This is a genomic window from Vreelandella titanicae, assembly GCF_014697095.1.
Classification (GTDB): domain Bacteria; phylum Pseudomonadota; class Gammaproteobacteria; order Pseudomonadales; family Halomonadaceae; genus Vreelandella; species Vreelandella titanicae.
In genome coordinates this window covers 4,478,240-4,535,910 of record NZ_CP059082.1, presented here as the reverse complement: position 1 = coordinate 4,535,910, position 57,671 = coordinate 4,478,240, and the positions used below count along the sequence as shown (strand labels likewise).

Annotated in this window: 49 protein-coding genes (1 of these 49 cut by a window edge); 30 read left to right on the top strand and 19 right to left on the bottom strand. The window is 56.5% G+C overall.

The genetic code is table 11. The features are described from left to right. Nucleotides 1-203: 203 nt before the first annotated feature. Nucleotides 204-1,970 carry a sugar phosphorylase gene (locus HZS52_RS20895; RefSeq protein WP_190373575.1) on the bottom strand — a complete coding sequence of 589 codons (1,767 nt, stop codon included), beginning with the start codon at nt 1,968-1,970 and terminating at the stop codon, nt 204-206. A gap of 211 nt (nt 1,971-2,181) precedes the next feature. On the opposite strand from HZS52_RS20895, the gene nrdR reads away from it, so the two are divergent. The 13 genes from nrdR (at nt 2,182) to HZS52_RS20830 (ending at nt 19,600) form a co-directional block, all read left to right on the top strand. Beyond that, the gene (nrdR, locus tag HZS52_RS20890) at nt 2,182-2,673 is read left to right on the top strand and encodes a transcriptional regulator NrdR (protein ID WP_022519727.1); all 492 of its coding nucleotides are present in this window, start codon (nt 2,182-2,184) and stop codon (nt 2,671-2,673) included. Further along, the gene (gene ribD, locus HZS52_RS20885) at nt 2,670-3,845 is read left to right on the top strand and encodes a bifunctional diaminohydroxyphosphoribosylaminopyrimidine deaminase/5-amino-6-(5-phosphoribosylamino)uracil reductase RibD (protein ID WP_022519726.1); all 1,176 of its coding nucleotides are present in this window, start codon (nt 2,670-2,672) and stop codon (nt 3,843-3,845) included. The genes nrdR and ribD overlap by 4 nt, the downstream gene beginning before the upstream one ends. Nucleotides 3,846-3,932: 87 nt before the next feature. Further along, nucleotides 3,933-5,099, top strand: a complete 1,167-nt coding sequence (gene ribBA / locus HZS52_RS20880) for a bifunctional 3,4-dihydroxy-2-butanone-4-phosphate synthase/GTP cyclohydrolase II (RefSeq protein ID WP_190373574.1) — start codon at nt 3,933-3,935, stop codon at nt 5,097-5,099. Nucleotides 5,100-5,117: 18 nt separating this feature from the next. Further along, nucleotides 5,118-5,606, top strand: a complete 489-nt coding sequence (ribH, locus tag HZS52_RS20875; RefSeq protein WP_007114490.1) for a 6,7-dimethyl-8-ribityllumazine synthase — start codon at nt 5,118-5,120, stop codon at nt 5,604-5,606. Then, nucleotides 5,603-6,097, top strand: coding sequence for a transcription antitermination factor NusB (gene nusB, locus HZS52_RS20870; protein WP_007114491.1), 495 nt, complete (start codon nt 5,603-5,605; stop codon nt 6,095-6,097). The genes ribH and nusB overlap by 4 nt, the downstream gene beginning before the upstream one ends. A gap of 36 nt (nt 6,098-6,133) precedes the next feature. After that, complete coding sequence (gene thiL, locus HZS52_RS20865) at nt 6,134-7,135, top strand: thiamine-phosphate kinase (RefSeq protein ID WP_190373573.1); 1,002 nt, start codon at nt 6,134-6,136, stop codon at nt 7,133-7,135. Further along, nucleotides 7,132-7,605, top strand: coding sequence for a phosphatidylglycerophosphatase A family protein (locus HZS52_RS20860; RefSeq protein WP_190373572.1), 474 nt, complete (start codon nt 7,132-7,134; stop codon nt 7,603-7,605). Before thiL ends, HZS52_RS20860 begins: the two co-directional genes overlap by 4 nt. Nucleotides 7,606-7,721: 116 nt before the next feature. Next, entirely contained in the window at nt 7,722-8,978 is a 1,257-nt protein-coding gene (locus HZS52_RS20855; RefSeq protein ID WP_022519722.1) for a DUF945 family protein, read from the top strand. A 149-nt stretch (nt 8,979-9,127) separates the two neighbouring features. Beyond that, on the top strand, nt 9,128-11,680 hold the full coding sequence (gene lon / locus HZS52_RS20850; protein ID WP_027958812.1) for an endopeptidase La: 2,553 nt from the start codon (nt 9,128-9,130) through the stop codon (nt 11,678-11,680). A 162-nt stretch (nt 11,681-11,842) separates the two neighbouring features. After that, entirely contained in the window at nt 11,843-14,008 is a 2,166-nt protein-coding gene (locus HZS52_RS20845) for a methyl-accepting chemotaxis protein (protein ID WP_190373571.1), read from the top strand. A 249-nt stretch (nt 14,009-14,257) separates the two neighbouring features. Then, nucleotides 14,258-16,432, top strand: coding sequence for a methyl-accepting chemotaxis protein (locus tag HZS52_RS20840; protein WP_190373570.1), 2,175 nt, complete (start codon nt 14,258-14,260; stop codon nt 16,430-16,432). A 208-nt stretch (nt 16,433-16,640) separates the two neighbouring features. Further along, complete coding sequence (gene ilvD / locus HZS52_RS20835; protein WP_022519718.1) at nt 16,641-18,485, top strand: dihydroxy-acid dehydratase; 1,845 nt, start codon at nt 16,641-16,643, stop codon at nt 18,483-18,485. 56 nt (nt 18,486-18,541) lie between these two features. After that, nucleotides 18,542-19,600 carry an oxidoreductase gene (locus HZS52_RS20830; RefSeq protein WP_022519717.1) on the top strand — a complete coding sequence of 353 codons (1,059 nt, stop codon included), beginning with the start codon at nt 18,542-18,544 and terminating at the stop codon, nt 19,598-19,600. A gap of 208 nt (nt 19,601-19,808) precedes the next feature. Here HZS52_RS20830 and nudE read toward each other — a convergent pair whose 3' ends face one another. Further along, nucleotides 19,809-20,450 (bottom strand): ADP compounds hydrolase NudE, encoded by a 642-nt coding sequence (nudE, locus tag HZS52_RS20825; RefSeq protein WP_022519716.1) that lies wholly within the window; start codon nt 20,448-20,450, stop codon nt 19,809-19,811. A gap of 77 nt (nt 20,451-20,527) precedes the next feature. Here nudE and yrfG point away from each other — a divergent pair, with 77 nt between their 5' ends. The 6 genes from yrfG to HZS52_RS20795 all read left to right on the top strand — a co-directional run bounded on the left by yrfG (nt 20,528) and on the right by HZS52_RS20795 (nt 26,368). Then, nucleotides 20,528-21,220, top strand: a complete 693-nt coding sequence (gene yrfG / locus HZS52_RS20820; RefSeq protein WP_027958816.1) for a GMP/IMP nucleotidase — start codon at nt 20,528-20,530, stop codon at nt 21,218-21,220. Then, nucleotides 21,217-21,606 carry an RNA-binding S4 domain-containing protein gene (locus HZS52_RS20815; protein WP_071692655.1) on the top strand — a complete coding sequence of 130 codons (390 nt, stop codon included), beginning with the start codon at nt 21,217-21,219 and terminating at the stop codon, nt 21,604-21,606. Before yrfG ends, HZS52_RS20815 begins: the two co-directional genes overlap by 4 nt. Nucleotides 21,607-21,672: 66 nt before the next feature. Continuing rightward, a complete protein-coding gene (gene hslO, locus HZS52_RS20810; RefSeq protein ID WP_022519713.1) occupies nt 21,673-22,548 on the top strand; it encodes an Hsp33 family molecular chaperone HslO in 876 nt (291 codons plus the stop codon). A 301-nt stretch (nt 22,549-22,849) separates the two neighbouring features. Beyond that, entirely contained in the window at nt 22,850-24,406 is a 1,557-nt protein-coding gene (locus HZS52_RS20805; protein WP_190373569.1) for a phosphoenolpyruvate carboxykinase, read from the top strand. A gap of 223 nt (nt 24,407-24,629) precedes the next feature. Continuing rightward, a complete protein-coding gene (gene msrB, locus HZS52_RS20800) occupies nt 24,630-25,136 on the top strand; it encodes a peptide-methionine (R)-S-oxide reductase MsrB (RefSeq protein WP_190373568.1) in 507 nt (168 codons plus the stop codon). Nucleotides 25,137-25,180: 44 nt separating this feature from the next. Continuing rightward, nucleotides 25,181-26,368 (top strand): alpha-hydroxy acid oxidase, encoded by a 1,188-nt coding sequence (locus HZS52_RS20795; RefSeq protein ID WP_022519710.1) that lies wholly within the window; start codon nt 25,181-25,183, stop codon nt 26,366-26,368. Between the two features lie 617 nt (nt 26,369-26,985). On the opposite strand, the gene HZS52_RS20790 is transcribed toward HZS52_RS20795, so the two are convergent. Further along, the gene (locus tag HZS52_RS20790) at nt 26,986-27,846 is read right to left on the bottom strand and encodes a LysR substrate-binding domain-containing protein (RefSeq protein ID WP_039860607.1); all 861 of its coding nucleotides are present in this window, start codon (nt 27,844-27,846) and stop codon (nt 26,986-26,988) included. Nucleotides 27,847-27,967: 121 nt separating this feature from the next. Between HZS52_RS20790 and HZS52_RS20785 the strand changes: the two genes are divergently transcribed. The 5 genes from HZS52_RS20785 (at nt 27,968) to HZS52_RS20765 (ending at nt 33,849) form a co-directional block, all read left to right on the top strand. Continuing rightward, nucleotides 27,968-28,210 (top strand): DUF1127 domain-containing protein, encoded by a 243-nt coding sequence (locus tag HZS52_RS20785; RefSeq protein ID WP_022519708.1) that lies wholly within the window; start codon nt 27,968-27,970, stop codon nt 28,208-28,210. A gap of 80 nt (nt 28,211-28,290) precedes the next feature. After that, the gene (locus tag HZS52_RS20780; protein ID WP_190373567.1) at nt 28,291-30,660 is read left to right on the top strand and encodes a Tex family protein; all 2,370 of its coding nucleotides are present in this window, start codon (nt 28,291-28,293) and stop codon (nt 30,658-30,660) included. A gap of 148 nt (nt 30,661-30,808) precedes the next feature. After that, nucleotides 30,809-32,449, top strand: a complete 1,641-nt coding sequence (gshA, locus tag HZS52_RS20775; RefSeq protein ID WP_190373566.1) for a glutamate--cysteine ligase — start codon at nt 30,809-30,811, stop codon at nt 32,447-32,449. Continuing rightward, nucleotides 32,446-32,946: a disulfide bond formation protein B gene (locus HZS52_RS20770; protein WP_022519705.1), complete on the top strand. Its 501-nt coding sequence runs from the start codon at nt 32,446-32,448 to the stop codon at nt 32,944-32,946. The genes gshA and HZS52_RS20770 overlap by 4 nt, the downstream gene beginning before the upstream one ends. A 27-nt stretch (nt 32,947-32,973) precedes the next feature. After that, nucleotides 32,974-33,849, top strand: a complete 876-nt coding sequence (locus tag HZS52_RS20765) for an alpha/beta hydrolase (protein WP_022519704.1) — start codon at nt 32,974-32,976, stop codon at nt 33,847-33,849. A 222-nt stretch (nt 33,850-34,071) separates the two neighbouring features. Here HZS52_RS20765 and HZS52_RS20760 read toward each other — a convergent pair whose 3' ends face one another. The 13 genes from HZS52_RS20760 to HZS52_RS20700 all read right to left on the bottom strand — a co-directional run bounded on the left by HZS52_RS20760 (nt 34,072) and on the right by HZS52_RS20700 (nt 46,840). After that, on the bottom strand, nt 34,072-34,485 hold the full coding sequence (locus tag HZS52_RS20760) for a RidA family protein (protein ID WP_190373565.1): 414 nt from the start codon (nt 34,483-34,485) through the stop codon (nt 34,072-34,074). Between the two features lie 11 nt (nt 34,486-34,496). Then, nucleotides 34,497-34,904, bottom strand: coding sequence for an acyl-CoA thioesterase (locus HZS52_RS20755; protein WP_190373564.1), 408 nt, complete (start codon nt 34,902-34,904; stop codon nt 34,497-34,499). Nucleotides 34,905-34,917: 13 nt separating this feature from the next. Next, nucleotides 34,918-35,598 (bottom strand): ABC transporter ATP-binding protein, encoded by a 681-nt coding sequence (locus HZS52_RS20750; RefSeq protein ID WP_190373563.1) that lies wholly within the window; start codon nt 35,596-35,598, stop codon nt 34,918-34,920. Then, nucleotides 35,591-36,343 carry an ABC transporter ATP-binding protein gene (locus tag HZS52_RS20745; RefSeq protein ID WP_041157925.1) on the bottom strand — a complete coding sequence of 251 codons (753 nt, stop codon included), beginning with the start codon at nt 36,341-36,343 and terminating at the stop codon, nt 35,591-35,593. The genes HZS52_RS20750 and HZS52_RS20745 overlap by 8 nt, the downstream gene beginning before the upstream one ends. Then, the gene (locus HZS52_RS20740; RefSeq protein ID WP_022519699.1) at nt 36,336-37,391 is read right to left on the bottom strand and encodes a branched-chain amino acid ABC transporter permease; all 1,056 of its coding nucleotides are present in this window, start codon (nt 37,389-37,391) and stop codon (nt 36,336-36,338) included. Before HZS52_RS20740 ends, HZS52_RS20745 begins: the two co-directional genes overlap by 8 nt. Beyond that, entirely contained in the window at nt 37,384-38,304 is a 921-nt protein-coding gene (locus HZS52_RS20735; protein ID WP_009288482.1) for a branched-chain amino acid ABC transporter permease, read from the bottom strand. The genes HZS52_RS20740 and HZS52_RS20735 overlap by 8 nt, the downstream gene beginning before the upstream one ends. A gap of 63 nt (nt 38,305-38,367) precedes the next feature. After that, entirely contained in the window at nt 38,368-39,513 is a 1,146-nt protein-coding gene (locus HZS52_RS20730; protein ID WP_009288483.1) for an ABC transporter substrate-binding protein, read from the bottom strand. A gap of 40 nt (nt 39,514-39,553) precedes the next feature. After that, entirely contained in the window at nt 39,554-41,242 is a 1,689-nt protein-coding gene (locus HZS52_RS20725; RefSeq protein ID WP_190373562.1) for a benzoate-CoA ligase family protein, read from the bottom strand. A gap of 126 nt (nt 41,243-41,368) precedes the next feature. Further along, the gene (locus tag HZS52_RS20720) at nt 41,369-42,502 is read right to left on the bottom strand and encodes an acyl-CoA dehydrogenase family protein (RefSeq protein ID WP_190373561.1); all 1,134 of its coding nucleotides are present in this window, start codon (nt 42,500-42,502) and stop codon (nt 41,369-41,371) included. Continuing rightward, a complete protein-coding gene (locus tag HZS52_RS20715; protein WP_022519695.1) occupies nt 42,502-43,314 on the bottom strand; it encodes an enoyl-CoA hydratase family protein in 813 nt (270 codons plus the stop codon). Before HZS52_RS20715 ends, HZS52_RS20720 begins: the two co-directional genes overlap by 1 nt. A 24-nt stretch (nt 43,315-43,338) precedes the next feature. Continuing rightward, complete coding sequence (locus tag HZS52_RS20710; protein ID WP_027958830.1) at nt 43,339-43,791, bottom strand: MarR family winged helix-turn-helix transcriptional regulator; 453 nt, start codon at nt 43,789-43,791, stop codon at nt 43,339-43,341. Continuing rightward, complete coding sequence (locus HZS52_RS20705; protein ID WP_190373560.1) at nt 43,788-44,558, bottom strand: SDR family NAD(P)-dependent oxidoreductase; 771 nt, start codon at nt 44,556-44,558, stop codon at nt 43,788-43,790. Before HZS52_RS20705 ends, HZS52_RS20710 begins: the two co-directional genes overlap by 4 nt. Further along, nucleotides 44,555-46,840, bottom strand: a complete 2,286-nt coding sequence (locus tag HZS52_RS20700; RefSeq protein ID WP_190373559.1) for a bifunctional salicylyl-CoA 5-hydroxylase/oxidoreductase — start codon at nt 46,838-46,840, stop codon at nt 44,555-44,557. Before HZS52_RS20700 ends, HZS52_RS20705 begins: the two co-directional genes overlap by 4 nt. A 385-nt stretch (nt 46,841-47,225) precedes the next feature. Here HZS52_RS20700 and HZS52_RS20695 point away from each other — a divergent pair, with 385 nt between their 5' ends. Next, nucleotides 47,226-47,714 carry an Rsd/AlgQ family anti-sigma factor gene (locus HZS52_RS20695; RefSeq protein WP_009288487.1) on the top strand — a complete coding sequence of 163 codons (489 nt, stop codon included), beginning with the start codon at nt 47,226-47,228 and terminating at the stop codon, nt 47,712-47,714. Nucleotides 47,715-48,009: 295 nt separating this feature from the next. Here the strand turns inward: HZS52_RS20695 and HZS52_RS20690 are convergent, their stop codons facing one another. Together HZS52_RS20690 and HZS52_RS20685 are read right to left on the bottom strand one after the other, a co-directional pair. Then, nucleotides 48,010-51,081: an efflux RND transporter permease subunit gene (locus HZS52_RS20690; protein WP_190373558.1), complete on the bottom strand. Its 3,072-nt coding sequence runs from the start codon at nt 51,079-51,081 to the stop codon at nt 48,010-48,012. Next, nucleotides 51,065-52,183, bottom strand: coding sequence for an efflux RND transporter periplasmic adaptor subunit (locus tag HZS52_RS20685; protein WP_190373557.1), 1,119 nt, complete (start codon nt 52,181-52,183; stop codon nt 51,065-51,067). Before HZS52_RS20685 ends, HZS52_RS20690 begins: the two co-directional genes overlap by 17 nt. A 242-nt stretch (nt 52,184-52,425) precedes the next feature. Here HZS52_RS20685 and HZS52_RS20680 point away from each other — a divergent pair, with 242 nt between their 5' ends. From HZS52_RS20680 to HZS52_RS20670, 3 genes are all read left to right on the top strand, one after another. Next, entirely contained in the window at nt 52,426-53,400 is a 975-nt protein-coding gene (locus tag HZS52_RS20680) for a malate dehydrogenase (protein WP_022519687.1), read from the top strand. A gap of 332 nt (nt 53,401-53,732) precedes the next feature. Then, nucleotides 53,733-53,966, top strand: a complete 234-nt coding sequence (locus HZS52_RS20675) for a hypothetical protein (protein ID WP_190374971.1) — start codon at nt 53,733-53,735, stop codon at nt 53,964-53,966. Beyond that, the gene (locus HZS52_RS20670; protein WP_138800623.1) at nt 53,956-54,324 is read left to right on the top strand and encodes a PIN domain-containing protein; all 369 of its coding nucleotides are present in this window, start codon (nt 53,956-53,958) and stop codon (nt 54,322-54,324) included. The genes HZS52_RS20675 and HZS52_RS20670 overlap by 11 nt, the downstream gene beginning before the upstream one ends. A 477-nt stretch (nt 54,325-54,801) precedes the next feature. On the opposite strand, the gene HZS52_RS20665 is transcribed toward HZS52_RS20670, so the two are convergent. Further along, nucleotides 54,802-55,458, bottom strand: coding sequence for a histidinol-phosphatase (locus HZS52_RS20665; RefSeq protein ID WP_009288657.1), 657 nt, complete (start codon nt 55,456-55,458; stop codon nt 54,802-54,804). 234 nt (nt 55,459-55,692) lie between these two features. Between HZS52_RS20665 and rppH the strand changes: the two genes are divergently transcribed. Together rppH and ptsP are read left to right on the top strand one after the other, a co-directional pair. Then, nucleotides 55,693-56,184: an RNA pyrophosphohydrolase gene (gene rppH, locus HZS52_RS20660; RefSeq protein WP_022519684.1), complete on the top strand. Its 492-nt coding sequence runs from the start codon at nt 55,693-55,695 to the stop codon at nt 56,182-56,184. An 88-nt stretch (nt 56,185-56,272) separates the two neighbouring features. Continuing rightward, nucleotides 56,273-57,671, top strand: the 5' portion of a protein-coding gene (gene ptsP / locus HZS52_RS20655) for a phosphoenolpyruvate--protein phosphotransferase (RefSeq protein WP_039860909.1). 863 nt of this gene lie beyond the right edge of the window; only the first 1,399 of its 2,262 coding nucleotides appear in the window; its start codon is at nt 56,273-56,275; its stop codon lies beyond the right edge, outside the window.

Here is a 57,671-nt window from a genome sequence, read left to right as displayed (position 1 = left end):
AATAAGAGTGAGAGGCTAGAGATTTAATAACCGCCGCCTTAGTGCTGGTAATCCCTAAAATAATGCCGTGTTGCGATTATCGCAGCACAACATTATTTAGGGATTATGCGCTTTATAACTGGGGCAATATGTCGCAACTTACGGTTTTTGAAACTTACGATTTTTGAAACTTTAGATTTCTCAATGGTATTAACGAAATGGTGTTAACGATCAGCTACCAGCCAGCGTACCGCGTATGGCGGTAGCGTGCCTTCGGGAATCCATGGGTTGCCAGGATCCAGCGCTTGCCAGGCGTGTTTTTCAAGTGCCTGGGTAACTGCCTCGCCCACGTTTTCTAAGGGAAGCGGCAGATCGGTGACGTTGTACAGCGCCAGTAATCGGCGGCCATCGTGCAGTGGGCCGCGCTCTACCGCCAGCAGTTCCGGTGCCGAGACTAACACCCGCTGGGCGGCATTGGGGTGAAAGCAGGGCTCTTGACGGCGCTGGTCTAATAGCCGGTTTAAGGCGTGAAAAACATCGTGGGTGGGCGTTGAAGGGCTATCTAACAGCAGGTCTAGCTCGCTACGCTGCCAGCGCCGGCGGTTGATCGAACGTAGCCGCCCACTGCGCTCAACGCCTTCCACGTCATTGAGTGTGCCAGTTAGGGTGTGAATATACAGCGCGGGGATACCTTGCAAACTCAGCATAATTGCTTGGCTGCATAGAAAACGCGCTACCTGCCACGGGTCGGGGCCGCGGCGGGTGCCGCGCATGGCTTCAAACCAGGTGATATTGATCTCATAGGGCGTATCGCTTCCATCGGGGTTGCTACGCATGCTGACAAAGCCTCCGAAACGGTGCATCAGCTCCAGCAGCGCATCCCGCTCGTGATCGGGCAATAAACCTTCCAAGGGGCGAACGCCAATGCCGTCGTGGCTGGCCGTAAAGTTGAGGTAGGTGCATTGGTCGGGCAGTACCGGAAGGCTGGCAAGCCAGGTTTGTAAGGTGCTCGCTTCGCCCCGGGTGAGGGTGTGCAATAGCAGCGGGGGGAGGGCAAACTGATACACCATATGGGCTTCGTCGGGGTCCCCCGCTGGCAACCGATCCAAGCCAAAATAACTGATATTTTCCTGGTGGGGCACATTGGTTTCGGTGATTAACAGGGTACCTGGGGCCACGTGATCCACAATCGCTCGTAGCAGCCGCACCACAGTGTGGGTTTCCGGCAGGTGAATGCAGGCAGTACCCAGCCGCTTCCACAGAAAGGCCACCGCATCCAAACGTACAATCCGCGTTCCTTGCTCCAGGTAGAACAGCAAAATACCCACGAACTCCAGCAGCACATCCGGATTTTCAAAGTTCAGGTCAAGCTGGTCTTCGGAGAACGTCGCCCACAGGTAGCGGGTGCCACGCCGGGTGGAAATGGGCACCAGCAGCGGGCTGCTGCGTGGGCGCACCACCTGGGAGACATCGGTCTCTGGATCGACTTCGATAAAGTAGTCGCGGCCGGGCAGGCTGCCGCTCAGGTAATCCACAAACCAGAGAGACTCCCGTGAGACGTGATTGAGCACCAGGTCGGCCATTAAGTCGTAATGGCTGGCGAGTTCGCGGATGTGCGACCAATCACCAAGATCGGGGTTCACTTCCCGGTAGTGGATCACCGAAAAGCCGTCGTCGCTGCTCCAGGGAAAGAAGGGCAGTACATGTACACCGCTGATGCGATCGCCCAACCGCGCTTGAAGAAAATCGCTAAGCACTGCCAACGGCGGCACACCATCTTCAATAATCGAGTCACCGTAGCTGATCACCCACTGATCTTTTTCGCTCCAAGAGGGTGCATTTTTAGTGCTGGTTCTACCGGAGCTGGATGAAAATGGGGCAAGCGACTGAAAATGCGCTAGACGCTGGTTTAAACGGCGCTGCACTTCCCCCGCCCTGGGGCCATAAAGGTGGCTGAGGTAGTCGTTAACGGTCTGCTCAAAGGGGGGCATGGGTAGCTCCTGATAAACAATCTGCCACAAACGCTGCAGCTTGTGTGCCAAATCGTTACAATACGAGGTTGATACCGCGTTTAAACGCTAAGATACATTAGCTTGTGGCAGTTACTACTGCTAAAACGCTATTAATAGCACACACATTGACAGGTTATAACACGCTAACTCGTGCGGTACGCCGACACGAGCTGACAACAGGTTGACCGCCATGCATTGCCCTTTTTGTGGTGCAAACGATACTCGAGTGACTGATTCGCGCCTGGTAGCGGATGGTGATCAGGTACGCCGTCGACGCCAGTGTGCGAGCTGCCAAGAGCGCTTTACCACCTACGAAACCGCAGAATTGGTAATGCCGCGGGTGGTGAAGTCCGACGGCTCCCGCGAGAGCTTTAATGAAGCCAAACTGCGGGCAGGTATGTTGCGTGCGCTGGAAAAGCGTCCGGTCAGTGCAGAAGCCATTGAAGCGGCGGTAGAGCGCATCCGCCAAACCTTACGTGCCCGGGGCGATCGCGAAATCAACGCCCGTGATATTGGCGAGTCGGTCATGCAAGCGCTTAAAACCCTCGATCACGTAGCCTATATCCGCTTTGCTTCGGTATATCGCAAGTTCCAGGATCTGGATGAATTTCGCGCTGAGATTGACCGGCTGTCCCAAGAGCCCTCTTCCCGACTGGGCCATGGCAGCGAGTCGTCAAAATGAGTGCTGTCTTTAGCCAAGCCGACCACCGCTATATGGCTCGGGCGCTGCAACTGGCGCAAAAAGGCTTATACACCACGGATCCCAACCCGCGGGTCGGCTGTGTGATTGTGCGTGACGAGCAGATTGTCGGTGAAGGCTTTCACCTGTGTGCCGGTGAACCCCACGCCGAAATTCACGCGTTGAATGATGCTGGTGAGCAAGCCCTGGGCGCGACCGCGTACGTCACCCTGGAGCCTTGTTCCCACACCGGCCGCACTGGCCCCTGCGCGGTGGCGCTCCAGGAAGCGAAGGTGTCGCGGGTAGTGGTTGCCATGGTGGATCCGAACCCGCAGGTGAGTGGCCGCGGTATTCGTCTGCTTGAAGAGGCGGGTGTTGAGGTGGCGGTGGGGTTATTAGAGAGTGACGCGCGCGCTCTGAATCCCGGCTTTATTGCTCGCATGACCCAGCAGCGTCCCTTTGTGCGCCTGAAAATGGCGATGAGTCTAGATGGTCGTACCGCCATGGGGTCGGGGGAGTCTCAGTGGATCACCGGGCCTGAAGCACGCACCCAGGTGCAGCGGCTACGGGCACGCTCCAGCGCGATATTAAGCGGCGTTGAGTCGCTCATTATGGACGACTCTCGGCTGACGTTACGAGCAGAGCAGTTACAGCTGAACAACGCAGACCAAGTGGTTCACCGCCAGCCCCTGCGGGTGATTTTAGATACCCACTTGCGCCTACCTCTGGCGGCAGCCTGTTTAAGCGAGCCTGGGCGTACGCTAGTGATCACCACATCAGACCACTTGGAAGAGAAGCGGGAACGGTTAACTCAGGCGGGCGCTGAAGTACAGGTGTTGCCCGCCGGTAGCGATGGCCGTATCGATTTAGTGGCAATGCTGCAGTGGTTAGCCGAAAATGAACAGGTTAATGAACTGCTGGTGGAAACCGGAGCGACATTGGCGGGCGCTATGCTCGATGCGGCGTTGGTCGATGAGCTACAGCTGTTTGTTGCCCCCACACTGTTAGGCGGCGAAGCGCGGCCCCTTTTTGCGTTGCCAGGGCTCTCACGTATGGCCGATCAGCGGCGGTTAACCATTCACGATATGCGAGCAGTAGGGCGCGATTGGCGCATTATTGCATCCCCTCTAGCGACTAGCGCATCTGGCGAATTTTGCGAGAGCAAGGTACCCTGACGCGCAAAATCGTGACTCACTCTCGCGACACTCTTTCTCGATAACCTATCCTGACAAGCTATCGTGACAACACTTATTGGAGATTCCATGGCGCACCCCTCCTCTAGAGGCTTAGCCCCTATCGCCGAGCTGGTGGACGATATCCGCCAGGGCAAAATGGTGATTCTCATGGACGATGAGGATCGCGAAAATGAAGGTGATATCATCATGGCCGCCGAAAAAGTGCAGGCCGAGCATATCAACTTTATGGCCCGTTTCGCCCGCGGCTTGATCTGCATGCCGATGACTCGCGCCCGCTGTGAGCAGCTTAATCTGCCGCTAATGGTGCGTGATAACGGTTCCGGTTTTGGCACCAAGTTTACTCTCTCCATTGAGGCAACCGAAGGCGTCACGACGGGTATTTCAGCTGCAGATCGTGCGCGTACCGTGCAAGCCGCGGTGGCACCCAATGCAAAGCCCTCTGATATCGTTCAGCCAGGCCATATCTTTCCGCTGATGGCCGAGCCGGGCGGCGTGCTGCGCCGTGCCGGGCATACGGAAGCTTCGTGTGATTTGGCGGCACTGGCGGGCTGTGACCCTAGCGGTGTAATCTGCGAGATTATGAATGATGATGGCAGCATGGCGCGCCGCCCCGAGCTTGAAGCCTTCGCCCAGGAGCACGGTATTAAGATCGGTACCATCGCGGATCTGATTCACTACCGTATCGTTAACGAACAGACCATCGATCATCTGGAAGCGTCAACGGTCATGACCTCCCATGGCGAGCTTGAGCTGCACGTGTTCCGTGATCGTATCCAGGGCGCTCACCATTTGGCGTTGGTGAACGGTCAGCCCACGCAGGAACAGGCCACCACGGTGCGCGTGCATCTGACTGATACGCTGCGCGATGTAATGGGCTTGATGAAAGACGAACAGTGCCGCTGGGATGCCCATCGTGCGCTGGAAGAGATTGCCGGAGCCGCGCCAGGTGTGTTTGTGTTGATTGACGACGGCCGCCCGCACCAGGATTTGAAAGACCAGCTGGATATCTTTTTGGATCGCGTGCGCCAGCCGCGTACCAGCGACTCCGACGGTGCCGGTAACTACTTGACCATCGGCACCGGTTCTCAGATTCTGCGCTATTTAGGCGTGGGTAAAATGCGATTACTTAGTTCACCGTGGAAGTTTTCGGCGCTGTCCGGCTTTGACCTCGAAGTCGTAGAGCGTCTGGGCCCTAATGACACGGCGTATGAACCAACTTCTCAGCAGAACTAATTCAGCAGGAATAAATTGATGCACTCCCTCACTCAAGTTGAAGGTACGTTTGTTGATGTCGATGGCCGCTATGTCATCGTGGTCGGCCGTTTTAACCATCACGTGGTCGATAGCCTGGTGGAAGGCGCCGTCGACAGCTTGACCCGTCACGGTGTCGACGCCGAGCATATCCACATTGTTCACGTGCCGGGCGCCTGGGAACTCCCGCTGGCGGTGAAGCGCGTGTTGAAGGTAATGAAACCCGACGCAGTGATTGCCCTGGGCGCGGTCATTCGCGGTGGCACACCGCATTTTGAATACGTGGCGGGCGGCTGTAATACGGCGATTAATCACTTACAGCTTGAGTTTGATACCCCGGTGGCTAATGGTGTGTTAACCGTTGAAACCATTGAGCAAGCGATTGAGCGTGCAGGCACCAAGGCCGGTAACAAAGGCACCGAAGCTGCCATGGCCGCGATGGAAATGGTCTCTCTGCTCCGTGCGCTACCGTCAGGAGATACCCAATGAGCGAGCGTAAACCCTCTGCCGCTCAGCAGGGCCGCCACGCGGCGCGGGAATTAACGGTGCAGGGGCTTTATCAATGGCACATGACGGGTAAATCCATTACTACCATTGAAGCCGAGTTTCGTAGCCAGGTCGCCGACGATGACCTGGAAGATCACGAAAATTGGGTCAAGGTGATGGAGATCGCCGACAAGGCACTGTTTCACGAGTTACTCCATAATACCGTGCGGTTTAAAGCGGAACTGGATCGTGAAATCTCTCCCCTGCTAGACCGCCGCTTAGAAGATCTCGATGCGGTAGAGTTGGCCATCCTACGGTTGGGCGCTTACGAGCTTTCCCGCCGCATGGAAGTACCTTATCGTGTCGTCATTAACGAAGGCGTTGAGCTGGCTAAGTCATTTGGCGCCACCGATGGCCATAAATACGTGAACGGCATTCTCGACAAGCTGGCTATTCGCTTGCGCAGTGCCGAGGTCAGCGCTCGTCGTCTCTGAACGCGAGCGGTATGACAATGCGTTTAAGGGGCCTTTGTGCTTGCCGAATTTGATTTGATTCGACGCTACTTTATGTCGTCGCAGGAGGCGTCGGCTGCGTCAAATGGCGTCACACTGGGATGTGGAGACGACGCCACGCTGCTGTTGCCGCAAGCAGGCCAACAGTTGGTCGTGAGCGTTGATACCTCGGTGGTGGATGTACACTTTCCCCGCGAAGCATCAGCATTTGCGGTGGGTCACCGTGCCTTGGCCGTTGCGCTGAGCGATCTGGCCGCCATGGGGGCGACTTCGCGTTGGTGTTTGATGGCGTTAACCCTTGATCAGCGCCAGTTTACCAATGATGAAGCCACCCATGCTTGGCTTACAGACTATGCGCGAGGCTTTCATACGCTTTGTCAGCAGCACGCCACCACGCTGGTGGGGGGCGATGTCACTTCCGGTGCGCTTTCCATAGGCGTTACTGTGATGGGGGAACTCCCGGTGGGCGAAGCCTTGACCCGTAGCGGTGCCCAGGCGGGAGATCTGATCGCTGTCACCGGTGCACTAGGTGGTGGGGCAGGCGGGCTGGCGCTTTGGCAGCAGGGCGAGCGCGATCTGGCGCATCCATTGTTAAGTCGCTACCTATTGCCACAACCGCGCTTAGCGGCGGGCCTGGCGTTGCGCGACTTAGCCACCGCTGCACTGGATATCTCCGATGGGCTACTGGCCGACTTGGCGCATATTCGCGACGCTTCGCAGGTCGGAGCCGTCATCGCGCTAGACGCCTTACCACTGGCGGCCGAACTGGAAAGCTCCCTAGGTCGGGAAGCTGCACTAAAGGCGGCACTTTCCGGCGGGGATGATTACGAACTGCTTGTTACCCTCGGCGCTGACGACGTCGCAGAGGCGCAACAACGTTTAGCGCCATTGGGTCTCTCGCTGACCGTCATCGGCCACTGCAGTGAAGCGTTAGGCGTTACTGCCTCTGGCCAGAGTGAACTGAGTCGTTATGTCAGCGGCTATGCCGGCTGGCAGCATTTTAGTGGGGAAGCGCCATGAATCATGCACCGAAAAGTGTCTGGCGTCGCCCAACACATTTTTTTGCCTTCGGCTTAGGTAGCGGTACTGTGCCTTGGGCGCCGGGCACCTTTGGCACGCTAGCGGCCATTCCGTTCTACTGGATGATGGCGGAACTGCCCCTGGGGTGGTACCTGAGTATTTGTTTTGTTGCCTTTATTGTCGGCGTTTGGCTATGTGATAAAACGTCCCACGATTTAGGGGTACACGATCACTCGGGTATCGTGTGGGACGAGTTTGTGGGTTACTGGCTAACCATGGCGGCGGTGCCTTTTTCGTGGGAGGCTGCGCTATGGGGATTTGTGGTATTTCGCATCTTCGATGTCTTTAAGCCCTGGCCGATTCGCTGGGCTGACCGCCGCGTGGCGGGCGGCTTTGGTATTATGATCGATGACGTGATGGCAGGGGCCTACGCCTGGAGTACTATGCACCTGTGGTTCTGGCTACACTAAACTTGGTAAGTGGTAAGTGGTAAGTGGTAAGTGGTAAGTGGTAAGTAGAGATCAGGAGCGGTTGATAACTTTTTTCGAGTGCATTGGCTGCAAGGCGTTGGCTTCAAGGAGGTAGCATGCGCAAGGAACGTCTGATTGTCCCCACGCTGGCGATTATAGCCGTAGTGTGGATGGCAGCGCAGCTACTCTCCAGTGTGCTGTTTGAGCGCAGTCTACGCCAAGCGCTCGAAGATCTGGAGGCGCGGGGCGAGTGGCGCGTCAATCGTACTGAGAGTCATCAAGGGTGGTTAAGCTCCCAAGGCAGGGTGATACTGTCACCGCTTTTGGGTCGACCCTGGCGCCTTGAGCTCACGTATAGCGCGCGGCACGGTATTTTAAGCACGGATGTCGAAGGCACCGTACTACCACGTCTCGATACCGTTCTGCAGCAAGCCGTGGGTGAGGTCACCGCCCCCTCTGTGCCGCGTTGGCAGGGGCGCTATCACACCCTTAGCGGTCATAGCGAATTGCGCCTTGCCCTTGCCCCCTTTGTGATTCAACAAAATGGCCGCGATTTAGCCGTCCGCGGTGGTCGGCTGCGCTTGGAAGGCGTGTTTGGCGATTGGCGACTACGCGCGTTATTTGATCAACTTACCCTGACCGACGGTATGGCCCAGCTTGCGATAGGCCCCACGGTGCTCGAAAGCCGCTATACTTATATTGATGATGCTTACCACTTTGCTCAACGCGATCACCTGCATATTGAAACGCTGACGCTCAGCTACCCCTCCTACGATATCCAGTTTTCACCTCTCGATCTAAACAGCCATATGGTGCTGGATGAGAGCGAACTCCGTATCAAAGGCGAGCTTGAAGTGGGCGATGTGATGGTGCCTTCTCAAGCGCCGGACATGCCGTTGCTCAATGGCCGCATAGAGATGGAACTTTCGCGTTTGAATGCCGATGCGGTTCGCCAAGTGATTCGTCGTTTGCGTCAGGAAGCCGCCTGGGGAGACGCTAGTCTACCTATGGCCGAAGGGTTGCTGGCCCGTTTAGAGCCGGATCTGCGCAAAGTGCTTAGCGACTCGCCGCGTTTAGATGTCACGACCGTTGCTATCGATAGCCCGCTGTTGGGTATTCGCCTGGATGCGGATGGCGCGCTGTTTTTTGATGCCCGCCAATTGGATGAGCTGAGTGTGGTTAACCTCGACAAAAAGAAAGAGCAGGCGAAATGGCTGGAGCGCATTGATGGCGACTTTACCTGGCACGATGCGCCTACCGTCGCCGCATTATGGTTAGGTCTGCCCCTGGGTACTCGGGAGCTGCAGTTTGATGTGGTGCGTGGCGTTTGGCGTATCAATGGGCGCCCGATGCCCGAGCTTTGGCCTCAATAATTTTAAAAGAAAAGTTTACCTAAGGTCGCAGGGAGCGCCGCTAAACTGACTGTTCTACTCGCGAAGGGTTGAAGTTTTGGCCCACTGCCCGCATTCCATGGACAACACTAGGCGGTTCTCACCGCCGGTATCGGTTCATTGGAGGACGCATGAGCGACCAGGATTACGAACACGACGCTGAACATCTTGATTGGCAACTTGATGATGAGCAGTCATCCACTACTGATGACACCCCCGGTAGTGAAGAGAGTAGTGAAGACAGTGGTGCAAACCACTCTAACGAACAGACTGAAAAAAGCTCTCAAGAGCCCGATAGTAAGCAGGGAGGAAGTGAGTACCGCTCAGACGGCGAGCGGGTAAACTCTCTGGTGCCCGCTAGTGAAATGCTGCCCGAACGCATTTACCTCCTGCCTATTCATAACCGGCCGTTCTTCCCCGCCCAGGTACAGCCGCTGGTGATTAATCGTGAGCGCTGGGAAGAGACCATGCGCCGTGTGGGTAACACGCCGCACCACACACTGGGTGTTGCCTTTGTGGGCGAGCAGGGTGTCACCTCCCTGGATCACGAAGGTTTCCCGGAGATCGGTACTGCGGTCAAAGTGCACAAACTTAAGGGTGAAGACGATCAGATTCAGTTTATCGCTCAAGGGCTTCAGCGCTTTAAAATTACCCGCTGGCTCTCCAAAGAGCCGCCTTACCTCGTCGAGGTGACCTACCCTAAAGAGCCGGTTGATGCGGAGAACGAAGAGACCCGCGCCTACGCCATGGCAATCATCAACGGCATTAAAGAGCTGCTGCCGATTAACCCGCTGTACGGTGAAGAACTCAAGCACTACCTCAACCGCTTTAGTCCTCATCAGCCGGGGCCGTTGACTGATTTTGCCGCCGCTATTACCTCCGCCAAGGGCCCCGAACTTCAGGATGTGCTGGCAACACTTTCGGTAGAAGAGCGGATGCAGAAAGTGCTGCCGCTGCTGCGGAAAGAGATCGATGTTGCGTTGCTACAGGGAGAGATCAGCGAGCAGGTAAACGCGCAAATGCAGGATCGCCAGCGCGAGTTCTTCCTGCGCGAGCAGCTCAAGGTCATCCAGCGTGAATTAGGTATTTCCAAAGGTGATCGAGAAAACGATGTAGATACCTTTAGAGCGCGTTTGGAGTCACTGGTAGTGCCCGAGCGTGTTCAATCGCGTATTGACGATGAGCTTAATAAGCTCAGCGTGTTGGAAACCGGTTCGCCGGAGTATGGCACCACGCGTAACTACCTGGATTGGTTAACCTCGCTGCCCTGGGGAGTGACCAGCCAGGATCAGTTGGATCTACCCCATGCCCGCCAGGTGCTGGATCGCGACCACGACGGTTTGAAAGACGTTAAAGAGCGTATTATCGAATTTCTGGCCGAGGGTACTTTCAAAGGCGACGTAGGCGGCTCGATTGTATTGTTGGTAGGCCCTCCTGGGGTAGGCAAAACCTCCATCGGACGTTCGATCGCCGAAGCCTTAGGGCGCCAGTTTTACCGTTTCTCAGTCGGTGGTATGCGCGATGAAGCGGAAATTAAAGGCCATCGGCGTACCTATGTGGGCGCTATGCCCGGCAAACTGGTGCAAGCCTTTAAAGAGGTCGAGGTCGAAAACCCCGTTATCATGCTGGATGAAATCGATAAGCTCGGGCAGTCCTTTCAGGGCGATCCAGCATCGGCGCTGCTGGAAGTACTTGATCCCGAACAGAACGTCGATTTCCTTGATCACTATCTTGATGTGCGCATGGACCTCTCCAAGGTGCTGTTTATCTGCACTGCCAACACGCTTGATTCGATTCCAGGGCCGCTGCTTGACCGTATGGAGCAGATCCGCCTCTCCGGTTATATCGCTGAAGAGAAGCTGGCGATTGCCAAGCACCACCTGTGGCCGAAGCTGCTCAAGCGCGACAACCTGACGAAAAAGAGGATCAGCCTCTCCGATGCGGCTTTAAAGCAGGTCATTGAAGGCTACGCCCGGGAAGCCGGAGTGCGCCAGCTGGAGAAGCAACTGCACCGCATTGTGCGTAAATCGGCCGTTAAACTGCTCGAAGAGGAGTCTGAAACGGTCAAGATATCAGTTAAAAACCTGGAGGAGTTCTTAGGTGCGCCGATTTTCCGTAAGGAGAAAGTGCTTACCGGCGAAGGGGTAGTGACCGGCCTGGCGTGGACTTCCATGGGGGGGGCAACATTGCCCATCGAAGCAGGCAAAGTACACTCACTGGATCGTGGTTTTAAACTGACCGGTAAGTTAGGCGAAGTGATGCAGGAGTCCGCCAATATCGCTTACAGCTATACCCTGGGCCACCTGCAGGAGTATGGTGCCGATACCGACTTCTTTGACTCGGCGTTTGTACACTTGCACGTACCCGAGGGCGCCACGCCGAAAGATGGCCCTTCGGCGGGTGTCACCATGACCACGGCGCTGCTCTCGCTGGCCAAGCACCATGCGATCGATAGGCCTTTGGCGATGACCGGCGAACTAACGTTAACCGGCCAAGTGCTCCCCGTTGGCGGTATTCGTGAGAAAGTCATTGCCGCGCGACGCAGCGATATTTTTGAATTGATTTTGCCCGACGCCAACAAGCGCGATTACGAAGAGTTGCCGGACTACCTGAAAGAGGGCATGACGGTGCACTTTGCCAAGCGCTACCGTGATGTGGCAGATGTCGTGTTTGGCCGAAAATAGAGCGTTGATTTTATTTGCAGCAATGGCTATTTAACCTTTTAAAGCGTCTTACGAGAGTAAGGCGCTTTTTTTACATTTGTTCACTGGTTTGCCGAGATGATCTATAGCGATAATGACCTCTGCTTTTATAAAAATTAAGAATATCTAATTCTTGGAGAACTAATGCGCAATAACCAGCCCGTGACGCAGCGTGAGTATGTTCTGAGTGAGGAAGCGGTGCTTATTTCCCGCTCGGATTTAAAGGGCAATGTGACCTACGCCAACCCTACTTTTGTTGAGGTCAGTGGCTATAGCCGTGAAGAACTCATTGGCTCTCCCCATAACCTCCTTCGTCACCCTGATATGCCTGAAGCTGCTTACAAGGATTTCTGGAAAACCATCCAAGCGGGGACAACCTGGCAAGGTGTGGTTAAAAATCGGCGTAAAAATGGCGATCACTACTGGGTGAATGCCACCGTGGCGCCGCTGCGGGACGGTGAGCGCATCGTCGGCTACACTTCCGTGCGCCGCAAAGCGTCAGAAAAAGCCATTAACCAGGCAGAAAAAATCTATGCCGAGATTCGCGAAAAAGGTAAATCCCGCCACTACGCACTAGCCCATGGCACGCTGCGGCGTAAAGGCTTGACCGGAATGCTGTCGCGCTTTCAGTTCACTAGCCTGAAAGCCAAGCTCACCAGTATGGTGGTGGCGTCGCTGCTGCTACTCTGTCTTTCGGGTGGGTTGGGAGTCTCTGCGCTGTTACTCTCCGGCGAGCGGCTGGAAACCATTAATCGCTCAGGGTTGAGCGATGTCGCCTCGCTGCAGAATATCGAACGCTATATTGGTCAAACGGTTGGCACGCTGGAACCTGCGGTACGAAGCCCTCGTCGGGCTGACCTGGAGGCCGTCAACGCAGACATTGGCCAGTATACCGATGCCATGCAGACGCTGTGGGCGGGCTACTATGCGGATGCGACGGTCACTGATGAGACCGCCCAGGCTTTTGATAGTGCTCTGAATACCTGGATTGATGCGGTGCAAACCGCCCTTGTGGCGATTGAAGAGGGTAATGGGTTCGCGGCCTTTGAGGCCTTGAATGACGTGGTGGTGCCGACCACAGAGTCGCTGCGCGAGATGAACAGCACCTTGGTTGAGCAGGTGCGTGCCGATGCCGAATTGCTGGTGACCGAGGCACAAAGCGGGCGTCAGCAAATGCTGATAGCGCAGCTGGTGCTACTGGCGGTAGGCTTTTTAGTCATGATCGGCTTGAGTGTAATGATTCTGAAATCCGTGTTTCGCAGCTTGTCGGGCGCGCGGTATATCACTTTCCAAATTGCCGCGGGTAACTTGGCCGCCCGTGAACGTCGTCAAACTAACGACGAGTTGGGCGAGCTGCTCTACTCCCTGGACACCATGCGTTTTAGCCTCTCCAGCATCGTGGGCGATGTAGAGAATCGTGTCTCAGTGGTTACTCCGGCGATTCAGCAGATAGCCGCTGAAAATGAGGAACTCTCTTCGCGCACTGAGCAGCAGGCGTCGTCGCTTCAGCAGACCGCTTCGAGTATGGAGGAGATGACCTCGACGGTTCAGCAGAACACCGATAATGCCCGCCAGGCGACTGATCTGGCAGTGCAGAACGCTGCCAGCACCAAGGAAACCGGTCAGCAAATGCAAAAGCTGGTGGAGCGCATGCAGCGTATCGCCCAGAGTGCTGAAAAGATGACCGAGATGATCAGCGTGATCGACGGCATTGCCTTTCAAACTAATATTTTGGCACTCAACGCCTCGGTTGAGGCTGCGCGTGCTGGTGAACATGGACGCGGCTTTGCGGTAGTCGCCAGCGAAGTGCGCAATCTAGCTGGTCGCAGCGCAGATGCCGCCCAGGAAATTCGCAAGATGATTGATAGCACTACTCAGGAAGTCAGCGGTGGTCGTAGTGCGGTAGAGCAGGCGGAGCGGGCGATTGAGGAAGTCTCTCAGCAGGTGAGTCGAGTCAGTGAGCTGATGGAGTCGATCAGCATTGCGTCCAGCGAGCAGAGCAGTGGGATCGGTCAAATTAACTCGGCGATTGCCGAAATGGATCTTGTGACCCAGCAGAACGCTTCAAAAGTTCAGTCGATTGCGGCATCAGCGGACAATCTCTCCCTCGAAGCCTTTGAACTCGCTAACGTGGTCGATGCATTCCGTTTGGAAGGCGCTCAAGACGAGAACATCAAAGAGGCGCGGGCGAAGTTACAGCGCGCCAACCAGGCACTCAGTAAAGCAACTCAGCAATTGACAGCCCCTTCAGAGCGGCGTGCTAAGACACCCGCAACACAGCCTCGCGCTGACCAGTGGGAAGCGTTTTAGCCCGGTAGACGACACTGTTAGGTGCTTGATTTCCCTTTATTCGGTTTTATGACATGCCACCCTTCGCGGTGGCATATTTCATGCATTACCTCTAATTGAAAAGGCTTAGCGTTAGGAGCCTGTCTGGCTTGGCCGATCGTCGCGAGAAGCATAGATTCGCAGTAGATCAGTGTTAAGTCGGACAGGCTCCTAGGGAACCGCTAATCCTAAAGATGGCACAAGCCTTCAATAAAAAAGTAGGGGGTCTCAATGCATAATGCCGCACAAGCAGCATCCACTATTTATGAATTAGCCGATGACGAAGTGTTGATCTCACGCTCGGATCTGCAGGGCAGAATCACCTACGCCAACCAAACCTTCGTGGAGGTGAGTGGTTACACGCTGGACGAGATCATGGGGGAACCCCATAGTCTGTTCCGCCACCACAGCATGCCCAAGGCGGTTTTTCAGAACCTGTGGGAAACCATTGAAGCCGGTAAAACCTGGCAGGGGCTGATCAAGAATCGCCGCCAAACGGGAGAAGCGTATTGGATGCATACCACCATCGCGCCGCTGCTCGATGGTAACCGCGTGGTGGGCTATACCTCTATCCGGCGTAAAGCGGCGGATAGAGCCATTGCCCGGGCAGAGCGGGTATACGCTGCAATGCAACAGGGCAAAACACGTGGTTTCAAGCTGCATTATGGTGCAATACGCCACACCGGTCTGCGTGGATGGGTAAAGCGTTTTAGTTTCAGCAGTATGCAGGCCAAACTAATGGGCATGGTGCTGGCTTCGGTGGTTTTACTAGTCATCGCAGGGGCGGCGGGGGTGTATGGCTTAACCAGTTCCGCTGAACGCTTACGCACTCTCAATCAAACGGGCCTTGAAGGCATTACCGACCTTCAGCAGATAGGCCAGCGGGTTAGCCAAGCCATTCAGGCGTTAGAACCGGCGGTGCGCAACCCGAGGCGGGCGGATCTTGATGCTCTTGAAAGCCAGTTAACCACCATGAGTGCCGACATTGAGCAGTCGTGGCAAGGCTATACTGCAGAGCGCGAAACCGGCGGTGTGCAAGAGGGCCTAGCGGCACATCTCACCACTTTTATTGAAAGTGCCGATACCACCCTGACGGCTATCCGCGATGGTAACGGCTTTGCTGCTTTTGAAGCCTTTAATGACAACGTGCAGCCCACCTCTGAAAGTATTAGTGCCACTATCAATGTATTGGTTGAACAGGAACGCATGGCTGCGCATACGCTGATGGACAATGCCGAACAGCAGCAACAGGTATTATTGTACGGTCAGTTGGGCGTGCTGCTGCTGGGTATTGTGTTAATGGTGGGGCTGAGCATGGCGGTACTCAAATCGCTGATTAAATCACTCAACGAGGCCCGCCGGGTAACGTTCCAAATTGCCGCGGGTAACCTCGCCAACCGAGTGACTTTAAAGCGTAATGACGAGTTAGGCGAGTTGCTGAGTTCGCTGGAAACCATGCGCGCTAGCTTATCGGGGCTGATTACCGAGGTGGGCAACAAAGTCGATGTGGTGACACCTGCGTCCGAACATATCAAACAGCAGAATGAAGACCTGGCATCGCGCACTGAGCAGCAGGCCTCCTCGCTTCAGCAAACTGCCTCTAGCATGGATCAGATGACGGCGACCGTGCAGCAAAACAGCGAAAACGCCCGCCAGGCCAATCAACTGGCCATGCAAAATGCCACCACCAGCCGCGAAACCGGCGAGCGCATGCAGGCGCTAGTCGAACGCATGGAGTGTATCGCTGCCAGCGCCGATAAGATGACCGACATTATTAGCGTCATCGACGGCATCGCTTTTCAAACCAATATTCTGGCGCTGAATGCCTCAGTAGAAGCTGCTCGCGCTGGCGAGCAGGGGCGTGGTTTTGCAGTTGTGGCAAATGAGGTGCGTAGCTTGGCCGGGCGTAGCGCTGATGCGGCTGGCGATATTCGTCGTTTAATCGACTCTTCCTCCCAGGAGATTAGCGGCGGTGCCCAGGCGGTGAAGGAGGCCGAAGCCGCTATCGATCAGGTAGTGACTCAGGTAATGAGAGTCAGCGATATCATGGAAGAGATCAGCACCGCCTCCGATGAGCAGAGCAACGGTATCGCGCAAATCAATACCGCCGTCGCGGAGATGGATCATGTCACCCAGCAGAATGCCTCCAAGGTACAGTCGATTTCCAGCGCTGCTCAAGACCTCACCCGCGAAGCGCTGAGCCTGGCCAACGTTATCGCCGCCTTTCGCTTAGAGGGCGCTGCCGAAGAGAGCAGTGAGACTGCTCGCGAGCGCTTGCTTAAACAAGCAGGGCTTGGCTCCACGCCCCCATTAGCGTCATCTCCCACATTAGCCTCGCCCCAAAACTCCCCGACTCAGCGTACTGTCCAAGCCCAGCCAGCCGAAGAGGCGTGGGCGACCTTCTGATGAATCGGCGCCATGGAGGGCGCTTTACTTCCTATCGGGTCTCGTGATTTAGCCTCTACATCCAGCCTCCACATCTAGTCTCTGCGCATTGCTCATGCCACAATCAAAAGCCACTGATATTTTTCAGAATTAGTCTAGTCCGCAGTCTTGCTTGCTGTGGGCTAATAAAAAATAGAGCCTAGCTATTTATTAGAGAGTAGAGGACACCATGCCAGAGTATCGCTCACGTACCACCACCGCTGGCCGCAATATGGCCGGTGCCCGCGCCCTGTGGCGTGCCACGGGTATGCAGGACGGCGACTTTCAAAAGCCGATTATCGCGGTAGCCAACTCCTTTACCCAGTTTGTGCCGGGCCATGTGCATTTAAAGGATATGGGCCAACTGGTGGCGCGGGAGATTGAGAAAGCCGGGGGCGTCGCCAAAGAGTTCAATACCATTGCGGTGGACGATGGTATCGCCATGGGCCACGACGGCATGCTCTACTCGCTGCCCAGCCGCGACCTGATCGCTGATAGCGTTGAGTATATGTGCAACGCCCACTGCGCCGATGCGCTGGTATGTATTTCCAACTGCGACAAAATCACCCCAGGGATGCTGATGGCCGCTCTACGCCTCAATATTCCGGTTATCTTTGTTTCCGGCGGCCCCATGGAAGCGGGTAAAACCAAGCTTCTCAACCACGGGCTGGATCTCGTCGATGCCATGGTGATGGCCGCCGACGACAGCGTGGATGATGACACCCTGGCGGAAGTAGAGCGCAGCGCCTGCCCCACCTGCGGCAGTTGTTCGGGCATGTTTACCGCCAACTCCATGAACTGCTTAACCGAAGCGCTGGGTCTGGCCTTGCCCGGCAACGGTACCGTCTTGGCGACTCACTCGGATCGTCGTCGCCTGTTTGAAACCGCTGGCCATCGCATTGTCGAGCTGGCCAAGCGCTATTACGAAGGCGAAGAAGCCCACCTGCTGCCGCGTGCCATTGCCTCCAAGGCGGCGTTCAAAAACGCCATGACCCTGGATATCGCCATGGGCGGCTCTACCAACACTATTCTTCACTTCCTGGCGGCGGCCCAGGAAGCCGAGGTGGACTTCACCATGGCGGATATCGACCGTCTCTCCCGTGAAGTGCCCCAACTCTGCAAAGTGGCGCCCAATACCCAAAAGTACCATATCGAAGACGTCCATCGTGCAGGTGGCATTATGGCCATTCTCGGTGAGCTGGATCGTGCCCGAGTGCTGGATACCTCGGTGCCCACCGTGTATGGCGACAGCCTGAAAGCTGCACTGGATGAGTGGGATATTATGCGCTCGCCAAGCGCTGAAGTGGTCGAATTCTTTAAAGCCGGGCCAGGGGGCATCCCGACCCAAACGGCGTTCTCCCAAAGCGCTCGCTGGCCGAGCCTGGATGGTGACCGCGCTACCGGCTGTATTCGTGACCTTGAGCACGCCTTCTCCCAGCAGGGTGGCCTGGCCGTGCTTTACGGCAATATCGCGCTGGATGGCTGCGTGGTCAAAACCGCCGGGGTCGATGACTCGATCCTGGTCTTTGAAGGCCCCGCCCATGTGGTGGAGTCTCAGGATCAGGCAGTCGCCGATGTGTTGGCGGATAAGGTCAAAGAGGGTGATGTCGTCGTGATTCGCTACGAAGGCCCGAAAGGCGGCCCCGGCATGCAGGAAATGCTCTACCCGACCTCCTACCTCAAATCCAAAGGATTGGGTAAAGCTTGCGCGCTGCTGACTGACGGGCGCTTCTCTGGCGGTACTTCAGGACTCTCTATTGGCCATGTTTCCCCTGAAGCAGCGGCGGGCGGCGCGATTGGATTGATCGAGCAGGGCGACCTGATCCGCATCGATATCCCCAATCGGGCGATTAACGTCAAACTGACCGATGCCGAGCTGGCGGCCCGCCGCGAGGCAATGGACGCCAAGGGTGCCGCTGCCTGGAAGCCTGCCGAGCAGCGTCCCCGCAAGATCACTCCGGCACTTAAAGCCTATGCGCTGTTGGCGACCTCCGCTGACAAAGGGGCTGTTCGGGATCTAAGCAAACTCGACTGATATACGCAGCTGAAACATGCAGCTGAAACATGCAATAAGCCCGAGTAAGGAATCAAATGAAGGCGATTATAAACGTTGGATTAGTCGGCTACGGTTTCGCTAGCCAAACCTTCCACGCACCGCTGATCCAGGCCACGGAAGGCCTGGATTTGGTCGCGGTCTCTTCAAGCGATGCCGCCAAGGTGCAGGCGTCACTGCCGGATGTTGAGGTAGAGGCTCAGGCATTAGCACTTTGCCAGCGCAGTGATATTGACCTGGTCGTTATTCCCACTCCTAACGATACCCACTTTTCCCTCGCCAAAGCCGCTCTCTCGGCGGGCAAGCACGTAGTGGTCGATAAGCCGTTCACGGTGACCCTGTCAGAAGCCAAGCTGCTCAAAAAATTGGCGGATGATAAAGAGCGTCTATTGTCGGTGTTTCACAACCGTCGTTGGGACAGCGATTTCTTGACCGTTAAGGCCCTGCTTGAGGCGGGGACGCTAGGACGTCTGGTCAATTTCGAATCCCATTTCGATCGTTTCCGTCCGGAGGTTCGCGATCGCTGGCGCGAGAAGGCCACCCCCGGTGGCGGCATCTGGTTTGATCTGGGGCCGCATTTATTAGATCAAGCCTGCGAGCTGTTTGGCATGCCCCAGGCTATTCTGCTGGAACTCGGCGTGCTGCGAGATGGCGCCCAGGCTGACGATGACTTCCTCGCGCTGCTCGACTACGAAAGCTTTCGCGTTACCTTAGCGGCGGGCACGCTGGTGGCCGAACCGACACCGCGCTTCCGGATTAATGGCACCCAAGGCAGCTTCATAAAATACGGCTTAGACCCTCAGGAGGATCGCTTAAAAGCAGGCGAAGTGCCGACATCCCTGTGGGGCGAAGATACTCAACATGGCACCCTGACACTGCGCGAAGGGGAGGGGGATAACGCACCGCTAACGCGTCGTGAGCTTCCTACCCTGCCGGGCGACTACCTGGCCTATTACCAAGGTATAGCCGCCGCTATCCGCGATAAGGAGCCACTACCGGTCAGCGCCGATGATGCCCTGCGCTCAATGTCCTTGCTGGAAGCCGGGCTGGATAGCCACCGCCAGCGCCGCTGGATCGCATTGAAAACTCATCTTTAGAGAGAGGGGCGGGGGATTAGTCGCTTTTGCGTGTGAGGAGCCTTCTTATTATGTCATTGCGAGGAGCGTAGCGACGCGGCAATCTCAACCAGCGGCGGCAGTATAACCCCGAGATTGCTTCGCTTCGCTCGCAATGACAAAAATGAGGTAGCTTCGCTCACGATGACATCGACCCACCTCGAGCGAAGCTACTGCCTACTTAGATACTTCAAAGCAAATCCGTCGCACTATTGCGTTTCTCTTCCCGCAACCTATCCCGGGCGATATAGAGCGCGGCGATAGCGCGGGCTTCGTGAAAATCCTCGCGCAGTAGTAGGGCGGGTAGCTCCTCGATGGCGTGGGTTTCCACAATCAATGGCTCTGGCTCATCCCCTGGCAGGCGCTTGGGGTACAGGTCGGTGGCGAGGAGTACCTGCATACGGTGGCGCATATAGTTGGGTGCCAGCGAAAGCTCGACCAGCGGTTCAATGCGGTGAGCGCCAACGCCACACTCCTCCATCAACTCGCGGTTAGCCGCGGTAATGATATCTTCGCCAGGGTCAACTAATCCCTTTGGCAGGGTGAGCACATAATCTTCAAATCCAGCGGCGTATTCACGTATCAGCAGCACGTGGTCTGGGTCGGGCATCGCCACCATCATCACTGCGCCGCGGTCAGCGCCGGTCAAGCGCTCAAATTGGCGCTCTTCTCCGTTAGAAAAACGCAAATCAAGCGACTCAATCTGGAATAAACGGCTCTGGGCCACGCTCTTGCGAGCCAAAATTTGCGGCTTTTGCTGGTAGCCCGAACGCTTAGCACTGGCACCTTCAGGGTGATTGAAGGTGTCGCGAGTTGGGGGGGGCGTAGACATAAAAGTGGGCCTCCATGGCTGGTAAAAGGCGGTTAAGCTACAATAGCACGCTTACTCCTAACGTGACTGGAGCGGCAATGATTGATTGGCGCGAGATAGACACCGTCCTCTTGGATATGGACGGCACGCTGCTGGATTTACACTTCGACAGCCACTTTTGGCTCGAGCACCTGCCGCGGCGCTACCGCGAACTGCACCAACTGGATGAAGCCTCCCAGGAGGCGCTGCGCGCGCGTATTATCGGCGAGCAGGGCACCTTAAACTGGTACAGCCTGGCGTACTGGAGCCGCGAGCTGGGCGTGGATATCGTCGCTCTGAAGCGCGAAGTCCAGCACTTGATAGGCCTGCGTAGCGATGCTCTGGATTTCCTCAAATGGCTCAAACAGGCCCACCCGAGGGTCGTGCTCGCCACTAACGCGGATCGTGCGAGTCTTGCCCTGAAGCTGCCGCTCACCGGTTTGGAAAGTTACCTGGACGCGATCGTCTCTTCCGAGGACGTAGGAGCCGCCAAAGAGGAGCAGGCGTTTTGGTTTGCGCTACAAGACATCGAAGCCTTTGATCCCACGCGTACGCTGTTTATCGACGACAACGCCCGTGTACTCGAGAGCGCTCGTGAGTTTGGCATTAAGCATTTACTGGGCATTAAACAGCCCGACAGCCAGCGGCCTGAAAAAGAGCTGCAAGAATTTATTGCCCTTGATCGCTTTGCCCACCTGCTACCCGAACAGCTTCCTGAACAGGTGTCAGCAACCCAAGGAGTGCCTAAATGAGTGAGAGCGTACGCTTGGATAAATGGCTGTGGGCCGCACGTTTTTTCAAGACCCGCGCACTGGCTAAAAAAGCCATCGAGGGTGGGAAAGTGAATTACGACGGCGGCCGCGCTAAAACCAGCAAGCAGGTGGAAATCGGTGCGCTTATTCGCGTGCCCCAGGGCTGGGAGATATTGGAGGTAGAGGTCTTATCGCTTTCGGATCAACGCCGCGGCGCACCAGAAGCGCGCACGCTCTATGCAGAAACCGAAGAGAGCGTACAGCGTCGTGCTAAAGAGGCCGAAGCAAGACGCCTCACTAACGAAGCGATGCAGCATCCTCTCAAGCGCCCCGACAAAAAGCAGCGCCGCGATATCCAGCGCTTCCAGCGCCATCAGGGTGAGTAAGCCCACGCAGTTATATCTTTGCCGCCCTTCAATATTTGCTGTTCTAAAACACTAGGTTGCCAAATTATGTCCGATCAAATTCAACGTTTTATGTTCGATCACACCAATGTCCGCGGCGAGATCGTCACCCTGGCGGCCGCCTACCACGAAGTGCTGGATCGTCATGCCTACCCTCCGGCGGTGAATGAGCTGTTGGGCGAGCTATTAGCCGCCGTGGCGTTGCTTACCGATACCGTGAAATTGGATGGCACGTTGAGTATCGAGGTACGTGGACGCGGCGTTCTGTCACTGTTAATGGCCGAGTCCAACCCCGGTGGTGAACTGCGCGCGATTGCCCGCATAGCAGAAGACGCCGCACTGCCCAGCGAGCACGCCAGCTTCCGCGAACTAGTGGGAGAAGGCCAGATCGTGATTACCCTCGATCCCCGTGAGGGCCACCGCTATCAAGGTATTGTGGCGTTGGATCAAGAGACCCTGGGCGGCTGCCTGGAAGCCTATTTCAGCCAATCCGAGCAGTTGCCAACCCGCCTCTGGCTGGCCGCCGATGAGAAGCGTGCGGGCGGGTTACTGCTGCAGCGGCTACCAGAAGAGTCACAAAACCAGGATGTCGATGCCTGGGATCGCAGCGTACAGCTAGCCGATACGATCAAAACGGAAGAACTGCTCGGCCTTGAGCAGCGCGAGGTGCTGCATCGTCTCTATCACGAAGAGACCGTGCGTGTTTTTGAACCCAAAGCACTGCGCTTTGGCTGCACCTGCTCCCGTGAGCGTATGAGCTACGCGTTGCACTCTCTGGGTAAAGAGGAACTGCGGGATATTTTGCACGAGCAGGGGGCTATTGATACCCAATGCCACTTTTGCCACACGAAATATCACTACACAGCAGCGGATATTGAAACTTTGTTGGACGACCCTGACGCGCCACCGCCCACGATTCACTAAGTGTGTAGTCGAAAGCGTATACCAGGGCGACTACCTGCCGTACTAGGAGCGCCATTGTATTCAATGATTTTGGCGGTTCTTGCAAACGACTGTTTTAATTTTTACTGCGCTGCAACACAAAATGTAGTGCCTTTGTAGTAGTTTAACTACAAGATATTTGATCTTCGCCCCCGTTTCCTGGGGGCTTTCTTTTTGCCATAATGCGCCGGACTTCAGCGCACCCAGCCGGTTTCACAGTGGTTGGGATGAACATCAAGGCGTCGGTGACGCCCGGTAAATCGAGAGAAGCCCAGGAATCGACATGACCACGACTCAAGCCGCTCCCCAATCCCACGTTAATCTCAGCAGCGCCGAACTAGTCGAGCGCGCAGTGGCACGTGGCGAAGGCCGCCTCTCAGCCAACGGCGCCTTGGTAGTCAATACCGGCCTGCGTACCGGCCGCTCACCGAAAGACCGCTATATCGTTGACGAGCCCTCCACTAGCAGCCAAATCGATTGGGGCAATGTTAACCAGCCCTTCGACGCTGGCAAATTCAACGCCCTGTGGGATCGAGTCAATGACCACCTGATTAGCCAAGAGCATTTTGTCTCTGAGCTGCACGTGGGCAGTGATTCCGCTCACTATCTGCCGGTGCGCGTCACCACCGAAACTGCTTGGCAAAACCTGTTTGGCCGCACCATGTTTGTACGCCCTCAGGCCTACAACCAAGCAGTTAAAGACGAGTGGACGATTCTTAACGCCGCAGGCTTTGAGTGTGACCCTACTCGCGATGGCACCAACTCTGATGGCTGCGTGATCCTCAACTTCGCCGAGAAAAAAGTGCTTATCGCGGGTATGCGCTACGCCGGTGAAATGAAGAAAGCCATGTTCTCGGTGCAGAACTTCCTGCTGCCAGCCGCCGACGTACTGCCCATGCACTGCTCGGCGAACGTGGGTGAAGATGGTGAAACCTGTCTCTTCTTCGGTCTCTCTGGCACTGGTAAAACCACTCTCTCGGCGGATCAGGCGCGCTTCTTGATCGGTGATGACGAGCACGCTTGGGGAGATGGAGTTGTCTTCAATATGGAAGGTGGCTGCTACGCCAAATGTATCGATCTTTCCGAAAAGAATGAGCCGGTCATCTGGAACGCTATCAAGTTTGGCACCGTACTGGAAAACGTGGTGCTGGACGACCGTCGTGAGCCTGATTATGCCGACGATAGCCTGACCCAAAACTCCCGCGCCGCGTACCCGTTAGAGCACGTTGAGAAGCGCGTAGCGGAAAACCTGGCGGGCGAGCCGAATGCCATCGTGTTCCTGACCTGCGATATGTCCGGCGTGCTGCCCCCAGTGTCGATTCTTTCCAAAGAAGCCGCGGCGTATCACTTTCTGTCTGGCTACACCGCTAAAGTGGGTTCCACTGAAATGGGCTCCTCTGAAGGCTTGGCCGCCACATTCTCTACCTGCTTTGGCGCACCGTTCTTCCCGCGTCCTGCCCGTGAGTACGCTGATCTACTGATCAAGCGTGTCGAGAAAAAAGACGCCCAGGTATATCTGGTTAATACCGGCTGGACTGGCGGCGCTTACGGCGAAGGTGGCGCACGCTTCTCCATTCCGACCACGCGTGCCATCATCAGCGCGATTCAGTCTGGCGTGCTGCGCGACATCGAGACCAAGCACATCGATGGGCTCAATCTGCAAGTGCCGCTTGCCGTGCCGGGCGTTGATTCCAGCCTGCTCGACCCGCGTGAAACCTGGCAAGACCGTGACGCCTACGACCGCCACCTCAAAGACCTGGCGACCAAATTCGTTGATAACTTCAAGAAATTTGAAGGCGTCAATGAGGCCATTATCCAGGCAGGCCCCCAACTGACCTGAGCATCAGTTGATGACTTGGACGTCAGTTGACCAGCGTGTCAGGCCGCTAGAAAAAGCAGCAGAAAAAGTAGCGTGCCAGTGTAAGTAAGTCGCACCCACTAGCGACTAAACTACACAGAAATGATCGACCTCAGAATGGGACAGCGCCACGGCACTGTCCCATTTTTATTGGCTCTTTTGCTGGCCGATTATTTTCCTTGCCAATTTCTGGGGAGTGATTCTCATGAAAAGACGTCAATTTTTAGGCCTGGCCGGACTTACCGGCGCGGTCGGGGTGATACCTGGACTGTCATTTGGCTTTCCACGGCTTGACCTGGAGGCTGCACCAGGCCTGGAGCCACTGGAGCTTAGTGAAGCCGAATGGCGTGAACGACTCTCCGATGAAGCCTTTAATGTACTCCGAAAGGCAGGCACTGAACCCGCCTTTTCAAGCCCGTTGGACAAGGAGTGGGGGGATGGTGAATACCGCTGCGCTGGCTGCGATCTGTTACTCTTCACCAGTGAAATGAAATATGATTCCGGTACCGGTTGGCCAAGCTTTTTCGAACACGTGGAAGGGCATATGCTGACCGAGCTGGACTTCAAGCTGGTTTGGCCCCGTACCGAATACCACTGCGCCCGCTGCGGTGGCCATCAGGGCCACGTCTTCGAAGATGGCCCCGAACCCACCGGCCTGCGCTGGTGCAACAATGGCGTTGCCTTGCGCTTCGTGCCTGCTGAATCGAGCTAGGCTGCCGAGCGGGGGGAGGATAGAACAATCATTAGGAGTGTTGCGTGAAAGGTTGGCTCCAACAACGATGGACTCGAAAGAAACTCGCCAGCATCCATAACCTGCATGATGTTGAGCGGCTGGCCCGAAAAGTGTTGCCCAGGCCTATTTTTGGCTATATCGACCATGTGGCCGAGGATGGGCGAACCCAGCGAGCCAACCTCACCGCTTTTGATGATTACCACTTTTTGCCCAAGGCGTTTGTCAACGTCTCGCAGATTGATCTGCACACCGAGCTTTATGGCAAGCGCTATACCGTTCCTTTCGGTATCGCTCCCATGGGCATTAGTGCGCTGTCAACTTACCAGGGCGACTTAGTGCTGGCGCGGGCAGCAGCGAAGCGCAACCTGCCCATGGTTATGAGTGGTTCATCGCTGGTGCCCATGGAGGAGGTGGCTAAGGTGGAGGGGGCCGACTGGTTCCAGGCCTACCTGCCCGGTACCCCAGAAGGTATCGAGGCCCTGCTCGAGCGGATCAAGCGAGCCGGCTTCAAGAAGCTGGTGGTAACGCTTGATTACCCGGTGCCGCCCAACCCCGACAATTTCCGCCGTTCGGGGTTTTCATCCCCTCTCGAGCCAACCCTTCGCCTAGCATTTGACGGTCTGATACGACCTGGTTGGCTATGCAATACCTTCCTGCGCACCTTGTGGAAGCACGGCATGCCGCATTTCGAAAACAACTATGCCGAGCGGGGCGCGCCCGTTATCTCCCGACAAGCCGCGCGGGACTTTTCGGGGCGGCGCCATTTTGATTGGGGTTATCTCGATCTTGTACGGCGCCTGTGGCCCGACACCTTGATCGTCAAAGGGATATTAAACCCGGAAGACGCAGTACGTGCTCAGCAAGCAGGGGTTGATGGCATTATTCTTTCAAACCATGGCGCACGCCAGTTGGACTGCACCATTTCCCCGCTCCAGGTGCTGCCCGAGATCAAGCGTCGCGTTAGTGATATCCCCATTATGATCGACAGCGGCTTCCGGCGTGGCTCCGATGTGATCAAGGCGCTGGCATTGGGGGCTGATTTTGTCTTTGTGGGGCGTCCTTTCAACTATGCCGCCGCCTGCGCAGGGCAGGCTGGGGTAGAGCATGTCGCCGATCTTTTACAGCGTGAAATTGAGCGCAATATGGCTTTGCTAGGGCTGACCAGTCTCTCACAGCTAGACCGCTCCTGCCTCTACCTATCAACAGTGTGATTACGTGCCTCGGCCATGTGCATAACGTGCACATGGCCATGGAATCCCCACATCCATGTGCATGCGAGATTTAGTAGCGCGTGGTAAGCCTAAGGCGCACCCGCGGAAGCAGCGCGAAGCGGTGCCGGGGTTGGTTCGTATAGGCAGTGTTGGTTGGGTGCCATGGGGCGTCGTTCCGCCGCCTCCCGCGGGTGCCTCGAAACGCTCGCTGAGCTCGCTTTCTCGTTACCACGCGCTACGGGTTCTGCACCAAGCGAAATCGATGGGTTCTCGTAGCGCGTGGTAAGCGAAGCGCACCCGCGGAAGCAGCGCGGAGCGGTGCCGGAGTTTGGCTGAAGTGCCATTGGGCGTCGTGCCGACGCCTCCCGCGGGTGCCTACGAACGCTCGCTGAACTCGCGTTCTTCGTTACCACGCGCTACGGATGTGCACGAAGTTGAATCGGTGGGTTTCGTAGCGCGGCGTAAGCGTCAGCGCACCCGCGAGAGCAGCGCGAAGCGGTGCCGGGTATGGCTGAAGTGCCATTGGGCGTCGTGCCGCCGCCTCCCGCGGGTGCCTACGAACGCTCGCTGAACTCGCGTTCTCGTTACCACGCGCTACGGGATGTGCATCTGTCTCATCAAAGCCTAAACCCTTCAACAATATGCTCGGCCAGGCTATCGATAATCGGTGACTGGGTGGCGGAGGTGTGCTGCAAAACGATGGACGCTTCCGGCAGTTCGGGAAACCCTTCTTTTTTACCCAATATCTGCATGTCGGCGGTGACTAAACTGCGCATCCAGGCAGACACTGCCAAGCCCGCCCCCACAACCGCCTGTAACGTCGCCAGGCTCGGGCTGCTGTAAGCGACTCGATAGGCCCGGCCTGCGCGATCCAGTGCATTACAGGCATGACGTCGACAAAAGCAGGGAGCCTCAAACATGGCAAGGGGTACTGGCGTCTGTAAATGTGTGCAATGGCTCTCAGCCGAGACCCACACGGTAGCCTCACGCCTTAAAATGGTGCCAACTTCGTCGCCTATCTCCCGCGTCATAATAATCAGGTCTAGGCTCCCTTGCGGCTGCTGAGAGAGTACCGAAGAGGGGGCGCAGTGCACATCCACATCCACCAGCGGCCAGGCTTGGGAGAAGGTTTTCAGAATGCCGGGCAGAAAACGCATCACATAGTCATCCGGCACCCCCAGGCGCACACGGCCCACCATATCCGGCTGGCGCAGCAGCGTCAGCGCTTCTCCCTGCAATGAAAGAATTTTGCGTGCATAACCCAGCAGCGTATGCCCTTCGCTGGTTAACAGCAGCTGGCGATTCTGGCGCACAAACAGTGGGCGCTGAATAACATCCTCTTCCAGCCGCTTGATTTGCATGCTGACGGCCGATTGAGTGCGGTTTACCGTCTGAGCGGCGCGGGTGAAGCCGCCCTGGTCGACAATGGCCACAAAGGTGCGCAGCAGCTCATGATCGATGGTGGGTAGTGTGGCCATAGCTATCAATCTTTTTGATGTTGAACATAAGAAGTATTCGTTGGATTGATCTTAGGCGCTGTTCAATACTTCCTTCAACACTTATTCACCACGCCGCTGCTGGCGGCGAAGGGAGGTTGAAATGGAGCGCTCGCTACACTGCTTGCAAAACCAACGCTTGCAGAACCAACAGTGCCAGTCTGCTGAGAAGCAACCCAGCATCACCTGGCGGGAAAGAATTTATCGCTGGTACCAATTGCGTCGCGAGCGGGATTCCTTGCGCCATTTGAGCGATGACATGCTGAAAGATATTGGCATCAGCCGCGATGACGTACAGCGCGAGTCACGCCGCCCGTTCTGGGATGACCACGGGTGGCGACGCTGAAGCCGCAAGTCATGCCAGCCGTGGCGCGTTTGTGATACCTTGTTGGCACTAAAAAATGCTGCATGAGTTAGTTGCAATTTATGGATGTCAATCAGCGTATTATTTCCCGTCTGGCCACTGAGCTTGGTGTGCGTCCCGAGCAAGTGTCCGCCACGGTGGAGCTACTGGATGGCGGCGCCACCGTGCCCTTCATTGCCCGTTACCGTAAAGAAGTCACCGGCGCGCTGGACGATATCCAGCTGCGCCAGTTGGATGAACGGCTTCGCTATCTGCGTGAGTTGGAAGAGCGCCGCGCCGCGGTACTTGTCGCCATTGATGAGCAGGGCAAGCTCGATGCTACGCTGAAAGCCAGCATCGACGCTGCCGAGACCAAGCAACGCTTGGAAGATTTATACCTGCCGTTTAAGAAAAAACGCCGCACCAAAGCGCAAATCGCTCGCGAAGCCGGGCTTGAGCCGCTGGCGGATGCGCTGCTTGCCGATCCAACGCTTAATCCGGAAAGCGAAGCGGAAAACTATCTGCGCCCAGCAGAAGGCGATATTCCTGCCATCGAAGATGCCAAGGCCGCTCTGGATGGCGCCAAGCAGATCTTGATGGAGCGCTTCGCCGAGGATCCCGAGCTCATCGGCCAACTGCGCGAACGGCTGTGGCAAGAGGGCCAGCTCAGCGCCCGTGTGCTGGAGGGTAAGCAGCAGGAGGGCGCCAAGTTCTCCGACTATTTCGAGCACGATGAGAAACTCGCCAAAGCGCCATCACACCGCGCTTTGGCAATGTTCCGGGCGCGTAACGAAGGCGTGTTGAGCCTGTCGATTCGACTGCCCGGCGAAGACGAGGCCCCCATTCACCCCGCCCAGTTGGCGATTGCCAAGCAGTTTGGCATCAGCGACCAGGGCCGCCCGGCGGATAAGTGGTTAGCCGAGGTGGTGCGCTGGACCTGGCGGGTGAAGCTCTATACAGCACTGGAGACCGAGCTGCTGGGCCGCCTGCGCGAACAGGCTGAGCTCACCGCCATTGAAGTGTTTGCGGCTAATCTAAAAGACCTGCTGCTAGCCGCGCCGGCGGGGCAGAAAGTCACCCTTGCCATCGACCCCGGCCAGCGCACCGGCTGTAAGGTCGCGGTGATCGATGCCACTGGGCAATTTGTCGATCACACCACTATCTATCCCCATGCGCCGCAAAACCAGTGGAATGAAGCCTTGAGCGTGCTGGCTAAGCTGGTGAAACAGTACGGCGTCGAGCTGATTGCGGTGGGCAATGGTACCGCCAGTCGTGAAACTGACAAGCTCGCGGGCGAACTACTAAAAGCCCTGGCGCCAGCGCACCGGTTAAGCAAAGTGATGGTCTCTGAAGCGGGCGCCTCGGTCTACTCTGCCTCTGAATACGCCTCGCGGGAAATGCCGGATCTTGATGTGACGGTGCGCGGTGCCGTCTCTATTGGTCGCCGCCTGCAGGATCCGCTGGCCGAACTGGTTAAAATCGAGCCCAAGTCGATTGGCGTAGGCCAATACCAGCACGATGTCTCCCAAGTACAGCTGTCGCGCAGCCTGGAAGTCGTCATTGAGGACTGTGTTAACGCCGTGGGCGTCGACCTCAATACCGCTTCCAGCGCACTGCTTTCACGGGTAGCCGGTCTGAGCGCTGCGCTGGCCGAAAATATCGTTGCTCAGCGTAATGTCAAAGGCGCCTTCAAAAACCGTAAAGAGCTGTTAGAGGTGAGCCGCCTCGGTGCCAAAACCTTCGAGCAGTGCGCGGGTTTCCTGCGTATCCACAATGCCGATAACCCCTTGGATGCCAGCGCCGTTCACCCGGAAGCCTACTCACTGGTGGAACGTATCGCCAAGCAGAGCGGGCGTGAAGTACGCGGCTTGATTGGCGACAGCGCCGCGTTGAAAGCCTTAAAGCCCGCCGATTTTGCCGATGAGCGTTTCGGCGTGCCCACCGTCAGCGATATCCTCAAAGAACTGGATAAACCTGGTCGCGACCCTCGCCCTGAGTTTAAAGCGGCCGAATTCCGCGAAGGTGTCGAAACCCTTAATGACCTCAAGCTTTCCATGGTGCTCGAAGGCACAGTCACCAATGTGACCCACTTCGGCGCTTTTGTGGATATCGGTGTCCATCAGGACGGCCTGGTACATATCTCGGCGCTATCTGATCGCTTTATCGATGACCCCCGCAGCGTGGTGAAAGCAGGTGATATTGTCACCGTTAAAGTGATGAGCATTGATATCCCCCGCAAACGGGTAGGTCTATCGATGCGTTTGGATGACCAGCCTGAGGCTGAAAACGGTGCTAACAGCGGTGCCAATAAGAACAGTGGCTCGCCTAAAGAGCAATACAGTGGTGCTCGTAAACCGGCTCGAAACCAGCGTAACAACGCTAATAAAGCGGAAGCGCCAGAGCCCATGGGTGCGCTTGGAGCTGCGCTATTGAAAGCGCGTGGCGGCAAATAGTCGCGTGTCCTGGAAGCGAAGGTGTCTTGAAAAAACGATCGTTGCCGCCATATCCTGTTTTCTGTTTTTGAATCAGCGATGATGGCGATGCCACCTGACTACACCAAGGCCCGCTCAAGGCGGGCTTTACTGACAAGGAGTGTTCACCTTGCCTGAACCACTCACTGTGCCATCCGCGCTGACCGCGCAAGTCGAGTGCCTGATACCCAGTGCGCGCCTTGGTCGGTTGGGCCGCCTGCGTCGTGGGCTTGAAAAAGAGGGACTGCGGGTCGATGCTACTGGCCACATTGCGCAAACGCCGCACCCGCACGCGCTGGGGTCGAAATTAACCCACCCGCATATCACCACCGACTACTCAGAGTCGCTGTTAGAGTACATCACGCCGGTTTACTCTCAGCCGGGTGAAGCGCTGTGCTTTCTATCTGACCTGCATACTTTTACTTATCATCACCTGCAAAACGAATGGATCTGGCCCGGCAGTATGCCCTCTAGGCTATCCGGCAACGACAGCGTGCCGATTGCCGATTATGGCAGCTCCAACGTGGGCACCATGAAGCATGTTTACCGCAAAGGGTTGGACATGCGTTACGGCCGCATCATGCAGGCGATTGCAGGCGTTCATTACAACGTATCGCTGCCTGATGATATGTGGCACGCCCTACGCGAGTTGGAAAAAGCCACCAATATCCCCTTCAACGACTATCGTTCCACCCGCTATTTCGGCATGATCCGTCACTTCCGCCGCCATAGCTGGTTGTTGCTCTATCTGTTTGGCGCTTCACCGGCCATCGATAAAAGTTTTTTGCCTGAAGGTAAGGTACCCGAAAAACTGCAGTCGCTTAGCGACGACACCTACTTTGCCCCATACGCGACGACCCTTAGAATGTCCGATCTGGGGTATCAAAACAAAGTACAGTCGCAGCTTAAAATCTGTTTTAACTCGCTCTCTAACTACGTTAATACCCTGCGGCACGCCATCTCTTCACCGTGGCCCGACTATGAAAAAATGGGTGTTAACGTGGATGGTGAGTGGCGTCAGTTGAACGCTAATATTCTCCAGATCGAAAACGAGTACTACAGCGACATTCGGCCCAAGCGGGTTGCCAAACACAACGAAACGCCCAGCCAAGCCCTCGAAGCCCGCGGCGTGGAGTATATCGAAGTACGCTGTTTGGATTTAAACCCCTTCGACCCCCTGGGCGTTACTGAAGACCAGATGCGCTTTGTGGACACCTTTTTGATGTGGTGCCTACTCAGCGACAGCCCGTGGATCTCCGACGAAGAGTGTGACCGCTTGGACGACAACCGCCGCTGGGTGGTGGAACGCGGCCGTGACCCTGAACTCACGCTAATCAACCACGGTGAAACCACCTCCGTGCATGAGTGGGGCGAGCAGATTTTCGCCGAGATGGGCGAAGTTGCCCGCCTGCTAGATGCGGTCGAAGAGGGGAGCCCGCATGCTGATGCGCTGGCAAGCCTTGCACCACGTCTTGCAGACCCTTCGCTAACGCCTTCTGCCCAGGTGCTGGAACGGTTAAAAGCGCACGGCGGATCGTTAAGCGATTTGATGCTTAGCCTGGCCAAAGAGCAGGCCGAGCAGTTAAAAGCCGCGCCGATGCAGCGCAGTCGTGAAGCGCTGCTTGCTCAGCTGATTGAGACCTCGCACCAGCAGCAGCACGATATTGAAGCCGCTGATAAAGAGACCTTCGAAGAGTTCTTGCAGGCCTATTTCACTAAAGCTCGTGAGTCCCGCGCCATGTCGGCGCTGCCATCTGAGGTTAGACAATGATTCTGCACTCCTTTCGCTCGGCCGCCCTGGCTGGTTTAGCCTTCTGCGTTTTAATGATGGCGGTAGCCCTGGGGCTTGAGCACATCGGCGGATATGAACCCTGCCCGCTGTGTATCTTTCAGCGCGTAGCGGTGATCGTCGCGGGCATCGTGTTCGCGATAGCCGCTATTCACAGTCCCGCCGGGCGTGTAGGCAAAGTGATTTACGGGCTGCTGTCGCTGGCTGCTGTGGGAACCGGTGCCTTTATCGCTGGCCGCCACGTTTGGCTACAAGGCTTGCCCGCCGATGAAGTCCCTTCCTGCGGCCCTGGGCTCGATTACATGATGGATATTCTGCCCATGCAGGACGTGGTGGCCATGGTGTTAACCGGCTCAGGCGAGTGCGCCAATATCGATTTCTCGTTGCTCGGCCTATCACTGCCCGCCTGGACGCTAATCGGATTTGCCATTCTGGCAATCGCACCGCTGCGTATGCTGTTGATGAAAAGTCGGGGTTAGTAGGGCGTCAGGGATAAGGAGACGTACATGCTTTATCAACATTTTGCGACTCAAGAAGAGATCGACCGCGCCTACGACCCGATGATGGGTCGTGACCCGGCGGTGTTGGTAAAGGATTGGCGTGAGCGCAGTGAAGCATCAAGAGTTAACCACCGCACAACGCTCGATCTGCCTTATGGCCCAACGCTTGCGGAACGCATGGATATCTTTCATGCCGATGCACCTGATACCGATAGCCCAAAAGCGCCGGTGCATGTGTTTTTCCACGGCGGCTACTGGCGCTCGCTGAGTCATCGTGAATTTAGCTTTATCGTTGACGACTTGGTGAAAGCCGGTATCACCGTCGCGGTGGTCAACTACGCTCTCTGCCCGCAGGTACGCTTTAGCGAGCTGGTGCGGCAGAGCCAAGCAGCGGTGGCCTACGTTTATCGCCATGCCGCTGAATTGGGCGTTGATCCTGAGCAGCTGAGTATTTCGGGACACTCGGCGGGCGGGCATTTATGCGCGATGCTAATGTCGACGGACTGGGAGGGCGCTTTTGGCTTACCCAACCAGCTGATTCGTGGTGCGCTGTGTATCAGCGGTTTATACGACCTGCGGCCTTTTCCCTGGTCGTGGCTGCAGCCCAAGCTTCAGCTTAGCGGGCGCGATGTGCAGGAGTTCAGCCCCATATGGCTGCCATGCCGAGTACCTGCGCCTATAAAGCTGGTAGCAGGGGGCCTGGAGTCAGAAGAGTTCGAGCGCCAGATGAGCAGCTATGCTGAGCATTTGAGCCAGCAAGGCCAAACAGTGACTCAGCAGCTACTTTCCGACGTAGACCACTTCTCGATTCTTGAGCACTATCTTAACGATGGTTGTTTTGTTGAGTGGATTAAAGAATTTCACGCTAGCGTTAAGATATGATTAAAAACTAACGAAGCTTCTCAATACAGGATCGAAATCAGCCTGAAGCGGGGGTCTTTCGCCAAGGCCGGAAAGTGTTCCCGACAATTCCGGCATTTCCGCCATCCATGGCGGTCAGATGGCGAAAGTAGCGCCCAGGGATGGGTTCACAGCGCCCCCGCGGAAGGTTGTTTCGATCCGGTGCACCTCTTTGTACTCTGCTAGAGGCACTTTTGATTATCCTTAATGAGCCGGAATCACCGCCGTCGCTTCGATTTCCACCTTAGCCTGATCCTCAACCAGCCCCGCCACCTGAACCATCGTCATTGCCGGAAAATGCTTGCCCAGCACCTCGCGATAGGCGGCGCCCACCTCCTTAAGCCGCGCCAGATACTCCTGCTTGTCCGTCACATACCAGGTCAACCGCACGATATGCTCCGGGCCTGCGTTCGCCTCTTTTAAGATCGCCACGATATTTTGCAGCGCCTGATTCACTTGAACGACAAAGTCATCGCTTTCAAATACCTGGTCGGCATTCCAACCAATCTGCCCACCTACAAACACACTCTGGCCCGAAGCCAGCACGCCGTTAGCGTAGCCCACCGCTGCTTTCCAATGCGAAGGGTGAAGAAACTGATGAAAGTTGGCGTCACTCATTATGGCTATCCTTATAGGTTTTCGACGGTAAAGTGCTGGCGCATAGCCTCTGTCCAGGGCATTGGCTGACCGCTATTTAGATCCACATATACAAGGGTTGAACGACTGGTTAGACGTTTCTGATCACCGCAGTAAGCGATAATCTGAAGGGTAAGGCTGCTACGCCCAACGGCTTGAACCGTTAATTCAAAGGTGAGTCGTTCGCCTAACCGGCTCGGCGCATGAAACTGGGTGTCGATAGCGGCGGTGGGAACCCCGGTGCCGCTCTCAACGTGCAGTTGGTTAAAGTCGCGCTGCACGACCTCCTCAAACCAATCCTCCACCACGGAGTTAATCATCTCGAAATAGCGGGGGTAAAAAACGATACCCGCCGGATCACAGTGCTGGAAACGGACTTTTCGCTGGGTAGTAAACGCCACTGTTTTCTCCTCCCTACACGCCCAGATAACGGTCACGAATGGCGCTGTCCAGCGCGGCGGGTTTGCCCTCCCACGCTGTACAGCCTTTTTCCAGGATGGTGCAGCGGTCAGCAATGGGCAGAATTTCGCTTAATGACTTATCCACCAGCAGCGTAGCTTGACCTTGCTCCTTGAGCAGCCGAATTGCCCGCCAGATCTCCTGGCGAATCACCGGCGCCAATCCTTCAGTGGCTTCATCCAGCACCAGCAAACGCGGGTTGGTCATCAGCGCCCGGCCAATAGCCAGCATCTGCTGCTCACCGCCGGAGAGGGTCTTGGCCATTTGCGCGCGGCGCTCTTCCAAGCGCGGAAACAGCGTTGATACTTTCTCCAGTGTCCACTCGCCCGGGCGGGCGGTCACCAACAGGTTTTCGCGCACCGACAAATTAGGGAAACAGCGGCGCCCCTCCGGCACCAAGCCAAGCCCCGCTTTAGCGATACGAAAAGCGGGTAAGCGGCGTATGTTCTGGGATTCAAACTCAATCGTGCCACGGCTGGCCGGAGTCAGACCGAATATCGAGCGAATGGTGGTGGTTTTACCCATACCGTTGCGCCCCATTAGGGCGACCATCTCACCGGCGTTAACGTCAAGGCTAACGCCAAATAACGCCTGAGAGGGCCCATAAAACGTTTCAATATCAGCAACCTTAAGCATCAGAATCCCCCAGGTAGGCTTCACGGACGCGGGGATCCTGCCTAATAGTGTGGCTATCCCCATGGGCGATAACGCTCCCGGATACCAACACAGAGATACGATCAGCCAGACGAAATACCGCCTCCATATCGTGCTCGATCAGCAGGATAGGCACTTCCAGCTTAAGAGCCTCCAGCAGCTCGGTTAGCTTCGCCGATCCTTCTGGGCCCAAGCCCGCCATGGGTTCGTCCAGCAGCAGTGCGCGGGGCTTGAGCGCCAGAGCGCAAGCCACCTCCACCTGGCGGCGCTCGCCGTGGGAAAGTTCAAATACCGGCGTCCAGGCGCGATGGCTAAGCTGCATACGCGCCAGTGCTTCATAGGCTGGTTCAAGCAGTTGCCGATCGCGAGCAACGGGCTTCCAGAACCGAAAACTGTGACTCTGCAGCGCTTGAACTCCCATCATCACATTGCGCATCACCGATAGCGGCTCCGCCAGCGAGGAGACCTGAAAGCTACGCCCCAGGCCCAGGCGCGCCCGTTGAGCGATACTCATGCTCGTGATCTCACTGCCTGCTAAGTAAACACTCCCTTCATCAGGGCGTATATTTCCCGCGATTTGGCCAATCAGGGTCGATTTCCCCGCGCCGTTGGGGCCAATCAAGGCGTGAATCTCCCCGGGTCTAAGATCCAACGAAACATCGCTGGTCGCCTGTAGTGCGCCAAAGCGCTTATGCAGGTTTTGTAGTGAAAGAACCACATCACTCATTGCGTTCCCTCCCGGCCAGCCAACCCATCACACCATGTTTGGCAAATAGCACCACCCCAAGCAGTACTAACCCGAGGAAAAGCTGCCAATATTGGGTGACTCCCCCCAGAAAGGTTTCCATCATCACAAACAGCACCGCACCGGCTAACGGGCCGTAAAGACGCCCCACGCCGCCTAAAATGACGATGACCATCAGTTCGCCGGAGAAGTGCCAACTCAACATTGTCGGGCTAACAAAGCCATTCAGATCCGCATAGAGCGCACCAGCAAGCCCGGTAATCGCGGCAGAAATCACAAACGCCACCAAGCGAATGGGGTAGGGGCTGATCCCGGCAGTGGCAAGGCGTACATCGTTAAGCCGTGCCATGGTCAAGGCCGCACCAAAGCGCGATTTCATCATTCGTGAGGTAATTGCCATCGCTAACACAAGCCCGGTGAAGCAGATCAGGAAATAGGTGAGTGCATCGCTGCTATCGAGCATGTTGTTATTGAACAGGGGCAGGGTGTTGCGAATATAAATAGGCAGACCATCTTCGCCGCCATAGGTCGGCCAGGAGTTGGCAAAGTAGTAAATCATCTGCGCAAAGGCGAGGGTGATCATAATGAAATAGACCCCCGTGGTACGCAGTGAGATAGCGCCGATGACCAGCGCTAGCAGCCCGCACAGCAACATAGCGGCGAGCCATATCACCAGTAAATTGTCGCTGCCCGGCACGCTGAAAGGCCACGTCATAAATGGGGTCATATCAAAAGCGTGATAAGCACTGATGCCTGCCACATAGCCACCTAAGCCGAAATAGGCCGCGTGGCCAAAGCTCACCATGCCCCCATAGCCAATGGCCAGGTTAAGGCCAACGGCCGCCATGGCAATAATGGTGATACGCGAGGCCAGATTGACATAATAAATATGGCCCAAGAAATAGGCTGCTACAGGCAGTAACAGCAGTAGCCCGAGCAGGGCCATCTGAACCAGCCCTTTGCGGTCAAAAGGTCTATCCGCTTCGGGCGCTAGCGCAGCGTTCTTGGACAAGGAAGTGGTATTAGTCATGGGCAGAGAACAGTCCCTTAGGCTTGAACGCGAGAATGACGGCCATGAGGATATAGATCAGCATCGCGGCCAACGCCGAACCGACGCCGGTCGCCTCAGACGGCGGCATAAACGCTTGAAAGAAGATGGGCAGATAGACCCGACCCAAGGTGTCGACAATACCCACCAGCAGGGCACCGAGTAGCGCGCCTTTAATTGAGCCGATACCGCCAATGACGATTACGACAAACGCTAAAATCAGCACTGGCTCGCCCATACCCACCTGTACAGATTGCAATGCGCCTACTAAAGCGCCGGCTAAACCCGCTAACGCCGCCCCTAAGGCAAACACCAAGGTATAGAGTTTTGAAATATTGACCCCCAGCGCACCAATCATTTCGCGATCGCTTTCACCTGCCCGAATGCGCATACCGAGTCGAGTTCGCGAGATAAGCAAGTAAAGGGCAATCGAAATAGCGATACCCACCCCAATCAGCATCAGCCGATAGATGGGGTAGCGGGTATCACCTGGCAGGGTGACAAACCCCGTCAGCCAAGAAGGAGGACTCAACCATAACGGTGAAGAGCCGAAGATCCAGCGCGTGCCCTCCGAAAAAATCAGTATTAGTGCAAAGGTTGCCAATACCTGATCAAGATGAGGACGGTGGTAAAGTCGGCGTATCACCAACAGTTCTACCAGTGCACCTACCAGGGCGGCCGCGGTCATCCCAGCAGCCAGTCCAATCAGAAAAGAGCCCGTTGAGGCAGTCACCGCTGCCGTGGCGTAGGCGCCCACCATATAAAAAGAACCGTGGGCAAGATTGATCAGCCCCATCACCCCAAACACCAAGGTGAGGCCGCTGGCCATCAAAAACAGCATCGTGCCGAGCTGCACGCCGTTCAGTAATTGCTCTATCAGCAGAGTAACGGACACGTTGGGTATCCTTAGCGCAGGTAAAGAGAAAAGGCTGGGCGGCTACACCCAGCCGAGGCGAGCTTACATCTGGCACTGCTCGTAATAGACGTCTTGGATATCTTCGATTGCGACACCGATCAGGCGATTGGTGGGCTCGCCATCGTCACCCTCCACGACTTCACGCACGTAAATATCCTGGATAGGGTGCTGGTTCGGGCCGAAGCGGAACTCACCGCGTACGCTGTCAAAGTCAGCGGCCCGCAGTGCTTCGCGGAAGGCGTCTTTGTCATCGGGGTGGGCAGTTTCAAGCGCGCTAAGAATCAGGTTGGCGGTGTCGTAACCTTGTGCCGCGTACAACGTTGGCGTGCGGTCATAGGCTTCCCGGAAGCCCTCAACAAAGCGATCGTTGGCCTCGTTTTCCAGGTCATATGCCCATAGCGAGGTGTTGCGTGCGCCAATCGCCGCACTGCCTACCGCTTTGATTAAGATTTCATCAAACGAGAAGGCGGCGCCAAAGATCGGCATATCGACACCGGAGCTTTCCCACTGCTTCATAAACGAGATGCCCATACCGCCGGGTAAGAAGAAGAACAAGCTGTCGGCATCGCTATCGCGAATCTGGGCAATTTCAGCCGCGTAGTCGGTCTGGCCCATTTGGGTGTAAAGCTCGCCGACGACCTCGCCTTCATAAAGATGTTTAAAGCCCGCTAGCGCATCGGTGCCAGCAGGGTAGTTGGGCGCCATGATGATCGGGCGCTCATACCCCTCTTCGCGCATATACGCACCCATGGCGCCGTGCAAGTTGTCGTTCTGATACGCCACGTTGAAGTAGTTCTCGTGGCACATGCGCCCTGCTAAATCGGAGGGCCCGGCATTAGGTGACAGGTAGAAGGTGCCCTGGCGTACCACCGAAGGAACGACCGCCATTGCCAAGTTTGACCAGATAATGCCGGTAAGAATATCGACCTCATCACGCTGCATAAACTCATTGGCCAGCGTACGCGCCAGGTCGGGGCGTCTTGCATCATCCTGAATCAGCACTTCCACGTCGTCGCGGCCCGACTGCTCAAGGGCCAGCATGAAGCCATCGCGAACGTCCACGCCCAGGTGCGAACCGCCGCCTGAGAGGGTGGTAATCATGCCAATTTTAACGTCATCAGCGTGAGCAGTGGTTACCAGGCTGGAGGAGAGCAGTAAGCCAAGGCCAAAGCGGGATATCATTTTCATGGATCATTCCTCATTTTTTAATCGTTTATTACTTAGAGGGTCATGCGTTGGTGTTGGTGCTATTGATGTTAGTGCTATTCACATTGATGCCAGGAGAGCCAGCACTCGGGTAATGTTCCTGGCTCAGCCGAAAGCGCTGAACCTTACCCGTGGATGTTTTAGGTAGTGCCTCGATAAATCGTATGGAGCGAGGGTACTTATACGGCGCGATGGTCTGCTTCACGAAGTCCTGCAACATTTGCTGACATTCTTCATCTTGCTGAAAACCATCGTTTAGAACAACAAAAGCCTCGACAATTTGGCCACGCTCCTGGCTAGGAGCGCCAATCACCGCGCACTCTTTCACGGCGGGGTGGGCCAGCAGGGCTGCTTCCACCTCGGGGCCTGCGATGTTATAGCCCGCCGAGACGATCATATCGTCGTTGCGAGCGGCGAAGTGGAAGTAGCCCTCTTCATCCTGGTAAAACGCATCACCGGTGATATTCCAGCCCGCCTTTACATACTTTTGCTGGCGCTTGTCGGCCAGGTAGCGGCAGCCGGTAGGGCCGCGCACGGCCAGTTTGCCGACCGTGCCGCGAGGGACATCATTCATCTCGTCATCAACGATTCGTGCCTCGTAACCGGTCACCGGTTTGCCGGTGCAGCTGGGGCGATGGTCATTCAGGTGATTAGAGATAAAGATATGCAGCATTTCAGTTGCGCCGATGCCGTCGAGAATCGGTGTGCCGGTTTGCTTGATCCAGTCATGATAAATCGGTGCTGGCAGGGTTTCGCCAGCGGAAACCGCCACGCGCAGGCTGCTCAAATCCTCATGGCGAGTAGGTGCTGAGAGCATCGCCCGGTAGGCTGTTGGTGCGGTGAAGACCACCGTGGCCTGATACTCGCGGATAATGTCCATCATATTGGGCGGGGAGGCGTGTTCGAGTAGCACGGCGGTGGCGCCGAAGCGCAGCGGGAAAATGGCCAGCCCGCCCAGGCCAAAGGTAAATGCCAGCGGCGGCGAACCGACGAACACGTCCTCCGGCGTTACCTGTAGGACTTCCTTGGCGTAGCCGTCGGCAATGACCAGCAGATCGCGGTGAAAGTGCATGGTGGCTTTGGGTGAGCCGGTAGTGCCAGAGGTAAACCCCAGCAGCGCCACATCGTCGGCGGCGGTATTCACCGCTTCAAAGGTGGCGGGTTTGCCCAGCGCTAAACGGTCAAGCTCGGCGTCGTGGTTAGCCGTGCCATCAAAGCCAGCCACACGTTTGAGTACCGGGCTGTGTTGTTGGCACTCAACCAGTTCATCGAGCAGGCGGGTATCGCACAGGGCTAGGCTGATTTCCGCTTTATCGATTACCTGGCATAGCTCTTTGGTGCGTAGCATCGGCATGGTGTTGACCACCACGGCCCCCGCCTTGGTGGCGGCCAGCCAACAGGCCACCATGGCCGGGTTGTTGGCGGAACGGATCAATACCCGCTGGCCGGGAACCACGCCCAGGTCTTCGACCAGCACGTGGGCAAGGCGGTTGGTCCACTCAGTGAGCTCTTGATAGGTGCGACGACGGCCGTTGCCCGCTAAGGCAACTCGTTCACCGTGACCCTGGTCGAGCAGTCGATCGCAGAGCTCAACGCCCGCGTTAAGTCGTTGGGGATAATGGTAGCCCGCGAGCAGGAACTCAGGCTGACAATCAGTGGGTGGCAGGTTATCCCGCGCAAAAGTATCAGCATGGGCCGACTGGATGTACATGACCAACCTCCGTATTTGGTGTCGTTGTTTATTCCTGCCCACGGCTCAAAGGAAGCGCGGGCAGGGATACGGTGTCTGGCGTTGTGTTTTATTGTTGTTGAAAACTGCTGTACGGTTTTTTGCTGTTTACTCTTCCGCGAGGATGCTGCGGGCGATGACTACTTTTTGTACATCTGAGGCACCTTCATAAATACGCAGCGCGCGGATTTCCCGGTAGAGGCTTTCGATAATATGGCCTTTGCGAACGCCGTCGCCGCCGTGAAGCTGTACTGCCTGGTCAATCACCTGCTGGGCCTGGTCGGTGGCAAATAGCTTGGCCATTGCCGCTTCACGGGTCACCCGCTCAGCACCTTGATCTTTCGTCCAGGCAGCGCGGTAAACCAGCAGGGCGGAGGCATCCACGTTTAGCGCCATATCAGCCAAGTGGCCCTGCACCATCTGTAAGTCGGAGAGGGTGGCGCCAAACAGCTCCCGGGAGCGGCTGCGGGAGAGCGACTCTTCCATTGCCCGGCGGGCGAAGCCCAGGGCCGCCGCGCCAACCGTGGAGCGGAAAACGTCCAGCACCGACATGGCGATCCGAAAGCCTTGCCCAGGCTTGCCGATCAGCGCGCTGGCAGGCAGCACCATATCGTTGAAGCCCAGCCGTGCCAGCGGGTGAGGCGCCACCGACTCCAGGCGCTCACGAATCTCCAATCCGGGTGTGTCGGCAGGCACTAAAAAGGCTGAAAGCCCTTTGGCGCCGGGACCTTCACCGGTGCGGGCAAAGACTGTGTAGATATCGGCAATACCACCGTTGGAGATCCAGGTCTTTTCGCCATTCAAACGGTAGCTATCGCCCTCGCGCTCAGCGGTGGTATCCAACTGGGCCACATCAGAGCCCGAGCGAGGCTCGCTCAGGGCAAACGCGGAAATTGCTTCACCACGCCGGGTTCTGTCCAGCCACTGCTTCTGTTCATCGCTGCCATATAGGCTGATCGCACCGGTTCCCAGCCCCTGCATGGCAAACGAAAAATCGGCTAGACCATCATGGCGGGCCAGGGTTTCACGGATTAGGCACAGGCTGCGCACATCGATATGCTCGCCCGCAGTGCCTTCCAGAAACCCAGCTTTGCCTAAATCGCGTACCAGTTGAATGCAGGTCGCATCCACATCGCTGTGGTCGCGGGGTAGTTCAGTGCGGCACCACGCTTCGAGCTGCTCGGAAAGTTCACGGTGTCTGGCCTCGAAAAAGGGCCACGCTAGAAAGTTCTTGTCGCTCATCAGTCCCCCTTGAACTCAGGTTTTTGCTTGGCTACGAAGGCGTGGTAGGCGCGCTCGAAATCGTTGGTCTGCATGCAAATCGCCTGGGCCTGGGCTTCCGATTCGATGGCCTGCTCCAGGCTCATCGACCACTCCTGGTTTAGCTGGGTTTTGGTAATGCTGTGGCCGAAGGTGGGGCCCTGAGCCAGGCGGGTGGCGTAAGCAATGGCGTCTTCTTCCAGGGCGTCTGGTTCGACCACTCGGTTGTAAAAGCCCCACTGGAGGCCTTCCTCGGCACTCATGCTACGGCCGCTGTAGAGTAGATCGGCGGCGCGGCCCTGGCCGATAATGCGCGGTAGAATTGCGCAGGCGCCCATGTCACAGCCCGCCAGTCCCACGCGGGTAAACAGAAACGCCGTGCTGGCGCGGGGGGTGGCAAAACGAATATCCGAGGACATGGCAATAATCGCCCCCGCGCCAACGCAGATGCCGTCGACGGCGGCAATGATCGGTTTGCCGCAGTTCAGCATGGCCTTGACTAGATCCCCGGTCATGCGGGTGAACTCGAGCAGTCCCTTCATATCCTTGCCCACCAGGGGGCCGATGATTTCATGTACGTCGCCGCCGGAGCAGAAGTTCTCGCCGTTGGAGGTAAACACCACGGCATGCACATCGGATGCATAGGCCAAGTCACGAAAGGTATCGCGCAGTTCGGCGTAGCTTTCGAATGTCAGCGGGTTCTTGCGCTCTGGGCGATTCAACCGGATAACGGCGACATCACCACTCATTTCCCAAATAAAGTGCTCGGGGGCCAGGTCAGCCATGCTCTTCATATTGTTGTTCTCGCCTGTCAGTGATTAGTGGGTATCGTCAAGAGAAGCCGGCAAGCGGTGGAGCAGCTCGCCGATATGATGGGCATCCTCTTCGGTCACCCCTTCGAACAGCGCATTGATCCAGCGCTCATGCTCAACGGCCATGGCCCTGAAGCTTTCGCGACCAGCACTGGTCAGGCAGACCCGTGTGGCGCGCCGGTCGCCCTCAATAGCAATACGTTCCACGGCGCCATCCTCCACCAAGCGGTCAATAATGCCGGTGACGTTGCCGTTGGAAACCCGCAGCCGCTTGGAGAGCTCGTTCATTTTCAGGCCCTCCTCAGCGGCATATAGCGCGGCCATCACATCAAAACGCGGCAGTGTAGAGTCGTGCTCGGTTCGCAGCCGTTCGCGCAGCTCGGACTCCACCTGACGGGTAACCCGCAGCATGCGCAGCCATAAGCGCAGGCGCTCCTTGCTTAAGCTTTCTGCCGTCATACTTCACCCCCTGAGATGGAAATCGCCTGGCCGTTGATTGCGCCACTGTTAGGCCCGCATAGCCATAGAGCCGTCGCGGTGACCTCTGCAGGAGTGACTAATCGCCCTGTAGGGTTGGTAGATTGAAAATGCGCGGTGGCCTGTTCGGCGGATTGGCCTGTTTTGGTCACAATATTCTCCACGCTGGCGGCCAGTAACGGCGTGTCGGTAAAACCTGGGCAGAGCGCATTAACGGTCATATCGCGAGTGGCGGTTTCAGTAGCCAGAGAACGCACCAACCCCACTACGCCATGCTTTGCCGCGCAGTAAGCACCCACATAGGCGTAACCTTTCAGGCCCGCGGTGGAGGCAACGGCGATAAGGCGCCCGCCGTCGTTCAACTGCTTCAAACCCTCACGCAGGGTCAGAAACACTCCGCTAAGGTTTACATTCAACATACGTTGCCACTGCCCGAAAGAGGTCTTGGCGAACGGCGCGCTCTCTGCCGCCCCGGCGTTGGCAATAACGATATCCACATTGCCGATCTTCTCGAAGAGCGTCACCATGGCGGCTTCGTCGGTGACATCGACCACGGCGGTACGAATGCCATCATGCTGCTCGGCAACGGCTTGAAGGGCTGCCTCACGGCGGCCGGTAATCGTGACCTCGGCGCCCGCCTGGGCAAAGGCCAGGGCCATATCGGCACCGATACCGCTGCCGCCGCCGGTAATCACCGCCCGCTTGCCTGCCAGGCTGTTCGCTGCCGAGTTTCTATCGGATTGGCTCATACCCAACCCTCGCCACGTTCAGCCAAGCGCTGTAGCTGATCGGCGCCTGCCCGGTAGGGTGCTGGCCACTCCACCTCACTATCACCCAACCCCGCAGCAACGTGCAGCAGCCAGTAAGGATCGGCGAGATGAGGGCGGGCGATACAGACTAAGTCGGCGCGTCCGGCCATCAGGATCGAGTTCACATGGTCGGCCTGATAGATATTGCCCACCGCCATAGTGGCGATTGGCGTCTCGTTCCGTATCCGGTCAGAGAAGGGCGTTTGGAACATACGTCCATAGACCGGCTTTGCCTGGGTCGAGGTTTGTCCGGCAGAGACATCGACAATATCCACCTCCGCATCGCGCAACCGTTTGGCGATCTCCACCGCATCGTCTGGGGTGATGCCTTCATCGCCGCACCAGTCGTTGGCAGAAATACGCACCGAAAGCGGCTTATGGGCAGGCCAAACGCGGCGCACGGCGTTGATCACTTCAAGCGGGTAGCGCAGCCGGTTATCCAGCGAGCCGCCGTACTCATCGTCACGATGGTTGGTTAATGGCGTGATAAACGAAGAGAGCAGGTAGCCGTGGGCGGCGTGGACCTCGATCATGTCAAAACCCGCGCGATCGGCCATCTGCGCCGCACTGACAAACTCATCGCGCACCCGATCCATATCATCGCGATCCATTGCCTTGGGCACTTGGTTACGCGCTGACCAGGGCTGTGCTGAAGCTGCCAATATTGGCCAATTGCCATCCGTAAGCGGGGCATCCATCTCTTGCCAGCCCAACTGAGTAGAGCCCTTTGCTCCTGAATGGCCGATTTGGGCGCATAGCTTGGCCTGGGTTTCCGTGTGCACGAAATCGCAAAGACGCTTCCACGCCACTTCATGTTCGGGCGCGTACAAGCCTGGGCAGCCGGGGGTGATTCGCCCACTGGGGCTGACGCAGGTCATCTCTGTATATACCAGGCCTGCGCCACCCTTGGCTCGCTCGGCATAGTGGCTAAAGTGCCAATCGGTAGGGCAGCCATCGACGGCTTTATACTGCGCCATGGGGGAGACCACCACGCGATTAACCAGCGTCATATCGCGTAGTTGATAAGGCGCAAACATCGGTGCACGGGCGCTGCCAGCGTTGCCCGCCTGGGTTTGGAACCAGCGCTCTGCACTTTCTAGCCACTGTGGGTCGCGTACCCGCAGGTTTTCGTGACTGATGCGCTGGGAGCGGGTCAATAGCGAGTAGTTGAACTGCACCGGGTCGAGATCCAGGTAGCGCTCCACCTGCTCAAACCACTCGGTGGAGTTGCGCGCGGCTGACTGTAGGCGCAGCACTTCGAAGCGGCGATCCTCTTCATAGCGAGCAACGGCAGCTGCCATGCTGCTTTCGCTGTGCAAGTAATTAGCCAGTGCAATGGCACTCTCCAGTGCGAGCTTGGAGCCGGAGCCAATTGAAAAGTGTGCGGTGGCGGCGGCGTCACCCATCAAAACTACGTTCTCATAGCTCCAGCGTTCGCAGAGTACCCGTGGAAAATTGATCCAGGCGGAGCCGCGTATATGGTTGGCATTGGTCATCAGCGCGTGGCCGTCGAGATGCCTGGCAAAAATGCGCTCGCAGACTGCAATCGACTCCTGCTGGTTCATTTCGCCGAAGCCAAACGCCTGCCAAGTGGCCTCACTGCACTCGACAATAAAGGTCGCCGTATCCTTATCAAACTGATAAGCGTGGGCCCACACCCAGCCATGCTCGGTCTTCTCGAAAATAAAGGTAAAGGCATCGTTGAAGGTTTGATGGGTACCCAGCCAAACGAACTTGCACGCTCGTACATCAATGTCTGGCTTGAAGTGATCGGCGTAGGTTTGGCGGGTGCGAGAGTTAAGGCCATCGGCGGCCAAGACCAAGTCATACTCACGCCGGTACTGCTCAATGGAGGCTTCTGTAATATCGGTTTCAAAGCGCATCTCCACGCCGAGCTCGCGAGCGCGTTCCTGTAGCAGAATCAGCAGTTGGCGGCGGCCAATGCCACAAAATCCATGGCCTGTAGAGACGGTTTTGGCGCCTTTATGAACGACCGCAATGTCGTCCCAATAGGCGAAATGCTCACGAATGCGCTCTGCACTGACCGGGTCGTTGGCCGCCAGGTTGTCGAGGGTTTCGTCTGACAGCACCACGCCCCAGCCGAAGGTGTCGTCTGCACGGTTGCGCTCAATCACCACGATCTCATGGGAGGGATCGTGTAGCTTCATGCTGATAGCGAAATAGAGGCCAGCAGGCCCTCCACCCAGGCAGGCGATTCTCATTTTTATTCTCCACGGAAAACACTCTCTTTCCTGAAGATAGGAGAGGGCTCTATAAAATTCAAGTATAAACTTTTTAAGCTTAAAGTATTTTCCTGTGAGTAGGCGTGCGAGCGTTTAAAGCCCTCATGCGGCTGTGCTCGCAATGGTGGCCGGAAGATGAGAGCATAAATAGACGCAGGAATATGGCAGGGGCTGCCGCTTGAGAGCGCTGGTTATCAGCCATAGAAGAAAGCGTTATGGGCAGTGAACTTTTAGTACCATGGAAACCGTACTTGCTGGGATTGACAGAGGTAGTGGGAGGCGCGACTCTAAGCCTATTATTTGATCTGAGCGTTTGATAGTAGTTATTAATAGCAGTTAAAGGTGACTTTAAGGAGAAAGCCCCATGCTCGAAGATTGCAAAAATGCCCTGGAGCGCTGGGGAGGCGTGCATTCCCTGATTGACCGCTGGCTGGATCAGCGCCGTCAGCTATTGATCAGCTTTATTGAGCTAAAAGAAGCGTGTGATGCTGAATTGGAAGCAGTGAGCAAAGCGCCTATCGATACGTTTAGTGAAAAGCTGATGGATTACATCAGCGCCGGTCACTTTGAGATTTACCCCCAGCTCTCGGAAGAGGCACGGGCCTTTAGCGACGAGGGCGCGCTCGTCATCGCGGAGAAGTTGCTTGAGCGTTTAGAAATGTCCACCGAGATGGTGTTGGAGTTCGATACCGATTTTGGCTCCACGCTTAGCTGCGAGCAAAACATCGCCCGCCTACCTGCCTGGATCGACCGCTTAGCCCGTGGCCTTACCGAACGCTTCGCGCTAGAAGACCAATTGATCGCGCGCTTACACGCCGCACACAGCCCGCAGCACACCAAAGCCCCCGCTTAAGTAAGACCTTCCATTAGACAGGCGCCGCTATGCGGCGCTTTTGCTCCATGGTAATCCCGCTTCAACCCCGGCACCGCTTCGCGCTGCTTTCGCGGGTGCGCTAACGCTTACGCCGCGCTACTAAATCACGCGTGCACATAACGCGGTGGGTGCCGAATACCCCATTACCCGTGCACATAAAACGATGGGTGCCAAAACCCCATTACGAAACGGCGGGTGCCCAATACCTTATAATCGATTCACCATTCACCATTCACCATTCACCATTCACCATTCACCATTCACCATTCACCATTCACCCCCTGCGCCGTAATTTACCCCCAATCACCAACATACACGGCGTAAGCAACAGCGTTAGCGCGGTGGCGAAGGTGAGGCCGCCGGCTATGGCGCTCGACATCTGCGTCCACCACTGGGCGGAGGGCGCATTAAAGCCCAGGGCAGGGGTGAACAGGTCTACATTGATCCCCAGCACCATCGGCATGAGCCCCAATACCGTGGTAATCGCCGTTAACAGCACAGGGCGTAGGCGTAAACAGCCCGCTTCAAGGGCGGCTTCGCCGGGTGTCATACCCTGGCCGCGCAGTTCGTTGTAGGTATCGATCAAAACAATGTTGTTATTGACCACGATACCCGCCAGAGCAATCACGCCCATCCCCACCATGACAATGCCAAACGCCTGGCCGGTAATCAGTAGGCCCATGAGCACACCCGCGGTGGAGAACACAATCGCCGAGAGCACCAACCCCGCTTGATAAAAGCTATTGAACTGGGTGACCAGAATCAGCGCCATCAAACCGATAGCAATCAAGAAGGCACTGGCTAAGAACTGCATCGACTCCTGCTGATCCTCCTGCTCACCCGCCACGTTGACCATCAGGCCATCAGGCAAACTGCCGCTGCTTGCGGCTAGCAGGGCAGTTAGGCGCTCATCAGCGAGATAGCCCGGTGCTAAGTCAGCCTCAATGGTAATCGCCCGGCGACCATTGATGCGATTAAGGGTGCCGACCTTCGGCGCCGGTTCCAGAGTCACAAAATTCGAGATCGGCACTTGGCCCCGCTGAGTGTTGATGGTCAAGCGCTCAAGCTGATCCAGCGAACGCCAGTTTTGCGGCAGACGCACGCGGATATCCACTTCATCGCTGACTTCCGGCGGGCGATAGCTAGCCACCTGAAGGCCGGTCGTCAGCAGTTGCACCGCGCTTCCAATGGTCGTTACATCGGTACCCATGCGCGCCGCCGCTTCGCGATCCACGTTAACCTGCCACTCCACGCCCGGAAGGCTGCGGTTATCCTCAATGTCGGTAAAGCCACCCAGCTCGCGCATTAGTTGGGTTATCTGGTTAACGCCTGCATCGGCGACGTCGGGATTCGTGGCGCTGACCTCAAGCACGATTGGCTTACCGCCGCCGGGGCCCATCTCCTGCTCCTGAAATTCCAGCGTAATGCCGGGAATATCTCCGGCGCGCTCGGCCATGTCGTCCAAAATGGCCTGGGCAGGGCGACGTTCATGCCAGTCGATAAACTGGAACTGCAGCATGCCAATCACGTCGTTGCCCATCTGCTGGTTAGGCACTGCAAAGGAGCGTGCATACAGCGCTCGCACTTCACTCATGCCGGATAGTTTGGCTTCCACCCGCTGCACAATGGCGTCGGTTTCAACGGCGGAGAAGTCGCCTCGGGCGCGCACCAACACCTGGGCGCTGTCAGGCTCTACGGCTGGGAAGAAGTCGACACCGTGGTTAAAGCGCGCATAGCCGGTATACAGCAGAGCCATTAACAATACGGTCACCAGCAGTACCCAGGCAGGGTGCATAAGTAGCCTTGCCAGCAGGTGGCGATAGCCACGCCCAAAGGAGGTTGTCGCTTCATCCTGGTTGGCGTCTGTCGTGGTTGCGGTGGTACGCGTAAACAGGCGCCCAAGAGTAGGTAAGAACACCAACGCCATGGCCAGCGATGCCAGCAGGCACAAAATCACTGTGGCGGGCAGGTACTTCATAAACTGACCGACCACGCCGGGCCAGAACAGCAGGGGAATAAAGACCGCCAGCGTAGTGGCCGTCGAGGCAATTACCGGCCAGCTCATTCTTGCAGCAGCGTTGAGCCACGCCTGATGAGGCGTTTGGCCATCGTGCAGATGGCGGTCGGCAAGCTCGCTGACCACGATAGCGCCATCCACCAGCATGCCCGCCACCAGAATCAGTGCAAACAGCACCACGATATTGAGCGTAAAACCAAACGCCCATACCAGCAGAATACCGGTTAAGAAGGCACCGGGAATGGTAAGCCCCACCAGCAGCGCCATGCGCCAGCCCATCACCGCGACCACTACAATCAGCACTAGCACAACGGCGGTCAGTACGTTATTGAGCAGCTCGGAGAGCATATTCTTAACGGTGGTCGACTCATCCAGAATAGTGGTGAAACGCAACTGCTCGGGAAGTAAGTCATCTGCATCGGCTAAGCGGTCACGCACCGCGCCAATGGTGGCGATGATATTCGCCCCGGCGCGTTTGGAAACTTCCAGCACCACCGCTGGTTGGCCATCGATGCGGGCAAAGCCTTCGGGGTCTTTATAGGTAGGGTTGATCCAGGCCACATCGCCAAAGGTGACCACACGATCCTCATCGACCTTGACCGGCATATTCATAACATCGTCAAGGGACTCGATAATCCCGGGGACTTTCAGCGCCAGGCGCCCCGCGCCGGTATCCAAACTGCCCGCTGCCACCAAGCGGTTATTGCGCGATACCTGATTAAATAGCGTGTCAAAATCAACGCCGTAGCTCTCCAGTACCAAAGGATCAACGACGATCTCCAGCAAGTCTTCCCGCTCACCGGCAATATCGACTTCCAGCACATCGGCAATACCTTCGATCTCCTCCTGCAAGCGTCGGGCAATCGTCATGCGCTCACGGGTATCCAACTGCCCGGAGAGGCCAATGGTCAACACCGGAAACTCCGAGACGTTGACCTCCATCACCCGCGGCTCATCGGCCTCGGAAGGTAGTTCGCTGCGGGCAATATCCACCCGGTCACGTACATCGGTTAGCGCGGTGTCGGGATCAAAGCCGGGGTCGAATTCCAGAGTAATCGAGCCATGCCCCTCGCTGGATTGGGCGGTGAACTTGCGCAACCCTTCAATGCCACGCAGTTCCTGCTCCATGGGGCGAATCAGCAGCCGTTCGCCATCCTCGGGGCTCACCCCCTCCAGTGTCAGCGAGACATAGATCATCGGTATGGTGACGTCGGGGTTAGCTTCTTTAGGGATCATCTGCCAGGCAGTGATGCCCGCCAATAGAAGACTCACCAACAGCAGTAATGTCGTGCGAGTGTGGGCTAGCGCCGCATTAATCAACTGGCGCATGAACGCTATCCTGTTCCGCCGGCTGTGAAATAATCGCCTCTTCAACAGGCACCGGGGTCACTGTCTCACCGATATCTACCATGCCAGCGCCCAACGTGATCAGGCGTAGCGGGTCGGGTAGGCCTGTCACGTAGGCGTGCTGCGTATCGGCACTCACCAGCTCCACGGTGGTCTGCTGTACTGTGTTGTTCTCATCCAGGTGCTTGACCGCCAGTTGGCCTTCGCTATTCAAACTCAGCAGCGCAGGCGAAAGGGTATGCACCTGGCGGGGTGGCAGCGTAATGGTCAGCTCCGCACTGCCGCCTGCCAAGCGTTTACCGGCCGGGTTATCCAGCGTGGCTTCGATATAAAAGCTGCGAGTGGCCTCTTCAGCGCGGTGACTAACAAAGGTCAGCTCACCTTCGAGGTGGTCGCCATTGAGTAGCCGCGCGGTCACCGGTAACCCCTCGCTTAAATCGCCCACTTGCTGCTGAGAAACCCAGGCCGCACCTTTCAAACGGCGGTCATCGACCAACTGGCTCCACTCTTCACCGGGCTGTAATAGGTCGCCTAGCTCCACCTGAACGCGGTTCAGCACACCATCGAAAGGTGCGGTGGGTCGGCTGTCGTCCAACTGCTTCTGCAGTTGCGCCACGGAAGCAGCGCTGGCGCTTAGTGCGCTCTGCAGGCGCAGTAACTCGGGCTGGGAAATCAGCTCCCGCTGGCGCAGGTTGCGAGCCCCGGCATACTCCGCCTCGGCCACGGCTAGTTCATCCCGGGCCTGCTGTAGCTGCTCGGGCAGGGCGTCATTATCCAGCACCAGTAGCGTATCGCCCGCCGCAACGCGACTACCTTGAGCGACCGGCTTCTCAGCCACAAAGCCTGCGACGTTGGCGCGCAGGGTGGTTTCGCGCTCTGCCGTCAGTTGGCCCTGGACGATTTGCTGAGGAATAAACGGCGTGCTCTGCTGCACGACAATTTCAACCCGCGAACCTGCTTCGCTGCGCGCAGGGGCGTCTGGGGGCGTGGTTTGAAAGCGCTGAAAATTACCAAAAGCGAGCCATATCACTAGCGCCAGCACCAGTAGGCTAGCCAAGGCATAAGAAAACGGAATTTTTCGCATGGAGCATCCATGTCCTTAGCAAAACAAGAAAGGAGGCCATAAAGCCGAAGATACCATAGCGCAACTCAGCCTTTTCAGCGAGTAGCAAGCCATTGAGCGTATAGCAAGGTTGGTAAATGGGTTGTAGTCTCATGTCTGATTGAGTTTTTCCCCGGCTGGGCATACCATCTTTGCGTCTTGAGTTCTGTTAAGCCACTCCTCAGGCGAGAACCATCCCTAGGCGAACCAATCAAGGAGCAATGATGAAAGATCCAGTACGTATTGCGATTACCGGCGGCGCCGGTCAGATCAGCTACTCTCTTATTTTCCGCATCGCCGCTGGCGACATGTTGGGGCCGGATCAGCCTGTCATTCTCCAGCTTCTGGAAATTCCCCAGGCAATGGACGCCCTGAACGGCGTGGTAATGGAAGTCAACGACTGTGCCTTCCCGCTGGTACAAGACATCGTTGCCACCGATGACCCGAACGTAGCGTTCAAAGACGCTGATTTCGCCTTGCTGGTTGGCGCACGTCCGCGTGGCCCAGGCATGGAGCGTAAAGACCTGCTGGAAGCCAACGCAGCGATCTTCTCCGTTCAAGGTAAAGCATTGAACGATCACGCCAGCCGTGATGTGAAAGTGCTGGTCGTCGGTAACCCGGCCAACACCAACGCGCTGATTGCTTCCTGCAACGCGCCGGACCTGGACGCAGGTCAGTTTACCGCCATGACGCGTTTGGATCACAACCGTGCCCTGACCCAGCTGGCACAGAAAACCGGTAAGCATGTCACTGACGTTGAAAACATGATCATCTGGGGCAACCACAGTGCCACCCAGTACCCGGATCTGGCTCAGTGCAAAGTCGACGGCAAAGCAGCGTTCGATCTTGTTGAGCGCGATTGGTACGAAAACGACTTTATCCCCACCGTGCAGCAGCGCGGCGCGGCGATCATCAAAGCACGTGGCGCTTCTTCTGCCGCTTCTGCTGCCTCTTCCGCCATCGACCATATGCACGACTGGGCGCTGGGTTCCAAAGGCATCGTCAGCATGGCAATTCCGTCTGACGGCAGCTACGGCATCGACGAAGGCATCATCTACTCCTACCCGGTACGTTGCCAGGGTGGCAAGTATGAAATCGTTCAAGGCTTCGAAATTGACGAATTCAGCCAAGAGAAGATGAAAGCCACCGAGAAAGAACTGCGCGAAGAGCGTGCAGCAGTCGAGCACCTGCTCGGCTAAACGCGCCCGCTGACGCTTTTACACTAGCGCCAGTTAACGCCAAACCCCGCAAGCTTAGCTTGTGGGGTTTTTTGTTGGGTGAGATTTAGCAGCATGAAACGGTGCCGAGGTTGGTGTGGGGTGCCACGGCCATTTGCATAGCGTACACACGCTCTTGGAATCCCCACCTTCATGTGCCTGCGAGATTTAGTAGCGCGTGGTAAGCGAAGCGCACCCGCGAAAGCAGCGCGGAGCGGTGCCGGGATTATAAGTCCGTTCGTTAGTGACTCGAATTTTTGACAGAAAGAGTGTCAAATGGCGAGGTAAGCTATTTATTTGTAAGGGGGATTGAAATGCATGCGATTGAATTTGAGGCAGATATTCAGAATGGGGTAGTTAAAATCCCCGATGAATATGCGCATTTAAAGAACAGACATGCCCGAATCGTTGTTTTGTATGAGAATACAAAGGAGGAGGAGAACCTCTCCGTTAAGCAAGTTGGAATAGATTTTACCTCTGTGAAAGCTCCGTCTCTGACAGCACATGACGGCGTCGAATACCAAAGGAATTTGCGGGATGAGTGGTAGCTATCTCCTCGATACCAATGTCTTCATTAATGCCATTGAACGTCAGTTGTGTCTGCCAGCTGCCCATTACGCCTTTTCTGTCATCACTGAGCTTGAGCTTCTGGCCTTTCCCGGTTTGCTCCCAGAGGACGAGCAGGCGATTAAGGTGATATTGGCCCAGCTAACAAGAGTGGAACTGGATCATCAGGTCAAAAACGAAACCATCAAGGTACGACGAAGTACTCAAATGAAACTGCCGGATAGTATTATCTCTGCTTCCGCATCTGTAGCAGCAGCAACGTTGGTCACAGATGACGTTAAGTTAGCAGATAAACATGCTGGCAATGTGATTTCGCTTGATACTCTCCTAAGCCGTTAAATATTTACCTGCGTGTGGCAATTATTGATACCAGGGCGCGTGCGGTGCTCTTGGGCGTCGTTCCGCCGCCTCCCGCGGGTGCCTCGAAACGCTCGCTGAACTCGCTTTCTCGTTACCACGCGCTACGACAATCACTCGATTTCGGTGGCATGATAACGTGCTACGGCCATTTGCATAACGTGCACACGCCCTTGGAATCCCCACCTTCATGTGTTTGCGAGATTTAGTAGCGCGTGGTAAGCGTCAGCGCACCCGCGAAAGCAGCGCGAAGCGGTGCCGGGGTTGGTGTGGGGTACCACTGGGCGTCATCCCGCCGTCATCCTCAAGTGCCTCGTTTGCTCGTTACCACGCGCTACGAGACCTATACTCCTGACGATTCACGATTCACGATTCACGATTCACGATTCACGATTCACGATTCACGATTCACGATTCACGATTCACGATTCACGATTCACGATTCACACCTCACACAACCTAATCCCGCAAACTCATAATCCGCCACTGGCGTTCTTTGGCGATTTCGCGCAGGGTGTCGTCGGGGTCGACGGCGACGGGGTGCTCGACTATTTCTAACAGCGGCAAATCATTGTGCGAGTCGCTGTAGAACCACGCGCCTTCCATGGTCAGGTCTTGATCTTCCAGCCACTTTTCCAAACGAGTGACTTTGCCTTCGCGGTAGCTGGGAATGCCCGAAACGCGCCCCGTGTAGCGACCCTCTTTGACCTCCGGGTTCACCGCGATTAAGTGATCGACCCCCAAACGCTCGGCAATTGGGGCGGTAATAAAGCGGTTGGTGGCGGTAATAATCAGCAGCGTGTCGCCTTTGGTGCGGTGGCGTGCCAGAAGCTCTTCGGCTTTGGGCAGAATATTGGGTTCGATCTTGCTGGCCATGAACTGCTGGTGCCATGCTGAAAGCTGTTCCGGCGAATTATCGGCCAGCGGTTTAAGCGCCATCTCCAAAAAAGCAGCCATATCCAGGGTGCCCGCGTTGTAATCAGCCATGAAGCGCTCATTGGCTTCCCGGTAGGCAACCGGGTCGACTGCCCCTTGTTCGAGTAAAAACTCGCCCCAGGCATGATCGCTGTCGATGGATAGCAGCGTATTATCCAAATCGAATATGGCCAGACTCACGGCGCTCCCCTTTTTTAGTCAGTGGATAGTAGACAGTCGTTAGTGCTCAAAGACGCTAGTTAGGCAAATAGCGGACGCGGATTATCGCAGAGTCGCCATGTCATTCCCACCAACGCACGTTCTTCGCTCCATGCTGATACGCAACCATTCATCACTTAGCGTTATATTGTATTGATACGCTTGTCACCCTTGTGGAAAAATGGGGACAACTGAAAATTTATTAAGGTGATGTCCGTGATCGACGCTGACGGCTTTCGCCCCAATGTTGGCATCATCATTGCCAATAGCCAGGGGCAGCTGCTTTGGGCGCGTCGGGTAGGACAAAATGCGTGGCAATTTCCCCAGGGGGGCATCAATGCAAGCGAGACGCCACAACAAGCACTTTTTCGTGAACTTTACGAAGAGATCGGCCTAACCGCCGACGATGTTGATATTGTTGCCTGCACCCGGGGCTGGCTACGCTACCGTCTGCCACGACGTATGATTCGCACACATTCGCGTCCGGTCTGTATAGGCCAGAAGCAGAAGTGGTTTTTACTTAAAATCCGTTGCCAGGAAAGCCAGATTTGTATGACGGCAACCCCAACCCCCGAGTTTGATGGGTGGCGTTGGGTGAGCTACTGGTACCCGCTAGGGCAGGTAGTGCCTTTTAAACGAGAGGTATATCGGCGCGCGCTGCGGGAGTTGTCTCCCCGCGTTCAGCGTCTGGCACAGGATGACGATTAGGGCGATTGGTCGCTGCCCAGGGTAGGGCGGCAGCAGTCTGCCAGAAAATTCCTCAGCGAGGCAAATAATAGTGAAAAGTAAAACGTCCATGCTTGAGGTGTTGCGCCGGGTGATTCAGGAAGTGAACGGCGCGCGCACCCTCGACGCCGCGCTGTCCACGATGGTACGCCGAATTCGTAAAGCGATGCAGACTGATGTGTGCTCCTTCTACCTTTACGACAAGGAGCTTGAGTCGCTGGTATTGATGGAGACCATTGGTCTGCGCACTCAAGCCGTAGGGCGCGTAGTACTGCCGTTAGGTGAAGGCCTGGTGGGCTTGGTGGCCAAACGCAGCGAGCCGCTTAACCTCGAAGATGCCCAGACCCACCCGCAATTCCGCTACTTTGAAGCCACCGGTGAGGAGCGCTACTCCAGCTTTTTGGGTGTGCCGATTATTCATCAGCGCCACATGCTGGGCGTATTGGTGGTTCAGCAAGCCGAAAAGCGCCGCTACGACGATGAGGACGAAGCCTTTCTGGTCACCATGGCCGCGCAGTTGGCTGGTGTGCTGGCGCATGCTTTAGCCACGGGCAACCTGCTGCGCCCGGCGCTTGCCGGAGGGCAGGCAATGTTTAAAGGCGTTGCTGCCTCGCCTGGCATGGCCATGGGGGAAGCAGTGGTGATTACCCCGCCCGCGGATTTAAACAGCGTGCCGGATCTGATACCCCGCGATCAGGATTATGAGGTCGCCCGCCTCAAAGAAGCCATTGGCAAAACCCGCAACGAAATTCGTGCCGCGGCCGAACGTTTGGCAAGCAGGATTTCTGCTCAAGAGCTGGCGCTGTTCGATGTTTATCAGCAGATGCTCGGCGAAGCCGCGCTGGCTGATGAAGTGGAAAAACGCATTCGCGAAGGCCAGTGGGCACCAGGCGCTCTGGCCGATGTAGTGCGTCGTCACGTCCAGTATCTGGAGCGGGTAGACGACAACTACCTACGCGAGCGAGCGGCTGATATTCGTGATCTTGGCCGCCGGGTACTTGCGCATCTGCAAGAAGATACCCCATCCACGCCGGAAACCTACCCCGATAACGCTATTCTGGTCGGTGATGAGATCAGCGTGGCCATGCTGGGTGAAGTCCCCCGCGAAAAGCTCAAAGGGCTGGTCTCGGTACGCGGCTCCAGCACGTCCCACGTGGCGATTGTCGCCCGGGCCATGGGCATTCCTACGGTGCTGGGCATGATGGATTTACCGCTGCCGCGCCTAGGCGGGGCGCCGGTGGTGCTGGATGGTCACCGTGGTCGCCTGTTTGTGCGCCCAGCGCCTGAACTTACGGCCCGTTATGAAAGTCTGATCGCCGAAGAAGAGGCGCTCAGCGAACTGCTTGAGCACGAGCAGGATCTGCCCAGCGCCACGCCCGACGGTCACACGATGCCGCTCATGGTCAATACCGGGTTAGCGGTAGATGCCACCGCGCTGCTTAAAAGCCGTATCGGTGGAGTGGGCCTCT

What these genes read in the sequence shown, in the direction of transcription:
- HZS52_RS20895 (WP_190373575.1), bottom strand. Translation starts at nt 1,970, where the DNA reads ATGCCCCCCTTTGAGCAGACCGTTAACGACTACCTCAGCCACCTTTAT.
- nrdR (WP_022519727.1), top strand. Translation starts at nt 2,182, where the DNA reads ATGCATTGCCCTTTTTGTGGTGCAAACGATACTCGAGTGACTGATTCG.
- ribD (WP_022519726.1), top strand. Translation starts at nt 2,670, where the DNA reads ATGAGTGCTGTCTTTAGCCAAGCCGACCACCGCTATATGGCTCGGGCG.
- ribBA (WP_190373574.1), top strand. Translation starts at nt 3,933, where the DNA reads ATGGCGCACCCCTCCTCTAGAGGCTTAGCCCCTATCGCCGAGCTGGTG.
- ribH (WP_007114490.1), top strand. Translation starts at nt 5,118, where the DNA reads ATGCACTCCCTCACTCAAGTTGAAGGTACGTTTGTTGATGTCGATGGC.
- nusB (WP_007114491.1), top strand. Translation starts at nt 5,603, where the DNA reads ATGAGCGAGCGTAAACCCTCTGCCGCTCAGCAGGGCCGCCACGCGGCG.
- HZS52_RS20860 (WP_190373572.1), top strand. Translation starts at nt 7,132, where the DNA reads ATGAATCATGCACCGAAAAGTGTCTGGCGTCGCCCAACACATTTTTTT.
- HZS52_RS20855 (WP_022519722.1), top strand. Translation starts at nt 7,722, where the DNA reads ATGCGCAAGGAACGTCTGATTGTCCCCACGCTGGCGATTATAGCCGTA.
- lon (WP_027958812.1), top strand. Translation starts at nt 9,128, where the DNA reads ATGAGCGACCAGGATTACGAACACGACGCTGAACATCTTGATTGGCAA.
- HZS52_RS20845 (WP_190373571.1), top strand. Translation starts at nt 11,843, where the DNA reads ATGCGCAATAACCAGCCCGTGACGCAGCGTGAGTATGTTCTGAGTGAG.
- HZS52_RS20840 (WP_190373570.1), top strand. Translation starts at nt 14,258, where the DNA reads ATGCATAATGCCGCACAAGCAGCATCCACTATTTATGAATTAGCCGAT.
- ilvD (WP_022519718.1), top strand. Translation starts at nt 16,641, where the DNA reads ATGCCAGAGTATCGCTCACGTACCACCACCGCTGGCCGCAATATGGCC.
- HZS52_RS20830 (WP_022519717.1), top strand. Translation starts at nt 18,542, where the DNA reads ATGAAGGCGATTATAAACGTTGGATTAGTCGGCTACGGTTTCGCTAGC.
- nudE (WP_022519716.1), bottom strand. Translation starts at nt 20,450, where the DNA reads ATGTCTACGCCCCCCCCAACTCGCGACACCTTCAATCACCCTGAAGGT.
- yrfG (WP_027958816.1), top strand. Translation starts at nt 20,528, where the DNA reads ATGATTGATTGGCGCGAGATAGACACCGTCCTCTTGGATATGGACGGC.
- HZS52_RS20815 (WP_071692655.1), top strand. Translation starts at nt 21,217, where the DNA reads ATGAGTGAGAGCGTACGCTTGGATAAATGGCTGTGGGCCGCACGTTTT.
- hslO (WP_022519713.1), top strand. Translation starts at nt 21,673, where the DNA reads ATGTCCGATCAAATTCAACGTTTTATGTTCGATCACACCAATGTCCGC.
- HZS52_RS20805 (WP_190373569.1), top strand. Translation starts at nt 22,850, where the DNA reads ATGACCACGACTCAAGCCGCTCCCCAATCCCACGTTAATCTCAGCAGC.
- msrB (WP_190373568.1), top strand. Translation starts at nt 24,630, where the DNA reads ATGAAAAGACGTCAATTTTTAGGCCTGGCCGGACTTACCGGCGCGGTC.
- HZS52_RS20790 (WP_039860607.1), bottom strand. Translation starts at nt 27,846, where the DNA reads ATGGCCACACTACCCACCATCGATCATGAGCTGCTGCGCACCTTTGTG.
- HZS52_RS20785 (WP_022519708.1), top strand. Translation starts at nt 27,968, where the DNA reads ATGGAGCGCTCGCTACACTGCTTGCAAAACCAACGCTTGCAGAACCAA.
- HZS52_RS20780 (WP_190373567.1), top strand. Translation starts at nt 28,291, where the DNA reads ATGGATGTCAATCAGCGTATTATTTCCCGTCTGGCCACTGAGCTTGGT.
- HZS52_RS20770 (WP_022519705.1), top strand. Translation starts at nt 32,446, where the DNA reads ATGATTCTGCACTCCTTTCGCTCGGCCGCCCTGGCTGGTTTAGCCTTC.
- HZS52_RS20765 (WP_022519704.1), top strand. Translation starts at nt 32,974, where the DNA reads ATGCTTTATCAACATTTTGCGACTCAAGAAGAGATCGACCGCGCCTAC.
- HZS52_RS20760 (WP_190373565.1), bottom strand. Translation starts at nt 34,485, where the DNA reads ATGAGTGACGCCAACTTTCATCAGTTTCTTCACCCTTCGCATTGGAAA.
- HZS52_RS20750 (WP_190373563.1), bottom strand. Translation starts at nt 35,598, where the DNA reads ATGCTTAAGGTTGCTGATATTGAAACGTTTTATGGGCCCTCTCAGGCG.
- HZS52_RS20745 (WP_041157925.1), bottom strand. Translation starts at nt 36,343, where the DNA reads ATGAGTGATGTGGTTCTTTCACTACAAAACCTGCATAAGCGCTTTGGC.
- HZS52_RS20740 (WP_022519699.1), bottom strand. Translation starts at nt 37,391, where the DNA reads ATGACTAATACCACTTCCTTGTCCAAGAACGCTGCGCTAGCGCCCGAA.
- HZS52_RS20730 (WP_009288483.1), bottom strand. Translation starts at nt 39,513, where the DNA reads ATGAAAATGATATCCCGCTTTGGCCTTGGCTTACTGCTCTCCTCCAGC.
- HZS52_RS20725 (WP_190373562.1), bottom strand. Translation starts at nt 41,242, where the DNA reads ATGTACATCCAGTCGGCCCATGCTGATACTTTTGCGCGGGATAACCTG.
- HZS52_RS20720 (WP_190373561.1), bottom strand. Translation starts at nt 42,502, where the DNA reads ATGAGCGACAAGAACTTTCTAGCGTGGCCCTTTTTCGAGGCCAGACAC.
- HZS52_RS20715 (WP_022519695.1), bottom strand. Translation starts at nt 43,314, where the DNA reads ATGAAGAGCATGGCTGACCTGGCCCCCGAGCACTTTATTTGGGAAATG.
- HZS52_RS20710 (WP_027958830.1), bottom strand. Translation starts at nt 43,791, where the DNA reads ATGACGGCAGAAAGCTTAAGCAAGGAGCGCCTGCGCTTATGGCTGCGC.
- HZS52_RS20705 (WP_190373560.1), bottom strand. Translation starts at nt 44,558, where the DNA reads ATGAGCCAATCCGATAGAAACTCGGCAGCGAACAGCCTGGCAGGCAAG.
- HZS52_RS20700 (WP_190373559.1), bottom strand. Translation starts at nt 46,840, where the DNA reads ATGAGAATCGCCTGCCTGGGTGGAGGGCCTGCTGGCCTCTATTTCGCT.
- HZS52_RS20695 (WP_009288487.1), top strand. Translation starts at nt 47,226, where the DNA reads ATGCTCGAAGATTGCAAAAATGCCCTGGAGCGCTGGGGAGGCGTGCAT.
- HZS52_RS20690 (WP_190373558.1), bottom strand. Translation starts at nt 51,081, where the DNA reads ATGCGCCAGTTGATTAATGCGGCGCTAGCCCACACTCGCACGACATTA.
- HZS52_RS20685 (WP_190373557.1), bottom strand. Translation starts at nt 52,183, where the DNA reads ATGCGAAAAATTCCGTTTTCTTATGCCTTGGCTAGCCTACTGGTGCTG.
- HZS52_RS20680 (WP_022519687.1), top strand. Translation starts at nt 52,426, where the DNA reads ATGAAAGATCCAGTACGTATTGCGATTACCGGCGGCGCCGGTCAGATC.
- HZS52_RS20675 (WP_190374971.1), top strand. Translation starts at nt 53,733, where the DNA reads ATGCATGCGATTGAATTTGAGGCAGATATTCAGAATGGGGTAGTTAAA.
- HZS52_RS20670 (WP_138800623.1), top strand. Translation starts at nt 53,956, where the DNA reads ATGAGTGGTAGCTATCTCCTCGATACCAATGTCTTCATTAATGCCATT.